The 50,961-nt window shown below is 73.4% G+C and carries 30 protein-coding genes and 1 pseudogene; 13 read left to right on the top strand and 18 right to left on the bottom strand.

All coding sequences use genetic code 11. From position 1 onward, the window contains the following. Positions 1-681 precede the first annotated feature (681 nt). The 3 genes from ACFYYT_RS33795 to ACFYYT_RS33785 form a co-directional block, all read right to left on the bottom strand. The gene (locus ACFYYT_RS33795) at positions 682-879 is read right to left on the bottom strand and encodes a serine protease inhibitor (RefSeq protein WP_351825713.1); all 198 of its coding nucleotides are present in this window, start codon (positions 877-879) and stop codon (positions 682-684) included. A 482-nt stretch (positions 880-1,361) separates the two neighbouring features. Then, on the bottom strand, positions 1,362-1,925 hold the full coding sequence (locus tag ACFYYT_RS33790; RefSeq protein ID WP_351825715.1) for a hypothetical protein: 564 nt from the start codon (positions 1,923-1,925) through the stop codon (positions 1,362-1,364). 131 nt (positions 1,926-2,056) lie between these two features. Beyond that, positions 2,057-3,307 carry a SpoIIE family protein phosphatase gene (locus tag ACFYYT_RS33785; protein ID WP_351825717.1) on the bottom strand — a complete coding sequence of 417 codons (1,251 nt, stop codon included), beginning with the start codon at positions 3,305-3,307 and terminating at the stop codon, positions 2,057-2,059. Positions 3,308-3,915: 608 nt separating this feature from the next. Between ACFYYT_RS33785 and ACFYYT_RS33780 the strand changes: the two genes are divergently transcribed. Continuing rightward, a complete protein-coding gene (locus tag ACFYYT_RS33780) occupies positions 3,916-4,938 on the top strand; it encodes a CorA family divalent cation transporter (RefSeq protein ID WP_351825719.1) in 1,023 nt (340 codons plus the stop codon). Positions 4,939-5,198: 260 nt separating this feature from the next. Continuing rightward, entirely contained in the window at positions 5,199-5,771 is a 573-nt protein-coding gene (locus tag ACFYYT_RS33775) for a potassium channel family protein (protein WP_351825721.1), read from the top strand. A 14-nt stretch (positions 5,772-5,785) separates the two neighbouring features. On the opposite strand, the gene ACFYYT_RS33770 is transcribed toward ACFYYT_RS33775, so the two are convergent. Beyond that, positions 5,786-6,295, bottom strand: coding sequence for an aromatic amino acid lyase (locus ACFYYT_RS33770; protein WP_351825723.1), 510 nt, complete (start codon positions 6,293-6,295; stop codon positions 5,786-5,788). Between the two features lie 596 nt (positions 6,296-6,891). Here ACFYYT_RS33770 and ACFYYT_RS33765 point away from each other — a divergent pair. From ACFYYT_RS33765 to ACFYYT_RS33750, 4 genes are all read left to right on the top strand, one after another. Further along, positions 6,892-7,647 carry a (5-formylfuran-3-yl)methyl phosphate synthase gene (locus tag ACFYYT_RS33765; protein ID WP_351825725.1) on the top strand — a complete coding sequence of 252 codons (756 nt, stop codon included), beginning with the start codon at positions 6,892-6,894 and terminating at the stop codon, positions 7,645-7,647. An 8-nt stretch (positions 7,648-7,655) separates the two neighbouring features. Further along, complete coding sequence (locus tag ACFYYT_RS33760) at positions 7,656-9,059, top strand: aldehyde dehydrogenase family protein (RefSeq protein ID WP_351825727.1); 1,404 nt, start codon at positions 7,656-7,658, stop codon at positions 9,057-9,059. 2 nt (positions 9,060-9,061) lie between these two features. After that, on the top strand, positions 9,062-10,168 hold the full coding sequence (locus ACFYYT_RS33755; protein WP_351825772.1) for an NAD(P)-dependent alcohol dehydrogenase: 1,107 nt from the start codon (positions 9,062-9,064) through the stop codon (positions 10,166-10,168). A gap of 80 nt (positions 10,169-10,248) precedes the next feature. Next, positions 10,249-11,154, top strand: a complete 906-nt coding sequence (locus ACFYYT_RS33750) for a class I SAM-dependent methyltransferase (RefSeq protein ID WP_351825729.1) — start codon at positions 10,249-10,251, stop codon at positions 11,152-11,154. A 29-nt stretch (positions 11,155-11,183) separates the two neighbouring features. Here ACFYYT_RS33750 and ACFYYT_RS33745 read toward each other — a convergent pair whose 3' ends face one another. From ACFYYT_RS33745 to ACFYYT_RS33735, 3 genes are all read right to left on the bottom strand, one after another. Continuing rightward, positions 11,184-11,714, bottom strand: a complete 531-nt coding sequence (locus tag ACFYYT_RS33745) for an EF-hand domain-containing protein (protein WP_351825731.1) — start codon at positions 11,712-11,714, stop codon at positions 11,184-11,186. Positions 11,715-11,949: 235 nt separating this feature from the next. Continuing rightward, positions 11,950-13,047, bottom strand: coding sequence for a serine hydrolase domain-containing protein (locus tag ACFYYT_RS33740; protein ID WP_351825733.1), 1,098 nt, complete (start codon positions 13,045-13,047; stop codon positions 11,950-11,952). A gap of 45 nt (positions 13,048-13,092) precedes the next feature. After that, positions 13,093-13,764 carry a DUF4097 family beta strand repeat-containing protein gene (locus ACFYYT_RS33735; protein WP_351825735.1) on the bottom strand — a complete coding sequence of 224 codons (672 nt, stop codon included), beginning with the start codon at positions 13,762-13,764 and terminating at the stop codon, positions 13,093-13,095. A 444-nt stretch (positions 13,765-14,208) separates the two neighbouring features. On the opposite strand from ACFYYT_RS33735, the gene ACFYYT_RS33730 reads away from it, so the two are divergent. Then, positions 14,209-16,455 (top strand): MMPL family transporter, encoded by a 2,247-nt coding sequence (locus ACFYYT_RS33730; protein ID WP_351825736.1) that lies wholly within the window; start codon positions 14,209-14,211, stop codon positions 16,453-16,455. 44 nt (positions 16,456-16,499) lie between these two features. On the opposite strand, the gene ACFYYT_RS33725 is transcribed toward ACFYYT_RS33730, so the two are convergent. Continuing rightward, positions 16,500-17,234: a helix-turn-helix domain-containing protein gene (locus ACFYYT_RS33725; RefSeq protein ID WP_351825738.1), complete on the bottom strand. Its 735-nt coding sequence runs from the start codon at positions 17,232-17,234 to the stop codon at positions 16,500-16,502. A gap of 165 nt (positions 17,235-17,399) precedes the next feature. On the opposite strand from ACFYYT_RS33725, the gene ACFYYT_RS33720 reads away from it, so the two are divergent. The 5 genes from ACFYYT_RS33720 to ACFYYT_RS33700 all read left to right on the top strand — a co-directional run bounded on the left by ACFYYT_RS33720 (position 17,400) and on the right by ACFYYT_RS33700 (position 22,256). Further along, positions 17,400-18,128 carry a DUF4097 family beta strand repeat-containing protein gene (locus ACFYYT_RS33720; protein ID WP_385314355.1) on the top strand — a complete coding sequence of 243 codons (729 nt, stop codon included), beginning with the start codon at positions 17,400-17,402 and terminating at the stop codon, positions 18,126-18,128. A gap of 20 nt (positions 18,129-18,148) precedes the next feature. Continuing rightward, the gene (locus tag ACFYYT_RS33715) at positions 18,149-19,114 is read left to right on the top strand and encodes an ATP-binding cassette domain-containing protein (protein WP_351825742.1); all 966 of its coding nucleotides are present in this window, start codon (positions 18,149-18,151) and stop codon (positions 19,112-19,114) included. Continuing rightward, the gene (locus ACFYYT_RS33710) at positions 19,111-19,902 is read left to right on the top strand and encodes an ABC transporter permease (protein WP_351825744.1); all 792 of its coding nucleotides are present in this window, start codon (positions 19,111-19,113) and stop codon (positions 19,900-19,902) included. The genes ACFYYT_RS33715 and ACFYYT_RS33710 overlap by 4 nt, the downstream gene beginning before the upstream one ends. Before the next feature lie 169 nt (positions 19,903-20,071). Further along, positions 20,072-21,394 carry a PLP-dependent aminotransferase family protein gene (locus tag ACFYYT_RS33705; RefSeq protein WP_351825746.1) on the top strand — a complete coding sequence of 441 codons (1,323 nt, stop codon included), beginning with the start codon at positions 20,072-20,074 and terminating at the stop codon, positions 21,392-21,394. 100 nt (positions 21,395-21,494) lie between these two features. Next, positions 21,495-22,256 (top strand): alpha/beta fold hydrolase, encoded by a 762-nt coding sequence (locus ACFYYT_RS33700; RefSeq protein WP_351825748.1) that lies wholly within the window; start codon positions 21,495-21,497, stop codon positions 22,254-22,256. A gap of 45 nt (positions 22,257-22,301) precedes the next feature. Here ACFYYT_RS33700 and ACFYYT_RS33695 read toward each other — a convergent pair whose 3' ends face one another. The 10 genes and pseudogenes from ACFYYT_RS33695 to ACFYYT_RS33650 all read right to left on the bottom strand — a co-directional run bounded on the left by ACFYYT_RS33695 (position 22,302) and on the right by ACFYYT_RS33650 (position 48,834). Beyond that, entirely contained in the window at positions 22,302-23,162 is an 861-nt protein-coding gene (locus tag ACFYYT_RS33695; protein ID WP_351825750.1) for a 3-hydroxybutyryl-CoA dehydrogenase, read from the bottom strand. Further along, entirely contained in the window at positions 23,159-24,535 is a 1,377-nt protein-coding gene (gene ccrA / locus ACFYYT_RS33690) for a crotonyl-CoA carboxylase/reductase (protein WP_351825752.1), read from the bottom strand. Before ccrA ends, ACFYYT_RS33695 begins: the two co-directional genes overlap by 4 nt. A 68-nt stretch (positions 24,536-24,603) precedes the next feature. After that, entirely contained in the window at positions 24,604-27,834 is a 3,231-nt protein-coding gene (locus tag ACFYYT_RS33685) for an AMP-binding protein (RefSeq protein ID WP_351825754.1), read from the bottom strand. Between the two features lie 168 nt (positions 27,835-28,002). Beyond that, positions 28,003-31,107 carry an acyltransferase domain-containing protein gene (locus ACFYYT_RS33680; RefSeq protein ID WP_351825756.1) on the bottom strand — a complete coding sequence of 1,035 codons (3,105 nt, stop codon included), beginning with the start codon at positions 31,105-31,107 and terminating at the stop codon, positions 28,003-28,005. A 4-nt stretch (positions 31,108-31,111) separates the two neighbouring features. Then, entirely contained in the window at positions 31,112-37,789 is a 6,678-nt protein-coding gene (locus ACFYYT_RS33675; protein ID WP_351825758.1) for a type I polyketide synthase, read from the bottom strand. A 9-nt stretch (positions 37,790-37,798) separates the two neighbouring features. Continuing rightward, positions 37,799-43,387, bottom strand: a pseudogene (locus ACFYYT_RS33670) (type I polyketide synthase); the annotation flags it as partial. Positions 43,388-43,471: 84 nt separating this feature from the next. After that, positions 43,472-46,561, bottom strand: coding sequence for a type I polyketide synthase (locus ACFYYT_RS33665; RefSeq protein WP_351825762.1), 3,090 nt, complete (start codon positions 46,559-46,561; stop codon positions 43,472-43,474). 52 nt (positions 46,562-46,613) lie between these two features. After that, the gene (locus ACFYYT_RS33660; RefSeq protein WP_351825764.1) at positions 46,614-47,351 is read right to left on the bottom strand and encodes an alpha/beta fold hydrolase; all 738 of its coding nucleotides are present in this window, start codon (positions 47,349-47,351) and stop codon (positions 46,614-46,616) included. Further along, complete coding sequence (locus ACFYYT_RS33655; RefSeq protein ID WP_351825766.1) at positions 47,348-48,601, bottom strand: cytochrome P450; 1,254 nt, start codon at positions 48,599-48,601, stop codon at positions 47,348-47,350. Before ACFYYT_RS33655 ends, ACFYYT_RS33660 begins: the two co-directional genes overlap by 4 nt. Further along, positions 48,598-48,834 carry a phosphopantetheine-binding protein gene (locus ACFYYT_RS33650; RefSeq protein WP_351825768.1) on the bottom strand — a complete coding sequence of 79 codons (237 nt, stop codon included), beginning with the start codon at positions 48,832-48,834 and terminating at the stop codon, positions 48,598-48,600. Before ACFYYT_RS33650 ends, ACFYYT_RS33655 begins: the two co-directional genes overlap by 4 nt. 503 nt (positions 48,835-49,337) lie before the next feature. Here ACFYYT_RS33650 and ACFYYT_RS33645 point away from each other — a divergent pair. Continuing rightward, positions 49,338-50,852, top strand: a complete 1,515-nt coding sequence (locus ACFYYT_RS33645; RefSeq protein ID WP_351825770.1) for an FAD-dependent monooxygenase — start codon at positions 49,338-49,340, stop codon at positions 50,850-50,852. The last annotated feature ends 109 nt before the right edge of the window (positions 50,853-50,961 follow it).

Below are 50,961 nucleotides of genomic sequence, written 5' to 3'. Positions count from 1 at the left end.
GAGCCCACCTCGCTGCGCTCGGTGGCGGTCCGCTTCGCGGACCATAGCCAGCCCTTCGGGCTGGGTGTCCTCCGCTTCGCTGCGGACGGAGCCACCTCGCTGCGGACGGAGCCACCTCGCTGCGCTCGGTGGCGGTCCGCTCCGCGGACCAGAGCCGGGCCTTCGGCCCGGATGTCCTCCGCTTCGCTTCGGATGGTCCTGCGAAGCAGGACCATGGTCGGCCTTCGGCTGAGGACCTCAGGCGCTGCGCGCCTGGGAAGGGAGCCCGCCTCGCTGCGCTCGGCGGCGGTCCGCTCTGCGGACCAGAGCCAGCCCTTCGGGCTGTTGGTCCTCTGCTTCGCTCCGGACAGACCCGCCTCGCTTCGCTCGGCCCTGGTCGGCTTCGCCTTCGGCGGGGGCCCTTCGGGCCCGGCTCTCCGCTTCGCTCCGAGCCATAGCCGGCCTTCGGCCGGGGTCCTTCGCTTCGCTCCGGACTGGTTCTGCTGGAGCGCAGCGGAACCAGAACCGGCTTGCTCTGCAAGCCCCAGACCTCCCGCGCTCCGCGCGGGAGGTGACCCCGTTTCACGGGGTCCAGGCCTACGGCCCGTCGGGCGGGTCCGCTCCGCTCCCCCACCCCAAGGCCCTTACGGCTCCGCCTCCAGGACCCCAGGCCTGCTCCGCAGGCCAAACTGGCAGCAAGGACTACCCTCGTCTGGGTTCCCTGACCACTTTGCCGTCTTGCACGAAGAGCCTCACCCGCTGCTCATTGAAGTCCATCGTCACCATGTTGCCCTCCGGCACCACATGGACCGTGATCTCCGGAAACTCCGCCCCGATCTGCCGGCTGGCCTCCTCCACCGACTTGCCCATCAGCTCCGGCCACTCGCTCTTCGCCTCCATAAGCCCCTCCAAAGGTGATGATCGCTTCGGATCCCGCTCGACGCTACAAGCCACCGCTGCATGGAACTTGGGGCTCCCGCTTCGCACAGAGGTGGCCCCGTTTCACAGGGTCCGGGCCTGGGGCGTGTTGGGCGGGTCCGCTTCGCTCCCCCCGCCCTGAGGCCTTCCTTGGCTCCGTTTCCACAACCAAGCCCACTCCGCGGACCGGCTCCCAGAGATGAAAACATGGTCACGAAGCCCTGAGGAAACCTCGTCGAAGCAGCCTTCCAACAAGAGTGCTTCAATTTTTCTTATAGCTAGACTCTAGAATGATCACCTCGTACCAGATCCACTGACCCGCGACAGCTCTGTCACCAGCCCATGTCGAGCGCGTCGGCGCAGTTGGCGAAGCTCACGTAGGCCGTAGTCCGGTGGCAGCCACCCCTTCTTCCGCCGCACGATGGTCTTCCGCGTGTGCGGAGGTGGGTACGGTCGGCCCTGCATCAGATCGGGTTCATCCCTGGCCCACGCAAGCACGTAATGCGCGGTACACACAGACCAGATGGTCTTCGCAGGCTCCTTCGGAATCGGCGTTGTCCCTCGTCGGCTCCGGGGCGGCTTGGGGCGCCGGTCTTGAGGGCGGCGTCCGCCGCCGTCACCGCGATCTTCGCTGACTTGAAGATCGCGCCCGCGACGAACCAGGAGGCCGCCCAGGCGCAGTCGCCCCATGTGCCGCCTGACAGACCCGGCGTGATCAGCTTGGCGCAGCCGATGAAGTCGCCGAGCAGGATGTCGACCGGATCGATGCCCGAGTTGAACTCAAGCATCGTCAGCGTGACGCTGAGCCTCTTGGTCGTCGCCTCGGACACCTCGGACTTGAGGTAGACCGTCTCAGCGACGGGGCAGTTGCCCGTGGTCGTCGCGTACGTCTCCCACGACACCATGCACATGTACACGTCGACGTGCGACTTGTACGTGATGTCGGCCGTGACCGTGCAGTTTCCGACGTGGTAGATCGGGTTGCAGTTGTTCTTGACGACGTTCTTCGGTTGGCCGATGTACTCCATGTGGTCCGGAACCGCCCACATGTCGGTGATCCCGGTGGTGACGCCCTGCGAGATCTACTTGTCAGCATCCTTCGCCGCCTGCCACCGGCGCCGCCAGTGTGGTGGGAGGCCGGGGGTGCGAGTGGGGCGGGTCAGAGGCGGACGATGATCAGGGCGATGTCGTCCCGGCCTCCGCTTGTGAGGCCGAGGCGCGTGAGGACGGTGTCGGCGACCTGTTCGGTGCCGAGGGGGGCACAGTCGCTGAGCGCGTCGGTCAGGCGGCGCAGGCCGACGTCGATGTCCTCGTCGCGTCGTTCGATCAGTCCGTCGGTGTACAGCACGAGGGTGTCGTCGGGTTTGTAGGGCAGGCTGGCCTGTGGGCGGGGGACGTGCAGGGGGCGGGCGCCGAGCGGCGGGTCGGTGGCCTGATCGAGGAATTCGTAGCTGCCGTCGGGGTGGCAGAGTACGGGTGGCGGGTGGCCGGCGTTGCTGTACGTGATCAGGCGGCTGCGGGTGTCGGCGACCGCTTTGAAGGCGGTGGTGCCCAGGGCGCCGTCCACGGACCTGGCGTACAGGCCGAGGACCTCCAGGGCCTGGGCGGGGCGTTGCACGGCACGGATGGTGGCGGACAGGGCGCTGCGGAGCATGCCCATGACGGCGGCGGCCTGGAGACCGTGGCCGATGACGTCGCCGACGGCGAAGGCGAGCAGGTCGGGCGGGATGTCGACCACGTCGTACCAGTCGCCGCACACGTTGAGGGAGCCGACCGCGGGCAGGTAGCGCACCGCGACATCGCGGTGATGCTCCAGGTCGGGGGCGTAGAGCATGGCTTCCTGCAAGGTGACGGCGACCTCGCGTTCACGGGTGTGGGCCTGGCGCAGTTCCTCGTTGAGGCGTTGCAGCTCCCGGGCCCGGGCGTACAGCTCGGCTTCCAGGCTCTGGGTGTTTTCCAGGCGCTCGCCCGCTCGGATGCTGGTGGGGTGGGCGGCCTGGTGGGCTTTGACGTAGGCGGTGACGTCCTCGACCCGGTGGATGATGTAGGCCACCCGTCCGTCCGGGCCCGGGACGGGGGTGTTCACCGGGGACCACCAGCGTTCCTCGAACACGCCTGGCCGGCCCATGACGGGGATGTCGTACTTCTGCAGAGCCATCGAGTCCGGCTTGCCGCCGGCCAGCACCCGGTTGAGGGAAGCCTCCAGGTTGCGGACCCCGTCCGCGGCCGGGTCGTCGGGGTTGTCGGGGAACGCGGCGAAGACGTGCCGGCCGACCAGGTCGTCACGGGTGCGCCCGGTGGCCACCAGGTACGCCCTGTTCACGTCGACGATCACCAGGTCCGGGCCCAGTACCAGGTAGGGGCTCGGAGTGGCGGCGAACAGCGCCGCGTGATCGACCTCCGATACCACCGGTGACCACTTCCTTCCGCCCCCCGGCGGCTCTACCTTCAGCCTATGGTCCGTCCCCCGGCTGCGCCCGCCAGCACGACAGCACGACAGCAAGGAGTCGCGTGTCACGGTGGCCCTCGTTCGGCCGGCAGGGCGCGCAGCACCTGGCTCGTTGAACCGGGTGTGGAGGGCAAGCGGAGGGGCCGTACCTCCCACCGAGAGTGACTCGGGCGTCGTCCACCAGCCGCAGCAGAGTGCTGCGGCCGACCGGCGCACCGAGGATGCAGGCCAGCCGGGATCCGGCCCGGCCCGCCAGGGCGAGACCGATCGCAGCCAGGGTCGGGCGGAGCCGCTCGGTCCGCCGGCCGTGCCTCCGGGGCAGGCCGGGTATCCGCTCGACGAACGGCGGTAGCCGTTCGTCGGACGTGGTGGCGGATCGGCTGGGGGCGGGGAACCGGGTGACTTCGCCGGTGTGTCCGCGAGCCTGGCGGCCAGGACGGTTGCCTGCCCGGCATCGAGCGGTAGCGTGCCGGTGGGCCGGCAGGGACTGCGTCGTGATCCGGCTGGTGGAGCGATCGGGAGGCCCTGGTGGGCCGTCTCGGGGCAGACTTTCATTTGGGTGAGGGGCGATGATCGTATCGGTGGTGTCGATGCCGGAAGGTGTCGTCGCCCGGGCAGCGTTGTCCGAGGTCAGGGAGCGTCTGGCCGGTCCCGGCTTCGTGATCGTGGACATTGACGCAGGGGAAGACGCCCCGCCGGACGAGCAGCCCCTGGCCGGCTTGCTGGGCCTGGACGACAAGGCGTGGGAGTGGCTCGGCAGACGCAATGAACCCGTACGGGCCGACTACCGCGCGGGAGCGGTCGCAGGTGTCGTGCCGGTGATCGACGGCAGCCGCGTCAAGCACGTCCACGTCTTCGTCAGTGACCGTCATCTCGTCACGATGCACCATGGGCCCGTGGGATTGATCAAGACTTTCATCGCACGGGTACCGGAGGACATGCCCTCCGACGGAGCGACGGCGGCCTTCCTCCTCCTGCACGGTGTACTGCAAGTGTTTCGCAGGGCCGCCGCCCAAACGCTTCTGGAGGTGGCGGAGGTCGAGGAGGCCATGCTTGAGGGAATGGCGCCGCAGGACGCTCACCGGCTGGCCCACCTGCGACGGCGCGCGGCCCAGCTGCACCGTGCGTTTCTTCCTTACGCCGCGATCGCACAGGACTTCCTCGCCCATCGCAGGATGGCGGACCCCGGCCTCTCGGAGGAGCGGCGAGCGCTGAACCGCATGCACGAACGCACCGTCCAGTTGGTGATGATGGAGATCGATGCGCTGCGGGACGAAACCCGGCGAGCCGCCGATGCCTACGCCTCCCTCGTCGCCGACCAGCAGAACCTCGTGATCAACAAACTCGCCATCGCCTCGGTCATCTTCTTGCCGCTGTCCTTCCTGACGGGCTTCTTCGGCATGAACTTCAGCTTCCTCACCAACAATTTGACCAGCGAGAAGACCTTCCTGTGGTTTGGCATCGGCATGCAGGTGTGCGCTCTCCTCGTGGCCATGTACGTCGTGCTGTACCGGACGCACTGGCGCCAGCTCCGCAGCGACCGGCCCCGCGACGCAGCCAGCAGCCACCCGACGGGCCCGTCTCGGCCTTGACCCCCAGGAAGATGCGCCGTCCGGCCAGCGCGTCGTCGCTGAACGGGCGTAGCGGATCGGCATGCTGGCGTCGTGCACGCGGCCCTGCCCGGCAGACGGATCGGCGCCGATCCGTGGGACGGGCCGATGGGGCCGGCCTGCCCCGGGTCTGTTCTTCACCGTGTCCGGAGGGCGGCGACGACCGTGGAAGTCACCAGCATGATGCGACACGACCGCACCATGCCCTCGCCAGATGCCGCCGGCCGTACACGGCGGGCGTCGTGACCGGCGCCGCGGAACCGGCTGCCCCCGACCGGCCTCAGGCCCGGCCCCCGTGGGGCCGGCTGGTCTGGAGCGCGCTGCGTGTGGTCGGCTCGGTCGCCGTACTCCTGACCGTTTACTACATGTGTCCCCTGGACCATTCCTCGATGGGCGCCGCCGTCGCGATGCTCCTCGGTGGTCTGGTGGTGTTCGCCGTCCTGGTAGCCGTTCAGGCCGGCTTGATCCTGCGCTCCCGGTATCCGGAGCTGCGGGCCGTCGAAGCGCTGGCCGTGAGCATCCCGTTCTTCCTGCTGCTGTTCGCGGCCGCCTACCTCGCCCTGTCAGCGCAGTCTCCCGGCAGCTTTGACAGGCACCTCTCCCACACCAGCGGGCTCTACTTCACCGTCACCGTGTTCTCCAGCGTCGGGTTCGGCGACATCACGGCTACGTCCGAGCCAGCCCAGCTCGCGGTCACCGCGCAGATGCTCGCCGACCTGGTCGTCTTCGGCCTGGGCATCAAAGTCATCGTGGACGCCGCCCGCCGCGGCCGTCGGCGCCAGACCACCGAGAAGGCCGCCCCGCCCGGGGGGTAGCACGCCGGCGACGGTCAGTATCCGCCTGGCCGTAGTTCGCCGCGGCTGGCCATGGCCTCGGTCCGTAACCTCGACGACAACCTGGACCGCGCCGAAACCGTCCTGGCCGTCCAGTTCCTCCTTGCCGCCTGCACCATTGCCGAGTTCAGACCGATCCGCGCGCCGTCCCGACGTCGACGCGTTCGCTTCACGGCCGATGATCGTCTCGGCTTCGGCGAGGGTCTGCCGGGCGGTGGCCACGATGTGCGGCGCCGCGCGCACCGAGAGGCGTCCTGGACCCGGGGCGGCTTCTCCCCGAACTTCTCGCGTCCCTTGTCGGTCATCCACGCGCTGCCCGCGGTCAGGGCCCGCAGCCCTTCCGCTTCCTCTTCCTCGGCCGGGAAACGGCGCGCGGCGTGGGTGCGCCCGTCCAGCGAACTCGCCTCGGCGCGCGTCGCTTCCAGGAGCAGGCCGAACGCGCCGTCGAACTCGTCCAAGAGCATTTCGGCGCGGCTGGCGGAGGCGGTGTGGCGGGCGGTCAGCACCCCGCTTGTCCCCGGGCCATCGCGTTCGCCCGGGGCACCAAGGCCAGCCGGGCCACCACGCCTTCAGCGCGCCCGACCGGACATCACGCATCCGCTCGGCGGCATCCGGATCCAGGCGCACCGGACCGCTCACCCCCCGCAGCACCGCCCGCATCTGAGCGACGCTCAGGTGATCGCCGTCGAGAACGACCGCCGCAAAGGAGCACGACCGTGGCGGCCGTGGCGACGGCCACGCGCGTCCTACGTGCCATGCGGTGACGGCGGTGGCTGCCCGGTCCGCCCCATGCGGATGGTTTCCTTAGCTCTCCTACGTGTCGAAGGTCGCTCCGCGCGCCTTCGGCCCCTGGCCGCCGAGGGGGCACCGGGAGGTGGAGCGGCGGGGTCACGGGCGTCGGCTCTGCGCGACCATGGTGCCGGCGTGATCGGTTGATCCCGGTATGCACGGCGCACCGCAGTGAGGGGGAGCACCCCGGACAACCCTGTGCGCCCTACCGGTGTCCACGGGTGCCGGAAATGATGAGCGCACCGCACATGAACCAGGCGATCCGCACCCCTGTGCCCCGGCCAGGTGGACATGTGGCAGAAGGAGCTCAGTGGTGTTGCTTCTCATCTCCCCGGACAGCGTCGAGGAAGCCCGCGATTGTGCGAAGGCGGCGGAGCACCTCGACATCGTCGACGTGAAGAAGCCGGACGAGGGCTCGCTCGGTGCCAACTTCCCGTGGGTCATCAGGGAGATCCGTGACGTGGTACCGGCGGACAAGCCGGTGTCCGCCACCGTGGGTGACGTCCCGTACAAGCCCGGCACGGTGGCGCAGGCCGCGCTCGGTGCGGTCGTCTCCGGCGCCACGTACATCAAGGTCGGCCTCTACGGGTGCACGACGCCCGATCAGGGTATCGAGGTCATGCGCGCGGTGGTCCGGGCGGTGAAGGACCACCGCCCCGACGCGCTCGTCGTCGCCTCCGGCTACGCCGACGCCCACCGCATCGGCTGCGTCAACCCGCTCGCCGTGCCCGACATCGCCGCCCGCTCGGGTGCCGACGCGGCCATGCTCGACACCGCCATCAAGGACGGGACCCGGCTGTTCGACCACGTTCCCGCGGAGGTCTGTGCCGAGTTCGTCCGGCGGGCCCACGCCCGCGGTGTGCTCGCGGCCCTCGCGGGCAGTGTCACGCAGGCCGACCTGGGTCCGCTGACCCGCATGGGCACGGACATCGTGGGCGTGCGGGGAGCGGTCTGCGAGGGCGGTGACCGCAACGCCGGACGGATCCAGCCGCATCTGGTGGCCGCCTTCCGGGCGGAGATGGACCGGCGGGCCCGGGAGCACGTCGTCAGCGTCCCCGCCGTGAACTGACCGCGGGCATGGCGACGCCTGAGGCCGGCAGCCTCCCCGGGGGCCGGGCCGTACGTTTCCCCGTCGTCGACCCGGCCACCGGGGAGACCTTCGACGAGGCCCCCGACCAGCAGCCGGGCGAGCTGGACGGGGTGGTCGCCCGCGCCGAGCAAGCCTGGTACGGCTGGCGCGCCGACCCCGCAGCCCGCACCGTGGCGTTGCGCGGCGCGGCCGGCGCCGTGGAGACGGCCGGCGACGAGCTCGCCCGGTTGCTCACCCGGGAGCAGGGCAAGCCCCTGGCCGAGTCGTACGCGGAGGTGGCCCGTACCGCGGCCCGCCTGCGCTATTTCGCCGACCTGGCCCCCCGGAACCGCAGGATCGACGACGGCCGGCCCGTGCGCAGCGAGATCAGCTGGCGCTCGCTCGGGCCCGTCGCCGCGATCGTGCCGTGGAACTTTCCCCTCCAGCTCGCGGCGGCGAAGTTCGCACCCGCGCTCGCGGCAGGCAACAGCGTGGTCCTCAAGCCGTCGCCGCTCACGCCGCTCGCCACCCGGCTGCTCGGCTCCGTCCTCGCCACCGCCCTGCCCGAGGACGTGCTGACCGTCGTCACCGGCCGCGAACCCCTCGGTGCCCGCCTCGCGTCGCACCCGGGCATCCGCCACGTCACCTTCACCGGTTCGGTGCCCACCGGGCGGGCCGTGACCGCGGCGGCGGCGGCCTCGCTCGCCCGGGTCACCCTGGAGCTGGGCGGCAACGACGCCGCCGTCCTGCTGGACGACGTCGACGTGGACCGGATCGCGGACCGGCTGTTCTGGGCGGCGTTTCGCAACTGCGGGCAGGTCTGCATGGCGGTCAAGCGCGTCTACGTCCCCGCCCGGCTCCACGCCGAGGTCGTCGAAGCTCTCGCCCAGTGCGCGAAGAGCGTCGCCGTCGGGCCCGGCCTCGACCCCGGAACCCGGCTGGGGCCGGTCAACAACGCCCCGCAGCTGGCCCGTGTCGAACAGCTCACACAGGGGGCCCTGGCGGACGGCGCCCGGGCGGCGTCCGGCGGCCACCGGCTGAACGGACCGGGATACTTCTTCGCCCCCACCATCCTCACCGACGTCCCGCCCTGTAGTGCGGTGGTGACCGAGGAACAGTTCGGACCGGTGCTGCCGGTGCTGCCCTACCGGAGCCTCGACGAAGCCGTGGACGCGGCCAACGGCACCGGCTTCGGACTGGGAGGCTCCGTGTGGGGCACCGATCTCGACCGGGCCGAGGCGGTGGCCGACCGGCTCGAATGCGGCACGGCCTGGATCAACCACCATGCCGAACTGTCCCTCGCCCAGCCCTTCGCAGGCGTCAAGGACAGCGGCGTCGGCGTCGCGGGCGGACCGTGGGGGCTCTACGGCAACCTCCGGCCGTTCGTCGTCCACCGTCCGCGGGAGGCGTGACGATGAGGTTCCGGGCGGCCGTCCTGCGTTCGTACGAGGACCCGTTCACGGTCGAGGAGGTGACCCTGCGGACGGAACCCGCCGTCGGCGAGATCCTGGTCGAGATCGCGGGCGCGGGGATGTGCCGGACGGATCTCGCGGTCCGGCGGTCCGGCGGCCGCAGCCCGCTGCCGGCCGTCCTCGGCCACGAGGGCGCCGGGGTCGTGGTCCGGACGGGCGGCGGCCCCGACACCACGCTCGACGTGGGTGATCACGTCGTGTTGAGCTTCGACTCCTGCGGACACTGCCGGAACTGCCTCGGCGCGGCCCCCGCCTACTGCGACTCCTTCGCCTCCCTCAACCTCTTCGCAGGACGCGCGGAGGAACCGCCGCGCCTCACCGATTCGACCGGCAAGGCGCTGGCTCCCCGTTGGTTCGGCCAGTCCTCGTTCGCCGAGTACGCGCTCGTCCCGGCCCGCAACGCCGTCCGGGTCGACCCCGCACTGCCGCTCGAACTGCTCGGGCCCCTCGGCTGCGGCTTCCTCACCGGCGCCGGAGCCGTACTGAACACCTTCGGCGCGGGTCCCGGCGACACCCTGACGGTCCTCGGCGCCGGAGCCGTGGGCCTGGCCGCGGTGATGGCGGCCACCGCCACCGGCGTACTGACCGTGGCCGTCGACCGGCATCCCGGGCGGCTGGCCCTGGCCGAACGCTTCGGTGCGATCCCCCTGCCCGCCGCAACGGCCGAACTGCCCGAACGGATCCGGCGGCTGACCGACGGCGGCGCGCAGTACGCGCTGGACACCACGGCCTCGGCCCCGCTCATCAACCACGCCCTCCAGGCACTGCGCCCCACTGGGAGCCTGGGCCTGGTGGCACGCCTCCACACCGCGCTGTCGCTCGAACCGGGCACGCTCGACCGAGGCCGCAGCATCCGCCACATCTGCGAGGGGGACGCTGTCCCCGGGCTGCTGATACCCCGGCTGACCGGGCTGTGGCAGGCCGGCCGCTTCCCCTTCGACCAACTGATCCGCACTTACCCGCTGGCCGACGTCAACGAGGCCGAACGCGACTGCGACGCGGGCCGCGTGGTCAAACCCGTCCTGCTCCCCGAGCGGACGAGCCGATGAGCACGGCATCGCACGCCGCGGACCCACCCCGTCCGACGAGCGGACACCCCGCACTCCCCACTCCCGCCCACGGAGGACACATGACCGGCCCGGCGCCGCAGCAGACAGACCCGGACGGCGTGGACGGAGGTGTGGGCCTGACCGCCCTCCTGGTCGCCGCGGCACGGGCGATCGAGACCCACCGCCACGACAGCCTGGCCCAGGACGCCTACGCGGAACACTTCGTGCGCGCCGCCCCGGCATGCAACCGCTGGCCGGTACGCATCGAGCAGGTCCCGGACGGGGACGACAACCCGCTGTGGGGGCGGTTCGCCCGCTACTTCGGCCTGCGGACCAGGGTTCTCGACGACTTCCTCCTCCGGTCGGCTTCGGCGAACGTCCGCCAGGCAGTCCTGCTGGGAGCGGGTCTGGACACGCGTGCCTTCCGGCTGGACTGGCCGTCCGACCTGGTGGTCTTCGAGATCGACCGGGCGGGCGTGCTGGCCTTCAAGCAGCAGGTGCTCACCGGCCTGTCGGCCGCCCCGAAGGTGAAGCGCGTCCCCGTACCGGTCGACCTGCGCGAGGACTGGGTGACAGCGCTGACCACCGCCGGCTTCGACCCGGCCGTGCCGAGCGTCTGGCTGGCCGAGGGACTCCTCTTCTACCTGCCGGGCCCCGCCGAGACGTACCTCATCGACACGGTGGACAGGCTGACCACCGCGGGCAGCGCTCTGGCCTTCGAAGCCAAGCTGGAGGCGGACCTGCTGGCGTACCGCGACAGCCCGATCTACACGGCGACGCGAGAACAGATCGGCATCGACCTGCTCCGCCTCTTCGAGACGGGACCACGACCCGACTCCGCGGGCGACCTGACGGCCAAGGGCTGGTCCACCTCGATGCACACGCCCTTCGACTTCACCCACCGGCACGGACGAGGCCCCGTCCCCGAGGCGAACGACGCGCTCGAGGGAAACCGGTGGGTGTTCGCGCACAAGCCCCGGCCATGACGCCCGCAGCGCTCACGTCGCGGGCGGTCTCAGGCCCGGGCGGCCACCAGCTCGTCGCCGGGGATCCCGGCCATGTCCGGAGCGTAGTAGTCCTCGATGCCGGCGGCCCACGTGGCCACGGTGATGCGGTCCTCGGCGTCCGGGCCGAAGGCGTCGAAGAGGGCGTGGATGTTCGCCTTCCCGAAGCCGATCGCCGTCATCAGCGATTCGAAGAGCGGGCGCTCGATCAGGCCGTCCTTGTCGGGGTCACCGAGTGCGGCGAGCGCCTCGGCGAACTCGGCGATCGTGGGACCGAAGCGCTCGGGATCCAGCACGAACGGACGGAACTCCTCGACGGTGATCACGCCGTCGCCGTTGGCGTCCAGTTCCGTGGCCAGCACCGTCCAGTAGCGGCGGAACGCGGCCCTGATGGCGGCCTTGGCGCCGTCGTCCGACGCGGCCGCCGCCTCCAGAACACGGCCCGTCATGAGGTCGAAGTCGTTGGAGTCGATGACTCCGTTGCCATTGGCGTCGAAGAGGGAGAAGACCAGTTCGACTCGCTTGGCGGCCTCGGTTCGCATGTGTGTCACCTGTCTTCTGCGGCCCGGCGATCCGGGCCTGTCTCAAGGAGTGCTCCCACGTAACCGTGCCGCGGGACAGGCGTGACGGTGAGACGGTCTCCGTTACCGGAAGGAGTGAGTCCGTCGTTGATCAGTTCGGGCGGTCGGGCAGGACACGTGCCGTCCGGGCGGGGCCGGACCGGAGCCTGGCCGCCGCGACGACGGGGAGTTCTGGCCGCGTTGCGGGCGGGGCGCGTCAGGGGGTCGGGGCGGTGGCGAAGACCGTGGTGAGGAGGGATTGGGTGGCCTGCTGGAAGGCGGCGGCCAGGGACATCGTCGCGTCGTCCACGTAGGTCAGCGAGGCGGTCAGCGTCTTGCTGCCGTCGGGGGTGCTGTACATGAGGGCGGCGTTGCCCGCGATGCCGCCGTTGTGGGTGATGACGGTGGCACCGTCCGGGCCGACGGGCTGTACGAACACCCCGAGCCCGTATCCGGCCTTGGGGTGCGGGGTGCACATCTCGGCGAGCAGCGGGGCGGGCAGCAGTTGCCCGCTCAGCAGGGTGGAGATGAACGTGTGGAGGTCCTGGGTGGTGGAGATCATGTCGCCGCCGCTGGAGATCCAGGAGGGGTTCTGGAGGGTGACGTCGACGGTCTTCTGACGGCCCGCCTCCTCGTAGCGGTAGTAGGTGTGGGCGTGCGGTTCGGCGATCTCCGTCTCGGTGGTCGGCACCACGGTGTCCGCCAGTCCGAGCGGGTCCAGGACGAGCCGGCGCATCTCCTCGGCGAGCGGGCGGCCGGTGACCTCCTCGACCAGCAGCCTGGCGAGGACGTAGTTGGTGTTGGAGTAGCTCCAGTCCGTCCCCGGCTCGAACCGCGCCGGCTTGGACAGGGCCAGCCGGACCAGGTCCTGCGGCCGGTAGGTCTTGAAGCGGTTGTCCACCCATTCCTGGCCGGCCCAGACGACCCCGGGCACGAACGTGCCGTCCGGGTAGTACTCGCCGGTGAAGTTGAAGACGCCGCTGGTGTGCTGGAGCAGCATGCGCACCGTGATCCTCGGGTCCAGCTCGAAGCCGGGCAGGTAGCCGGTCACGGGATGGTCCAGGGCTAAGGTCCCCTCGGCCACCAGGCGCAGGACGAGGGCGGCGACGAAGGTCTTGGTGTTGCTGCCGATCCGGAACCGGCCGTCCGTCGGCGGCTTCTCGTCCTCGCCCAGCCGGCACGCCCCGGCGTTGCCGACCCATACCTCCCCCCGGTCGTGGACGCGCAGCTGCGCTCCGATGAATCCGGAATCGACGATCCGCTGGATGGCTTCCTGGAGTTCGGGGCGGTCCTGGGCGGTGGGGGTGACGGACATGGTGGTGTGCTCCTTCGTGTCGGGCGGGAGGGGGAGGGGTGGATCTCAGATGCTGCGGGCGGTGATGTCGCCGTAGGAGGTGGTCGCGCGGATGGTCAGGCCGGCGGCGGCGCCGTCGGTGTTGAGGAGGGCGTTGTGGATGCGGCCGTAGGAGGTGCCGGCGTCCAGCGAGGCGGAGACGCCGCGGGCGGCGCCGATGGTGAGGTCGCCGGCCTGGGTGGTGAGGACGACCTTGCCGCGGCGGGCCTCGGCGACGCTGATGTCGCCCTTCTGGGTGCTGATCTCGGCGGAGCCGCCGAGGCGGCCGACCGACACGTCGCCGGCCTGGAGGGTGAGGCGGGCGTCGGCGGTCTCGTCGAGCTTGACGGAGCCCTGCGCGCCCTCGAAGGCGACGTCACCGAGGCGTCCCACGCCGCGCAGTTCGGCGGCGGCCGTCTTCGCCTCGATGCGGGAGCCGGCGGGCAGCTGGACGGTGACCTCGATGGATCCGGTGAGGCCGAGGAACTGGTTCTTGGGCTCCGGGACGCGGATCCGCAGGACTCCGTCGCCGTAGGTGACCTCGGTCTGCTTCGCGGCCTTCACGTCGCGGCTCTTGGAGGCGTTCGCGGGGAGGACCTCGACCGCGGTGTCCGGGCGGTCGGCGGCGATGAAGCGGATGCGGCCGGCGGGGACGTCCAGGACGACGGAGACGGGGGCGGGGGTGTCGAACTTCTGCATCGTGCTCTCCTGTGGCTCGTGGGGCGGCCCGCTGGGACGACCTCTAGTTTCCGATGAGAGAAACGCTACGTTGCGTTCTCGGTTTCCACAATGAACTCATTGCTTGGATCGCTTTACCGTGCAGGTCAGCGGTGGGAAATCGTTGCGACGGGCTCGTGGCGAATGCAACGATCATGCCGTCGACTGTTGCAATCGCATGAGCGTGAACGCTATGGCGGCGATCGATCGGGAATCGACGGGCGCTCAAGCGGGCCGCGTCACGCTGTTCGGCGTGCCGGTTCCCCGGTCGGGTCGGGCGCGCGCCGCGCGTTCGGCGCTCCGGGCCGGGGGTCCGCATGCGGCCCGGTTGAGTGGTGCCTGGTTCGTGCCCAGCAAACCGTACGTGCGGTTTGTTACTCTCCCCGGGTCTCGGTGGCATTTGAACCTGACGGGAGTCCCCCCACCATGGCAACGTTCCTCCACAAACTGGGCCGCTTAGCGTTCCGACGGCGTGGCACGACAGCACTGCTGTGGCTGCTGGTCCTCGTGGGGGCCGTGGTGGCCGCCTCCTCGGCCCCCGCGCCTCCGGCCGACACCTTCTCGATGCCGGGTACCGAATCGCAGAAGGCCTTCGACCTGCTGAAGGACAAGTTCCCGGCCGCGAGCGCCGACGGAGCCAGTGCCAGGGTGGTCATCCGGGTGCCCCGCGGTCAGGACATCGCCGGTCCCGAGCGCAAGCCCGCGGTCTCCGGGCTGGTCGCCGAGCTGGCGAAGGCGCCGGGGGTGGTCGCGGTCAGCGATCCGTACCTGCCCGGGGCCGTCAGCAAGGACGCCACCACCGCGTACGCCGTCGTCACGTACAAGGCCGCCGCCACCCAGCTGACGGACGCGGAACACGACGCGCTGACGGGGGCGTTCGACAAGGCCCGCGCGACGGGCCTGACCGTCGAGGCCGGCGGTGACGCCATCAAGATCGACGTGTCGGTGGGCGGCGCCGAGGGGATCGGCGTCCTCGTCTCCGCGGTGGTCCTGCTGCTCACCTTCGGCTCTATGATCGCCGCCGGCATGCCCCTGCTCACCGCCCTCATCGGGGTCGGCATCGGCATCAGCGGCATCACCGCGCTCGGCAGCACCCTCGGGCTGTCCTCGAACACCTCCACCCTGGCCATGATGATCGGCCTCGCGGTGGGCATCGACTACGCCCTGTTCATCATCTCCCGCTACCGCTCCGAGATCGCCGAGGGCCACGAGCGGCGGGAGGCCGCCGGGCGCGCCGTCGGCACCGCCGGGTCGGCGGTCGTCTTCGCGGGGCTCACCGTCATCATCGCGCTCTCCGGACTCGCCGTGGCGAACATCCCGATGCTCACCAAGATGGGCATGACCGCCGCGGGCACCGTCGCCGTGGCCGTCCTGATCGCGATCACCCTCGTGCCCGCCCTGCTCGGCTTCGCCCCCGTCAAGGTGCTGCGCCGCCTCGACCGCAAGGCCGTCACGGGCAAGCCGCTCTCCGCGCGCCAGCAGCGCAAGGCCGCCAGGGAGGCGGCCCGGACCAAGCCCAACCTGGGCACGCGCTGGGCCGGTTACGTCCTGCGCCACCCGGTGGCCGTGCTGCTCGTCGGCGTGCTCGGGCTGGGCGCGATCGCCCTGCCGGCCGCCAGCCTGGAGCTGGGTCTGCCCGGTGAGGGCACCATGGCCACCGACACCACGCAGCGCAAGGCGTACGACATGCTGTCGGAGTCCTTCGGCCCCGGCTTCAACGGGCCGCTGATGATCACCGTCAGCGCCAAGGACGCCGCGGCCGCCGCCGCCGGTGTCGGCAAGGCGCTGGCCGGCATGGACGGGGTCGCCTCCGTCTCGCCGGCCGCGCCCAACGCCGCGAACGACACCGCGATCCTGAACCTGGTGCCGAGCACCGGGCCCACCGAGCACGCCACCGAGGAACTGGTCCGTGCCATCCGCGACGGCGTGCCCGCCGTCGCGGCCGGGGCGGGTGCGGACGAGATCCTGGTGACCGGTCAGACCGCGATGTTCATCGACTTCTCCAAGACCCTCGACGACGCCCTGGTGCCGTACCTGGCGCTGGTGGTGGGCCTGGCGTTCCTGCTGCTGGTCCTCGTCTTCCGGTCGGTGCTGGTCCCGCTCAAGGCGGCGCTCGGCTTCCTGCTGTCGGTCAGCGCGTCCCTGGGGGCCGTGGTCGCCGTCTTCCAGTGGGGCTGGCTCGCCGACGTGTTCGGCGTCAAGGAGGCCGGGCCCGTCATGAGCACGATGCCGATCTTCATGATCGGTGTGGTGTTCGGCCTGGCGATGGACTACGAGGTGTTCCTGGTCAGCCGGATGCGCGAGGCCTACGTGCACGGGGCGCGGCCGCAGGAGGCCGTCGTCACCGGCTTCCGTCACGGCGGGCGCGTGGTCAGCGCGGCCGCGATCATCATGATCAGCGTCTTCTCCGGTTTCATCACCGAGCAGAACGACCTGATCAAGATGATCGGTTTCGCCCTCGCGAGCGCCGTGCTCTTCGACGCCTTCGTCGTCCGCATGGCTCTCGTCCCGGCCCTGTTCGCCCTGTTGGGCCGCTCGGCCTGGTGGCTGCCGCGGTGGCTCGACCGGCTGCTGCCGAACCTGGACGTCGAGGGCGAGAAGCTGAACCGCGCCCCGGCCTCCGCGCACGGCGCGGCCCCGTACCCGGAGCGCGAGCACGAACTGATCCGCTGAGCCGGGAGCGGTGCGCCCCGGGACCGGGTTCCCGGGGCGCGCCCTCAGCCGGTGGGGTCCTCGGCCGGCGCCGGGGGCTTCGCGTAGAGGATGTCGCGGGCCTGTTCCGCGGCGCGGGCGATGGCTTCGCTGACGAAGTCGAGGAAGCGGGCGATGTTCTCCAGGCGGACGGCGGCCGGGGTGTCGGGACCGAGGACGGAGACGCCTTGACGCGTGGTCTCGACGAGCTGGGCGGTGGAGCGGGCGCTGGCCATCATCGACCGGTACCAGATGTCGTCGTCGACGGCGTAGCGCTCGCGGCGGCGTTCGTCGCGTTCCCGGCGGATGAGGCCCTGCTCGTCCAGGAAGGCGACGGCCTTGGAGATCGAGGCCGGGCTGACCTGGAGGCGCTGGACGAGTTCGGCCGCGGTGAGGCTGCCGCTGTCGGTGATGGTCAGACAGGCGAGCACCCGGGACATCATCTTGGGCATGCCCGAGGCCATGAGGACGGTGGTGAACGTCTCCTCGTACTCGCGCACGGCCTCGGCGTCGCGTCCGTGGGGCTGTTCGGGGGCCACCGGACCCGGCGGCGCCGTCTTGCGCCGGTGGGTGCGGCGTTCGGTGGCGCGGTGGGCGAGGTCGGCGCGGTAGCCGGCGGGGCCGCCGTTGCGCATCACCTCGCGCGTGATCGTCGAGGTCGGGCGGTCCAGGCGCCGGGCGACCTCGGCGTAGGCCAGGCCGTCGGCCAGTCCCAGCGCGATCTGCTGACGTTCCTGCTGGGTGAGTCTGCCTCCCGGCATCGCGGTCTCCTTCGTGGTCCGTGGTGGCACGACTATAGCGTTCACTTCCAATCTATTGCAACGAACAGGGTGTGGGTTGTTGCGTTAGACGCGAAACCATTGCAATGAAATTCTCGCTTTCACCTGCGAGAACGGTGATTTGACGCAACGAACTCATTGCGGAGACTGCGAACGCAACGTAGCGTTTCACTCATCGGAAACAGCGAGTCACAGGAGAGCACGATGCAGAAGTTCGACAGCCCCGCCCCCGTCTCCCTCGTCCTGGACGTCCCCGCCGGGCGCGTCCACCTGATCGCCGCGGACCGCGCCGACACCGAGGTCCGGGTCCTGCCCGCGGACGCCTCGAAGAGCCGCGACGTCAAGGCCGCGGAGCAGACCTCGGTCGAGTACGGCGACGGCGTCCTGCGGATCAACGCGGCCCCGCCGAAGAACCAGTTGCTCGGCGCTTCCGGCGCCGTCGACGTCACGGTCCTGCTGCCCGCCGGTTCCCGCGTCGAGGCCAGGACGGCCGCCGCCGAGTTCCGCGGCGAGGGACGCCTCGGCGAGGTGGCCTTCGAGGGGGCGCAGGGTTCGGTCCGGCTGGAGGAGACCGCCGGCGGCCGCCTGACACTGCTCGCCGGTGACATCGCCGTCGGCCGCCTGGGCGGCTCCGCCGAGATCAGCACCCAGAAGGGCGACATCAGCGTCGCCGAGGCCCTGGGCGGCAAGGTCCTGCTCACCACCCAGGCCGGAAACCTCACCATCGCCGCCGCCCCCGGCGTCTCCGCCTCGCTGGACGCCGGCACCACCGCCGGGCGCATCCACAACAGCCTCACCAACGACGCCGGCGCCGGCGCCGCCCTCACCGTCCACGCCACCACCGCCTACGGCGACATCACCGCCCGCAGCCTCTAAGCAAGAAGGAGCTCCCCCTCATGACCGACCTGGCCATCGCGGCGACCGGGCTGCGCAAGTCCTACGGCGACAAAACCATCCTCGACGGCGTCGACCTGGCGGTTCCCACGGGCACCGTGTTCGCGCTGCTCGGTCCCAACGGCGCGGGCAAGACCACCGCGGTCAAGATCCTCTCCACCCTCATCGGCGCCGACGCGGGCGAGATCCGCATCGGCGGCCACGACCTCGCCGCCGACCCGCAGGCCGTCCGCGCCGCGATCGGCGTCACCGGGCAGTTCTCCGCCGTCGACGGCCTGATCACCGGCGAGGAGAACATGCTCCTCATGGCCGACCTGCACCACCTCACCAAGGCCGAGGGCCGGCGGGTCACCGCCGAACTCCTGGAGCGCTTCGACCTGGTGGAGGCGGCCAAGAAGCCCGCCTCCACCTACTCCGGCGGCATGAAGCGCCGCCTCGACATCGCGATGACCCTGGTCGGCAACCCGCGGATCATCTTCCTCGACGAGCCGACGACCGGCCTGGACCCCCGCTCCCGGCACAACATGTGGCAGATCATCCGCCAGTTGGTCACCGGCGGCGTCACCGTCTTCCTCACCACCCAGTACCTGGAGGAGGCCGATGAACTCGCCGACCGCATCGCCGTACTGAACGACGGCAAGATCGCCGCCGAGGGCACCGCCGACGAACTCAAGCGCCTGGTCCCCGGCGGCCACGTCCGCCTGCGCTTCACCGACCCGGTCGCCCACCGGTCCGCCGCCCTCGCCCTGGGCGAGGTGACCCGGGACGACGAGGCGCTGGCGATTCAGATCCCCAGCGACGGCAGCCAGCGCGACCTGCGCTCCATCCTGGAGCGGCTCGACTCCGCCGGCATCGAGGCCGACGAGCTCACCGTGCACACCCCCGACCTCGACGACGTCTTCTTCGCCCTCACCGGCGACACCCACGTGCCCAGCCAGACCTCCCAGTCCAAGGAGACCGTCCGATGAGCTCCCTCTCCCTCGCCGTGCGCGACTCGTCCACGATGCTGCGGCGCAACCTCCTGCACGCCCGGCGCTACCCCTCCCTCACCCTGAACCTGCTGCTCACCCCGATCATGCTGCTCCTGCTCTTCGTGTACATCTTCGGAGACACCATGAGCGCGGGCATCACGGGCGGCGCCCCCGACCGCTCCGCGTACATCGCCTACCTCGTCCCGGGTCTGCTGCTGATGACCATCGGCAGCACCACGATCGGCACGGCGGTCTCGGTCTCGAACGACATGAGCGAAGGCATCATCGCCCGCTTCCGCACGATGGCCATCCACCGGCCGTCGGTGCTCGTCGGGCACGTCGTCGGCAGCGTCCTGCAGTCGGTGATCAGCGTGGTCCTGGTCGGCGTCGTCGCCGTGGCCATCGGCTTCCGCTCCACGGACGCCACCGCCCTGGAGTGGCTGGCGGCCCTCGGCCTGCTCGTCCTGTTCTCCCTGGCGCTCACCTGGATCGCCGTGGGCATGGGCCTGGTCAGCCCGACCGCCGAGGCGGCCAGCAACAACGCCATGCCGCTCATCCTGCTGCCGCTCCTGTCCAGCGCCTTCACGCCGACCGAGTCCATGCCCGGCTGGTTCCAGCCGATCGCCGAGTACCAGCCCTTCACTCCGGCGATCGAGACCCTGCGCGGCCTGCTCCTGGGCAGCGAGATCGGCAACAACGGCTGGCTCGCCATCGCCTGGTGCGTGGGTCTGGCGGTGCTCGGCTACTTCTGGTCGGCCTCCAAGTTCAACGGCGACCCGCGGTGAGCGAGGGCCCCGCGTTCCTTCCCAGGCCGATCACGAGGCGGCCTTGAGCGGTCCACCAGCGGGGGAGCCCATGCTCCCCAGCAAGGACCGAACGATGTTCGAGCAGGCGCCGCACGGACGGTCCCCCCACGTCAGTGATCCTGCCCACCGAGCCCCGGGTGTCGCCTTCATGATCGAGAACATCCCCACCACGCCGCGGCGAGGCCACCACATCCTCGACCCGCACCTCGACCGGTACGCCGCCCGCACGGCCGGCATGACGGCCTCGGAGATCCGCGCCCTGTTCTCCGTCGCCAGCCGGCCGGAGGTCGTCTCGCTGGCCGGCGGCATGCCGAACCTGGCGGCCCTGCCGCTGGAGACCCTCGCGGAGCAGGTCGCGCGGATCATCTCCGAGGACGGTCTGACGGCCCTGCAGTACGCGTCGGCGCACGGTCTGCCGCTGCTGCGGGAGCAGATCTGCGAGGTGATGGCGCTGGAGGGCATCACGGCCCGCGCGGACGACGTCGTGGTGACGGTCGGCTCGCAGATGGGACTCGACCTGGTGGCGCGGCTGTTCTGCGACCCGGGTGACGTGGTGGTGGCCGAGGGCCCGTCGTACGTCGGCGCGCTGGGCTCCTTCGCCGCGTACCAGGCGCAGGTCGTGCACGTGGCGATGGACGAGCACGGTCTGGTGCCCGAGGGGCTGCGGGCGGCGCTGCAACGGGCCCGGGAGGCCGGGCAGCGGGTGAAGCTGCTGTACACGATCCCGAACTTCCACAACCCGGCCGGCGTGACGCTGGCGGTGGAGCGGCGGGCGCAGATCCTGGAGATCTGCCGCACCTACGACGTGCTGGTGGTCGAGGACAATCCGTACGGTCTGCTCGGGTTCGACGGGCAGATCCGTCCGGCGCTGCACTCGCTGGACCCGGACAACGTGGTGTACCTGGGCTCGTTCTCGAAGACGTTCGCCTCCGGGCTGCGGGTCGGCTGGGTGCTGGCCCCGCAGGGGGTGCGGGAGAAGCTGGTGCTGGCCACGGAGTCGGCGACGCTGTGCCCGCCCACGCTGAACCAGATGATCGTGTCGCGCTACCTGGCCACCCAGGACTGGCAGGGCCAGATCGAGACCTTCCGCGACATCTACCGCGAGCGCCGCGACGCGATGCTGTCCGCGCTGGAGGAGTACCTGCCGCCGGGCTGTACCTGGACGAAGCCGGACGGCGGTTTCTACGTGTGGGTGACGGTGCCGGAGGGCGTGGACACGAAGGCGATGCTGCCGCGCGCGGTGGACGCGAGGGTCGCGTACGCGTCGGGCACCGGCTTCCACACCGACGGGCTCGGCCGCCGCCAGATGCGGCTGTCCTACTGCTACCCGACGCCGGAGCGGATCCGTGAGGGCGTGCGCCGGCTGGCGGGGGTGCTGGAGGCCGAACTGGAGCTCGCGCGGGTCTTCGAGAGCGGGGGCCCGGTGCTCATACCGGGGCCGCAGCCGCTCGTCGCGGCGCAGCGGGTGTGATCCGGCTCCGGCCGGGGCGCAGGGCGCGATCCGCGGGGTTTCGAGGGCCGGGCGCACCGCCCGGCCGCCACCGCTCGACGGACGAAGGGACACACCACCAGTGAACAGCACATGGTTCCGGCGCTTCACCACGGTCGCGGGGAACGGGCCGCGGCTCGTGTGCTTCCCGCACGCGGGGGGCTCCGCGACGGCGTACACCCAGCTGGCGCGCGCGCTGCCCGCGGACTTCGACGTGCTGGCGGTGCAGTACCCGGGGCGTCAGGACCGGTACCTGGAGGAGCCGTTCACGGCCCTGGAGGCGCTGGTCGGGGCGGTGGCCGGGGAGCTGGCCGGTGAACTGGCCGCGGATCCGGGGCGGCCGTACGCGCTGTTCGGTCACAGCATGGGGGCGCTGGTGGCGTTCGAGACGGCCCGGCTGCTGGCCGGGCGCGGACTGCCCGCCCCCCAGCGGCTGTTCCTCTCCGGCCGGGACGCGCCGGGCGCCCGGTCCGGCGCCCACTACCGGGACTACGACGACGACGCGGTGCTGGCCGAGGTGCGCGGGCTGGGCGGCACCGACCGGGCGACGCTGGAGAACCCCGAGATCCTGGAGATGGTGCTGCCGGCGCTGCGGGCGGACTACCGGGCGCTGGGCGGCTACGAGTGGCGGCCCGGCGAGCCGCTCGCCACGCCGGTGACCGTGCTGGTCGGGGACGGCGACCCGGTGGTGACGGTCGAGGAGGCGGGCCGGTGGCGGGAGCACACCAGCGGCGCGTTCGACCTGCGGGTCTTCTCCGGCGGGCACTTCTACCTGAACGACCACCTGGACGCGGTGGCCGCGGCCGTGACCGGGGGGCTGCTCGCGGGCACCGGCGTGTCCTGAGCCCCCCGGGGTGCTGCCCGGGAGCCGTGTGCGGCTCCCGGGCGTTCACGCGTACGGGTAGAAGCCGCGGCCGGACTTCTTGCCGAGCAGGCCGCCCTCGACCATGCGCAGCAGCAGCGGCGGGGGCGCGTACAGCGGCTCCTTGAACTCCTCGTACAGGGCGCGGGCGATGGACACGGTGGTGTCCAGGCCGATCAGGTCGGCGAGGCGCAGCGGTCCCATGGGGTGCGCGCAGCCCTGCGCCATGGCCTGGTCGACGGCTTCGGCGGTGGCCAGGCCGGATTCGACCATGCGCACGGCGGACAGCAGGTAGGGGAAGAGCAGGGCGTTGACGATGAAGCCGGCCCGGTCGGGGGCGGCCACGGGGTTCTTGCCGAGGACGTCGCGGACGAAGGCCAGGGCGCGCTCGGTCACCGCCCCGTCCGTCAGGACCGAGGGGACGAGTTCGACGAGGGGCAGGGCGGGCACCGGGTTGAAGAAGTGGATGCCGAGCACCCGGTGGGGGTGTGCGGTCGCGGCGGCGAGCCGGACGACGGGGAGGGAGGAGGTGTTGGTCGCGAGGATCGCCTCCGGGTCCTCGACGATCTTGTCGAGGGTGGCGAAGAGGTCCACCTTGACCCGCTCGTCCTCCGTGACGGCCTCGATGACCAGCCGGCGGTCCGCCAGGTCGCCGAGGTCGCGGGTGAACGCGACCCGGGCCAGCGCCGCGTCGCGCTCGGGCCCGGTCAGTCTGCCCTTGGTCACGCCCCGGTCGAGGGAGGCGGCCAGCCGCCTCGGGGCCGTCGTCAGCGAGGACTCGGAGTGCACCGCGACCCGTACGTCCAGGCCGGCCTTCGCGCACAGTTCGGCGATGCCGGTGCCCATGATGCCGCTGCCGACGACACCCACCCGGTCGATGGTGTTCACGCGTGGACTCCCCCGGTCGCGAGCGGTGCTCCGGCCGGCGCCGCGCCGGCGCGCAGCGGGTTGAGCCGGGCGGCCCCGATCTTCTCCCGCAGGGCGGGATCGGTGACGCCGAGCCCTTCCCCGGGGGCGAGGCACAGGACGCCGACCTTTCCGGTGTGCCGGTTGCGCTGGACCAGCCGGGCGGCCTCGCCGACCTCCTTCAGCGGGAACACCTCGGAGAGGATCGGGGAGAGCTGTCCCAGCCGGAAGAGCCGGTTGCACTCGGCCTGTTCCTGGAGGTTGGCCGCGTGGCTGCCGATGACCCGCTTGAGGTTCATCCAGAGGTAGCGGTTGTCGAAGTGGTGGTCGTAGCCGGTGCTCGACCCGCAGGTGACGACCACGCCGCCCTTGCGCACGACGAACACGGAGATCCCGAACGTCGCCCGTCCCACGTAGTCGAACACGACGTGCGGGTCCTCGCCGACCAGGCGGCGGATCTCCCGGCCGAGGCGCTTGCCGAGTTCGATCGTCCGCTCCGGGGTGAGCGCGTCGTCGCCGCCCATGCCGATCTCGTTGCGGTCGATCACCACGTCGCAGCCGAGCCGGCGCAGCGCCTCGGCCTTGCGCGCGGAGCTGACCACGCCGACGGGGATGCCGCCCGCGTTCTTGACCATCTGCACCGCGAACGCGCCCAGTCCGCCGGTCGCGCCCCAGACGAGCACGATGTCGCCCTGTTTGATGCGCGCGCCGTTGTCGCCGACGAGCATCCGGTACGAGGTGGCCGCGGTCAGCAGGACGCCCGCCGCCTCCTCCCAGGTCAGGTGGGGCGGTTTGGGCAGCAGCTGGCTGGCGCGCACGACACTGTAGTGGGCGAGGCCGCCGAAGTTGGTCTCGTAGCCCCAGATGCGCTGGCCCGCTCCGAGCATGGCGTCGGCGTGGGTCGCCGGTTCCTGTTCGTCGACCTGGACGCAGCTGGCGACGACGTGGTCGCCCGCCTTCCAGTGCCGCACCCCGGCGCCGACGCGCACGACGACGCCGGCCGCGTCGGAGCCGACCACCTGGTACGGCAGGTCGTGCCGGGCGGCGTGGGCTCCCTCGCGTGCGTAGCGCTTGAGGAAGGCGAAGGTGGGCACCGGCTCGAAGGTCGCCGACCAGACGGTGTTGTAGTTGATGGAACTCGCCATGACGGCGACGACCACCTCGTCCGGGGCGATCTCGGGCATCGGGACGGGCCCGACGTGCAGGGACTTGCGGACGTCCTTGTCCGCCACGCCGTCGAACATGCCGACGTCGCGGGCCAGGAGGTGCGCCGCCTCGTAGTGGGAGGGCAGCGGCTGTCTTTCGATCTCGTCGCGGGAGGCCCCGCCCAGCAGGGCCTCGGTCATCGCGTCCATGGGTGACTCATTCCTTCGCAGGGGTCTTCGCAGGAGCCGGATTCCGCGGTCGGGGGACCGGGCGTCGCTCAGATGACCGCGCCGTCCTTGGTCCTGCGGCGCAGGCTCGGCCTGCTGGACTGGGCGAGGTCCTTCCACATGTCGGAGAGGCCGATGACGGTGCGGGCGGCGAACAGTTTGCGGATCGACACCTCCTGCTTCAGCTCGGTCCGGATCAGGCCGACCAGCCGGATGGCGCGCAGCGAGTTGCCGCCGAGGTCGAAGAAGTCCTCGTCGATGCCGACCCGGTCCAGCTCCAGCACGTCGGCGAACAGGCCGGTCAGGATCCGCTCGGTGTCGTTGCGGGGGGCCCGGTGCGTGCCGTCGTCGAAGGCGGGCTCCGGCAGCGCCGTGCGGTCCACCCGGCCGTTGGCCGTGACGGGCAGGCTCTCCAGCACGGTGAACACCGACGGCACCAGGGACTCGGGCAGCCAGCCCGCGGCGAAGCGGCGCAGTTCGTCGGCCGGGACGCTGCGGCCGGGCACGGGCACCACGTAGGCGACCAGGCGCTGCTGTCCGGAGCCGTCCTTGCGGACGGCGACGACGGACCGGGCGAGGCCGGTGTGCTCGCTGAGCATCTCCTCGACCTCGGCCAGCTCGACGCGCACGCCGCGCACCTCGGCCCGGGAGTCGTGGCGGCCCACGTGGACGAGCCGGCCGTCGCCGCCCCAGCGCACGCGGTCACCGGTGCGGTACATGCGCGCGCCGGCCGGACCGAAGGGGCAGGGTACGAAGCGTGCGGCGGTCGGCGCGGGGCGGCCGGCGTAGCCGCGTACCAGGGCGGGGCCGGCCACGTACAGTTCGCCGGTCACGCCGGCGGGGACCGGGGCCAGGCCGGGGCCCAGGACGTAGAGGGCGGTGCCGTCCAGGGGGTGGCCGAGGGTGCCCGCGTGGTGGACGGGTTCTCCGGCGGGCAGGCGGTGGCAGGCGGCGAAGACGGTCGATTCGGGCAGGCCGTGGCCGTGGACGACGGTCACGTCGGGGCAGGCCTCGCGGACGCGCCGCAGTGCGGTGGCGGGCACCCGGTCGCCGCCGGTCCACACCTCGCGCAGTCCGGCGAGGCGTTCGGGGCGGTCGGCGGCGATCTCCGCGAACCGGCCGGCGGGCAGCCACAGGGTGGAGATGCCGTGCGCCGCGCCCAGCCCGGCCAGCGCGTCGGCGTCCAGGTCCCCGGCGGGGGCCACGACGATCCGGCCGCCGTTGAGCAGGGGCGCCCAGACTTCGACGGCGAGCGCGTCCGAGGTGTGCGGCGCGTGCCACAGCACGGTGGCGTCGCCGGCGTCCTTCCACTGGCGGTCCGTGACGAACCGCGTCAGGTTGCGGTGGGTCACGGCGAGCGCGGCGTCCGCGTCGCCCGGGCCGGTTCCGTACAGCACGGCCAGCAGGCCGTCCGGGTGCGCGGGGGGCGGGGTCTGGCGCGGGCCGCCTTCGGGGGTGGCGGTGGTGGTGTCGTCGAGGACGATCACATGGAGGTCCGGGTCACCGGAGAGGGTCGCGGCCGTCGCGGCGTCGGTGAGCAGGGTGCGGGCCGGGGAGGCGGCGAGGAGCGCCTCGATCCGCCCGGCGGGCAGGGCCGGGTCGACCGGGAGGTAGGCTCCGCCGGTCTTCACGACGCCCAGCAGGGCGATGACCAGGTCCGCCGAGCGGGGCAGCGCGACCGCGACGACCGTTTCGGGGCCGGCGCCGTGCCCGCGCAGGAGGCGGGCCAGGCGGTGGGAGCGCTCGTCGAGGACCCGGTAGGAGACGGCCGAGTCGCCGTGGACCACGGCGACGTCGTCGGGGGTGCGCGCCACCTGGCGGGCGAACAGGTCCGTGACCGTCGCGGGTTCCTGCGCCTGCTGCTGTGCGTGCGGCTCCGGGGCGGCGGGGGCGGGCAGGACGCGGGCGCGTTCGCCGCCGCCGAGCACGTCGAGCGCGCCGACCGGCCGCTCGCCGCCCGCGACCACGGCGCGCAGGTGGGCGATGAGCTCCTCGCCGATGAAGCGGAGCTCGGCGCGGTGGTACAGGTTCGCGGGGGCGTCGAGCCGGATGTAGAGGTCGCTGCCGGGGCTGCCGTCGGTGTAGACGCCGATGGAGAGTTCCTCGAAGGTGCCGGTCGTCGCGCCGGAGTAGCGTGCCGGGCTGTCGCCGAAGTGGAGCTGCTCGGCGAACTCGACGACGTTGATGACGGTGCCGAAGCTGCCGCGGCCGCTCAGGGCGGTGCCGCTCGCGCGCTGGATGTCCGAGTAGTGGCAGGCGGCGTGGCCGAGGATCTCGTACGTCTCGTCGACGATCGCGTCGGCGACCTCGGGGAAGGTCGCGCCGAGCGGTACGGCCACCTTGACGGGCACCACGTTCACGGCCAGGCCGGGGGTCCTGCTGGCCACGCCGACGCGGTTGCTGACGGCCAGGGAGAGGAGGAACTCCGGACGGTCGCAGCGGTGCCGGAAGTAGACGGCGGCGGCGGCGGTCAGCAGCTGCGACATCCACAGGCCCATGGAGGTCGCGGCCTGCGTCCACGCGTCGGCCTCGGCGCGCGGGACGGTCAGGGTCCGGCTGACCATGCCGATGGTCTCGGCCACCGCGGACCAGCGGTCGGCGCCGCTCAGCGGCTCGGCAAGGGCGGCGCGCTGGGCGTCGGACAGGGCGACGCGCGGCACCTGGGCGGGCGCCGGGGCGTCCTTGAGGTAGTCGCGCCAGAACTCCGTGTCCTCGGTGAACTTCTCGGAGGCGAGGTAGTCCACCGCTTCGGCCGCGAACGAGGCGAGGTCCCAGGGGTGCTCCAGCGGCGCGACCGGCTCGCCCCGGACGAGCGCCGTGTAGACCTCGGCGAGCCGTCGCGACAGCAGGCCGCCGGCGCCGAACCCGTCCGAAATGAGGTGGTGGTAGGCGATCACCAGGAGGGAACGGTCGGGTCCGAGCCGGACGACGCCGAGCCGGAACAGCAGGTCCCGTGCCAGGTCGAACGGCCGGCGCACCATCTCGGCGAGGGCGTCGCGGGCTGCCTGCTCGGGGTCGTCCGCACCGCTGAGGTCGAGGAGGAACGGCCGCCAGTCGCCCAGTTCCCGGGGGACCAGGCGCAGTGCGTCGCCGTCGCCGACGAAGTTGACGCGCAGCACCTCCGCCTCGTCCATGACGTGCAGGAACGCGGCCTCCATGACCGACGCGTCCAGGTCACCGGCCACGTCCCACATGGTCAGCGCGTGGTTCGGCGTGTCGGAAGCCATCTCCTGCGCCCGCCACATTCCCTTGTGCGCAGACGACGCGCCGAACGAAGGCATACGGATCAACCTCTCAGCAAGCGGGACCGGATCGGAGCAGTTCGCAGATCGCCCCCCACCTTCGGGGAAGCGACGGGGCCGTTCAATGCACCTGGGTGCCCGGCGGGACGGGCCGCCGCCGCTCTTGCGGTGTCCCGCCGGCGGGACACCGTTCCGCGCCCGCCGCCCCTAGGCCATCGAGGACACGATGTGTCCGGCGATGCGGCGCGGCGAGGGGTGCTTGAGGACCACGTTCGCCCGCAGGGTGAGGCCGGTCGAGGCGGTCAGGCGCTTGCTCAGTTCGGCCGACAGCAGCGAGTCGAAGCCCAGTTCCCGGAATTCCTGGTCGGGGTGGATCGACGCGGCGGAGGGGCGTCCGAGCACGACGGCTACCCGTTCCAGGACGTGGTCGAGGACGAGGGCGTCCGCTTCGTCGCCGGGCAGGGCGGCGAGCCGGTCCGACAGCGGCAGGAGGCGGTCCTCGGCCTCGGGGGGCTCGGTCGGGGTGACCTCCGCCGCCGCCTCCGTCCGCGCGGCGGACAGCCAGTACCGCCGGCGCTGGAACGCGTACGTCGGCAGATCAACCCGGCGGCGCGTCCCGATCAGGGCGTCCCAGTCGACGGAGCCGCCCCGGACGTGGAGCTGGGCCAGTGAGGCGACCACGTCCGCCACCTCGTCGCGCTCGCGCCGGGTGGACGACAGGACCAGCGCGTCGGGCAGGTCCTCGACCGTCTCCTGGACCGGCACGGTCAGGACGGGGTGCGGGCTCATCTCGACGAACACCCGGAACCCGTCCTGCGCCAGGCGCCGGACGGACGTCTCGAAGCGGACCTGCTCGCGCAGGTTGTCGTACCAGTAGTCGCCGTCGAGCCGGGCCGTGTCGATGACCTCGCCGTACAGCGTCGAGTAGAAGGGCAGCGCCGACGTCCGCGGGCTCACGTCGGGCAGCGCGCCGAGGACCTGGTCGCGGACCCGCGTCACGTGGTGCGAGTGGGAGGCGTAGTCGACCGAGATCCGCCGGGCCTGGGCGCCGTCGGCCCGCATCTTCGCGACGAACTCGTCGAGGGCGTCCGGCTCGCCGGACACCACCACCGAGCGGGGTCCGTTGACGACGGCGATGCTCACGCGGCCGCCCCACGGGGCCAGGCCGCGTTCCACGGCCTCCGCGGACTCGGCGACCGAGGCCATCCCGCCGTGCCCGATCAGGTCCACCAGGGCCTTGCTGCGCAGTGCGACGACCTTGGTGGCGTCCCGCAGCGACAGGGCGCCGCACACGTGGGCGGCGGCGATCTCGCCCTGGCTGTGTCCCACCACGGCGGCCGGCTCCACGCCCCAGGAGCGCCACAGGGCGGCCATGGACACCATCACGGAGAACAGCGCGGGCTGGACGACGTCCACCCGGTCCAGGCCGGCGGCGCCCGGCGCGCCGCGCACCACGTCGAGGAGCGACCAGTCGACCCATTCGTCCAGGGCGGCCGCGCACGCGTCCATGCTCCGGGCGAAGACGGGGAAGGTGTCGTACAGCTGCCGCCCCATGCCGGCCCACTGGGAGCCCTGTCCGGGGAAGACGAAGGCGACGCCGCCGCGGGCGGCCGCGGCGCCGCGCACCACCGCGGGGGATTCGGCCCCGCCGGCCAGCGCCGCGAGGGCGCCGAGCAGTTCTTCGCGACCGCGTCCCAGCACCACCGCGCGGTGCTCGAACCGCGAGCGGTCCGACACCAGCGAGGCGGCGATGGCGGGGAGGTCCGCGCCGGGGTCGGCGGCGACGAAGGCGCGCAGCCGGGCCGCCTGCTGTTCGACGGCGGCCGCGCTCTTGGCGGACAGCACCCACGGCACCAGGGCGTCGGCGCCGCCCGGGGCGGGGGCCTCCCCGGGCGCCCGCTCCGGGGCCGGGGCCTCTTCCAGGATGACGTGGGCGTTGGTGCCGCTGACGCCGAACGAGGAGACCGCGGCCCGGCGCGGACCGTCCGCCCGGGGCCACTCGCGGCCCCGCGCGAGCAGTTCGACGCCGCCGCGGGACCAGTCCACATGGCGTGAGGGCGCGTCCACGTGCAGGGTCTTGGGCAGGTATCCGTGGCGCATGGCCAGCACGGCCTTGATGACCCCGCCGACGCCGGCGGCGGCCTGGGCGTGGCCCATGTTCGACTTGAGGGAGCCCAGCCACAGCGGCCTGCCCTCGGGCCGGTCCTTGCCGTAGGTGGCGAGCAGGGCGTCGGCTTCGATGGGGTCCCCGAGGGTGGTTCCGGTGCCGTGGGCCTCCAGGAGGTCCACGTCGCGGGCCGCGACGCCGGCGTTGGCCAGGGCCCGCCGGATCACCTCTTCCTGGGCGCGGCCGTTGGGGGCGGTCAGGCCGTTGCTGGCGCCGTCCTGGTTGACGGCGGAGCCGCGGACGACGGCGAGTACGGGGTGGCCGTTGCGGCGGGCGTCGGAGAGCCGCTCCAGCAGCAGTACGCCCACCCCCTCGGCCCAGCCGGTGCCGTCGGCCGCGTCCGCGAAGGCCTTGCAGCGGCCGTCGGCGGACAGGGCGCCCTGCCGGGCGAACTCGACGAAGGCGGCGGGCGTCGACATGACGAGGGCGCCGCCCGCCAGGGCGAGGGAGCACTCCCCCGCGCGCAGCGACTGCACGGCCAGGTGCAGGGCGACCAGCGACGAGGAGCAGGCGGTGTCGAGGGACACCGCCGGGCCGGTCAGCCCGAGCTCGTAGGAGACCCGGCCGGAGGCGACGCTGAGCGAGCTGCCGTAGAGCAGGTAGCCCTCCAGTTCGCTCTGCCGCGCCTCCAGGAACCGCCATCCGTACTCGGTCGAGCTGACTCCGGAGAAGACGCCGACGTCGCTGCCGCGTACGTCGGCGGGGACGATGCCGGCCCGTTCGAAGGCCTCCCAGGACGTCTCCAGCAGCAGGCGCTGCTGCGGGTCGGTGGCCAGTGCCTCGCGCGGGCTGATGCCGAAGAAGTCCGCGTCGAAGCCGGCCGGGTCGCCGAGGAAGCCGCCGTGGCGCACGTACGCCGTACCGACGGTGTCGGGGTCGGGGTCGTACACGTCCCGCCAGCCGCGGTCGGTGGGGAACTCGCCCACCACGTCGCGGCCTTCGCGGATCACCTCCCACAGTTCCTCGGGCGAGTTCGCGCCTCCCGGGTAGCGGCAGGCCATGGCCACGACGGCGATGGGCTCGCCGCGGCCGGCCTTCAGGGCCTCGTTCTCCTGGCGCAGGCGGTCGCGTTCCTCCAGCAGTGTGCGCAGGGCCCGCTGGACCCGGTCCGCGCCCTCCGCCGTCTGATCCGGGGAGTTGGTCATGTCACTACCTCTTCTCATCCAGAGCCAGGTCGAGCAGCGCGTCCAGGTCCATGGCCGACAGTCCGTCCGCGGCGGGGTCCGCCGGGGCGGTGTCCGTCCCGGTGTCCTCGGTCCCGGCGGTCCCGTCGGTGCCGGCGGTCCCGGCGGTCCCGGCGCAGGCCAGGATCAGTTCGAGGACGCCCGCGCCGCGCAGGGCTTCGATCGGGACGGTGCGCAGCAGCTCGCGGATCCGGGCGTCCTCCCGGGCGTCCGGGTCCGGGGCGGGGCGCAGCAGGCCGAGCAGGTGCCGGCCCAGTTCGCGCGGGGTGGGGTAGCTGAAGACGAGGGTGGAGGCCAGGCGCAGTCCGGTGGAGGCGGCCAGCCGGTTGCAGAGTTCGACGGCGGTCAGCGAGTCGAAGCCGAGCTGGGTGAACGGCTGGTCGGCGTCGACGGCCGCGCCGGACGGGTGGCCCAGTACGACGGCGGCCTGGTCGCGGACCCAGTCCAGGACGGCGGCCTCGGCCTCGTCCTCGGCCAGGGCGGGGAGCCTGGTGGCCAGGTCGGGCGAGCCGGCGCCCTCGGCGGGGCCCGGCCGGGCGCGCCGGGGGCGGCCGGTGGCGGCGAGGCCGCGCAGCAGGGGCGGCAGTTCACCGGCGTCCCGGTGGCGCAGCGCGGCGAGGTCGATCCGGGCCGGGATGAGGACCGGCTCGCCGTAGGTGTGCGCCGCGTCGAAGAGGGCGAGCGCCTCGGCCGTGGGCATCGCGTCGATGCCCATCCGGCGCAGCCGGGCGAGGTCGGCCCGCTCCAGGTCGCCGGTCATGCCGCTGCTCTGCTCCCACCAGCCCCAGCACAGCGAGGTGCCGGGCAGGCCGGCTGCCGTGCGGCGGGCGGCCAGACCGTCCAGGAAGCCGTTGGCGGCGGCGTAGTTGGCCTGTCCGGCGGTGCCGAGGGTGCCGGCGAGGGCGGAGAACTGGATGAACGCCGACAGGTGGTGCCCGCGGGTCAGCTCGTGCAGGTTGAGCGCTCCGCCGGCCTTGGCGCGCAGGACGCGGTCGACGCTTTCGGCGGTGAGCGATTCGACGGTGCCGTCGGCCAGCACGCCCGCCGCGTGCACGACCGCCGTCAGCGGGTAGCGGCCGGGCAGGTCCGCGAGTACGCCGGCCAGTGCGGCCCGGTCGGCGACGTCGCAGGCCGCGACGCGTACGGTGGCGCCCGCGCCCTCCAGCTCCGCGACCAGTGCGGGCACCCCCTCGGCGGCCGCTCCGCGCCTGCTCGCCAGCAGCAGGCTGCGTACGCCGTGTTCGGTGACGAGGTGGCGGGCGATGAGGGAGCCCACTCCCCCGGTGCCGCCGGTGACCAGTACGGTGCCGCCGCCGAAGCCGCCGCCCAGGTCGAAGACCAGCTTGCCGGTGTGGCGGCCCTGGCCCATCTCGCGGAAGGTCCGGCGGGCGTCGCGGATGTCGCGGACCGAGAGCGGGCCCGGCCGCAGCGCTCCGTCGGCGAACAGGGCCATGACGTCCCGGAACATCTCCCGGATCCGCTCCGTGCCCGCCGATCCGTACAGGTCGAAGGCCTCGTAGGTGACGCCGGGGTGGTCGGCGGCGACCTGCCGGGGCTCGCGGATGTCCGTCTTGCCCATCTCGATGAAGTTCCCGCCCCGGGGCAGCAGTTTCAGCGAGGCGTCGACGAAGGTGTGCGCGAGGGAGTTGAGGACGACGTCCATGCCGCGGCCGCCGGTGGCGCCCAGGAACCTGTCCACGAATTCCAGGTCGCGCGAGGACGCCAGGTGCGCGTCGTCCAGGCCCATGGCGCGCAGGGCGGGCCACTTGGCCGGGCTCGCGGTCGCGTAGACCTCGGCGCCCACGTGCCGGGCGAGCTGGACGGCGGCGGTGCCGACGCCGCCCGCTGCGGCGTGGATGAGGATGCGCTGTCCCTTCGCGAGCCGCATCACGTGGAAGAGCGCGTAGTAGGCGGTGAGGAAGGTGCTCGGGACGGACGCCGCCTCGGCGAAGCTCCAGCCGTCGGGGACGGGGGTCAGCAGGCGGTGGTCCGCCACGGCGACGGGGGCGAAGGCGCCGTTGAAGATGCCGGTGACGCGGTCGCCCGGGGACAGGCCGGTGACGTCGTCCGCCGTCTCCAGGACCACGCCGGCGCCCTCGCTGCCGAGCCCGGCGTCGAAGGCCGTGCGGTCGATGAGGCCGAGGGCGATCGTGACGTCGCGGAAGTTGAGGCCCGCGGCCTGGACGGCGATGCGGACCTGGCCGGCGGCCAGCGGCGCCTCCACCTCGGGGCAGGGCACCCAGGTCAGGTTCTCCAGCGTGCCCTTCGTCGGGATGCCCAGCCGGTGGGCGCCCCGCGCCGGGGGTTCGAGCCGGTGGCCGGCGGGCGCGGCCGGCGCCATGCGCGGCATGAGGAGGGCGCCGGCGCGCAGCGCGAGCTGCTCCTCGTCGAGGGCGAGAGCGGCGGGGACGGCCGCCCAGGAGGCGTCCTCGTCGTCGATGTCGATCAGGCGGAACCGGCCCGGGTGCTCCGTCTGCGCGGACCGGACCAGGCCCCATACGGAGGCGCCGGGCAGGCTTTCGACGCCCTCGCCCGCGCCGGTGGTCTGCGCCCGGCGGGTGAGGACGACGAGGGTGGATCCGGCGAGGCGTTCCTCGGCGAGGAACCGCTGGATCCGCTCCAGTACGCCCTTGGCGGCGTCGGCGGCCGCGGTGAGCGGATCGGCGCCGGCGCCGGTGCTGAGGAGGTCGTCCGGGCACAGCAGGAGGTGGCGGGGCGCCTGCGCGCGCAGGACCGCGTCCAGGGACGGGTGGAAGGCGGGGCCGGGTGCGCCCGCCCCGGCGAGCCGGGAGGCCGGGCCGTCGGGCGCGCCGAGCACGGCCCAGGGCCGCGGGCCGGATTCCGGCGCGTTCCCGGGGACCGGCAGCCAGTGCAGTGCGTAGAGCGGCGGTTCGCCGTCGCCGCGCGCCGCTCGCAGCTGTGCGGCCGTGGCCGGGCGGAACGTCAGCGCGTCCACGCGGGCGCGCTCGTGGCCGTGCCCGTCGGCGATGGCCAGGGAGACGACGCCGTCGCCGCGGGGGGTGAGGCGGACCCGCACGGTGGGCCCGCACGCGCCGGTGGGGTGGACGCCGGACCAGGAGAAGGGCATCCAGCCCTGCTCCCGCGTCACGGTCAGGGCGCCGCCGGCCACGACCGCGTGGAGCGCCGTGTCGAGCAGCGCCGGGTGCAGGACGAATCCGGCCCCGGCGGGGTCCTCGGCCGCTTCGGGCAGGGTGGCGAGGGCGAAGAGGTCCTCGCCACGCCGCCAGACCTCGCGCAGTCCGCGGAAGGCCGGGCCGTAGTCGAAGCCCCGGTCCGCGAGGGAGTCGTAGAGGCCGTCGAAGCCGATGCGCTCGGCCCCGGGGGGCGGCCAGGCGGCGAGGGCGCGGGCGTCGTGGACGTCGGCGCCGGGGACGTCGGCGCCGGGGCCGGTGTCCGGGCCGGGGCCGGCGCCGGTCCGGGGGGTGTCCGGGGCCAGGGCGCCCATCGCGTGGCGGGTCCAGCCGCCCGGCTCGGCGCCGTCCTCGGCGGGGCGCGCGTACACGTCGAGGGAGCGGCGTCCCGTTTCGTCCGGGGCGCCGCCGACGATCCGTACCCGTACGTCGCCCGAGTCGGGCAGGACCAGCGGGACTTCCAGGGAGAGTTCCTCGACGGCGGCGCACCCGAGGTGGGCGCCCACCGACAGCGCCAGGTCCAGGTAGGCCGTCGCCGGGACGACGGCCGAGTCGAACACGGCGTGGTCGGCGAGCCAGGGGTGGGTCCGCAGGGACCACCGGTCGGTGAAGACCACCTCGTCGGTGCCGGGGTGCTCCACGACGGCGCCCAGCAGCGGGTGCTCCGGGGCCGACAGGCCGGCGGAGGCGACGTCCGCGGACTCCGGCCCGCTCAGGAAGTCCATCCAGTACCGCCGGTGCTGGAAGGCGTACGTGGGGAGGTCGACCCGTTCGCGCGGGCCGAACAGGGCGTCCCAGTCCACGGAGCCGCCGCGCACGTGCAGTTCGGCCAGGGCGGCGGTGAGGGCCTCGGCCGGTCCGCGGCCGCGCCGCGAGGCCGAGACGACGAGCGCGTCGTCCACGCCCGCCTCGGCGAAGGCGTCCTTGACCAGGCCCGCGAGCGTCGAGCCGGGTCCGACCTCGACGAAGACGCCCGCTCCGGCCGCGCGGGCGCGCTCCACCGCCTCGTGGAAGCGGACGGGTGCGCGGACGTGCTCCACCCAGTGGCCGGGGGAGGTCAGTTCGCCGGGCGTGGCCTCGCGGCCCAGCAGCGTGGAGATGACGGGCACGGACAGCCCACCCGCCGGGGGGAGCGGCGGGAGCGACTGCGCGAAGTCCTCCAGGACGGGGTCCATGAGCGGGGAGTGGAAGGCGTGGTCGACGGGGAGCAGCTTCGCCGAGCGGCCGTCGGCGACGAGCCGGTCCCGCAGGTCGTGGACCTCCTCGCGCAGGCCCGAGACCACCACCGATCCGGGGCCGTTGACGGCGGCGATGCCGACCCGGGGGTAGCCGCCGAGCAGCGCGGCGACCTCCTCCTGGGAGGCCCGTACGGCCAGCATGGCGCCGGGCTCGGTGACGGTCTGCATGACCCTGCCGCGGGCGGCCACGATGCGGACCGCGGTGTCCAGGTCCAGGGCTCCGCAGACGTGGGCGGCGGCGATCTCGCCGACCGAGTGGCCGATCAGGTGGGTGGGCCGGGGGAGGTGGCGCTCCAGCAGCCGGTACAGGGCGATCTGGAGGGCGAACAGCGCGGGCTGCATGACGTCGGTGCGCTCGTGTCCCCCGGGCTCGTCGGCGAGGAGCAGGGGCCGCAGGGCGAAGGGGAGGTGGGCGTCGAAGCGGGCGCAGACGTCGTCGAGGGTGCGGGCGAAGAGCGGGTGGGTCTCGTACAGCTCGCGTGCGACGCCGGTCCACCGGGAGCCCTGGCCGGGGAACATGAACACGGTGCCGCCGTACGCGCCGGTGACGCCGCGCACCACGGCCGGGGATCCGGAGCCGTCGGCGAGCGCGCTGAGGGCGCCGAGCAGTTCGTCCCGGGTGTGCCCGAGCGCCACCGCGCGGTGCTCCAACTGGGCCCGGGCTGACACCAGCGAGGCGCCGACGGCGGCGGGGTCCGCGTCCGGAGCGGCGGCGAGGAACGCGTGCAGTCGGGCCGCCTGCGCCCGCAGGGCCGGCTCGGACCGGGCGGACAGCGCCCACGGCACGGGGCCGGCGACTGCCTCGGCGGGTACGCGGCCGGGGGCGTCGGGGGCGTCGCCGGCGGCGGGCGCCGGCTCGTCCTCGGGCGCCTCTTCGAGGATGAGGTGCGCATTGGTGCCGCTGGCGCCGAAGCTGGAGACGCCGGCCCGCCGGGGGCGGCCCGGGGTGCCGGGCCACGCGCGGGCCTCGGTGAGCAGTTCGACCGCGCCGGCCGTCCAGTCCACGTGGGTGGTGGGGCGGTCCACGTGCAGGGTCTTGGGCAGGACGCCGTGCCGCATCGCCATGATCATCTTGATGATGCCGCCGACGCCGCCGGCCGCCTGCGTGTGGCCGATGTTCGACTTGAGGGAGCCCAGCCACAGGGGGCCGGCCGGGTCCCGGTCCTGCCCGTAGGTGGCCAGCAGGGCCTGGGCCTCGATGGGGTCGCCGAGCGTGGTGCCGGTCCCGTGCGCCTCCACCACGTCGACGTCGGCCGGCTGGACGCGGGCGTTGGCCAGCGCCGCGCGGATCACCCGCTGCTGGGCCGGTCCGCTGGGCGCGGTCAGGCCGTTGGAGGCGCCGTCCTGGTTGATCGCGGAGCCGCGGATCACCGCCCAGATCCGGCGCCCGTTGCGCCGGGCGTCGGAGAGCCGCTCCAGGACGAGCATGCCGACGCCCTCGGAGAAGCCGGTGCCGTCCGCCGCGTCGGCGAACGCCTTGCACCGGCCGTCCGCCGCCAGGCCGCGCTGGCGCGCGAACTCCCGGAACACCTGCGGCATCGCCATGACGGTGACGCCGCCGGCCAGGGCCAGGCCGCACTCGTCCTGGCGCAGCGACTGCACCGCCTGGTGCACGGTCACCAGCGACGAGGAGCAGGCGGTGTCGACGGACACCGCCGGGCCCTCCAGGCCCAGCGCGTACGAGACGCGCCCGGAGGCCACGCTGAGCAGCGAGCCGGTCTGCGCGTAGCCGGAGATGGCCTCGGGGGTGCGGTAGTGGTTGCCGTACCCGAAGTACGCGATCCCCGCGAACACACCGGTCCGGCTGCCGCGCAGGCTGTGCGGGTCGATGCCGGCCCGCTCCAGGGACTCCCACGAGGTCTCCAGGAGCAGGCGGTGCTGCGGGTCGGCGGCGAGCGCCTCGCGCGGGTTGATCTCGAAGAACTCGGCGTCGAAGTCGCCCGCGCCGGACAGGAACCCGCCGGAGCGCGTGTAGCAGGTACCGGGCCGGTCCGGATCCGGGTCGTAGAGGCCCTCCAGGTCCCAGTTGCGGTCCTCGGGGAAGTCCGAGACGACGTCGGCGCCCGTGCGGACGAGGTCCCACAGCGCCTCCGGGGAGGTGGCCCCGCCCGGGAAGCGGCAGGCGACGCCCACCACCGCGATGGGCTCGGCGGCGGCCTCCGTCAGCTCCTTCAGCCGCTTGCGCGTCTCCAGCAGCTCGATCGACGTCCGCTTGAGGTACTCAAGAACATCGGCGTTGTTGTCGTTGGTCATCGCTCTCCCCTAGCCGAGCTCTCTGTCCAGTAGCGCGAGAAGGTCTCCCGCCGAGGCCGAACTGATCTGGTCGGCGAGGGCCGCCGGTGCGCCCGCGCCCGGTCCCGCGCCCGCGCCCGGTCCCGATCCCGCGCCGGCGCCGGCGCCGGCGCCGGCCAGCGAACGGACCCGGCCCTGAAGGTCGCCGAGCAGCGTGGAGAGGGTGGTCCGTTCCTCCTGCGCGAGCCGCAGGAAGGCCTCCTCCAGCCGGGCGCCCAGTCCTTCGATCTCCCGGGCCAGGTGGCCGGCCGGGGACTGCGGGGACTCGGGGGCGGGGGCGGGGGCGAGGCCCTCGTACAGGAAGCGGGCGAGGGCGCTCGGGTTGGGGTGGTCGTAGACGAGCGTGGCGGGCAGCTTCAGGCCGGTCACCGCGGCCAGCCTGTTGCGCACCTCCAGCGCCGTGAGCGAGTCGATCCCCAGCTTCTTGAACGTCGTGGCGGGACCGATCCGCCTGCTGTCCGGGTGGCCCAGGACGAGCGCGGTCTGGGTCCGCACGGCGTCGAGCAGCGCCGCCTGCGCCTCGGCGGGTGCCAGCGTGCCCAGCCGCCGCGCGAGGCCGCCGCCGGCCGGCTCCCCCGGCGCCGGGGCGCCGGATCCGGCGGAACCGGCGGGCGCGGCGGCCCCTGCGGTCCCCGAGGTCAGTGCGCGCAGGAGCGGTGAGGCGGCGCCCGGCGCGGTGGGGTCCAGCCGGGCGGGCACCAGGACCGGCGCGTCCAGCGAGAGGGCCAGGTCGAAGAGGTCGAGCCCCTCCCGCGAGGCGAGCGGCAGCACGCCCTGCCGTTGCAGGCGTGCGACGTCGGCGTCGCCGATCCCGGCGACCATCTCGCTGCGTTCGGCCCAAAAACCCCAGCACAGCGAGGTGGCCGGCAGTCCCGAGGCCCGGCGGGCCTCGGCCAGGCCGTTGAGGAAGCCGTTGGCCGCCGCGTAGTTGGCCTGTCCCGCCGTCCCGAGCACGCTCGCGATCGAGGAGAACAGCACGAACGCGGACAGGTCCAGGTGCCGGGTGAGCTCGTGCAGGTGCCAGGCGCCGTGCACCTTCGGCGCGAGGACCGGGTGCAGCCGGTCCTCGGTGAGCGTCTCGACGATCCCGTCGGCGAGCACGCCCGCGCAGTGGACCACCGCGCTCAGCGGGTGCTCGGACGGCGCCGCGGCGATGAGCGCGGCGACGGACTCGCGGCTGGTGACGTCGCAGGCCACGATCTCGACCCGGGCTCCCGCCGCGGTCAGCTCCTCCCGCAGCCGCGCCGCCTCCGGGGCCGCCGGACCCCGCCTGCTGCCCAGCAGCAGGCCGCGTACGCCGTGCCGCTTCACGAGGTGGCGGGCCAGCATCGCGCCCAGGCCGCTGGTGCCGCCCGTGATCAGCACCGTCCCGGACCCGAGGGCCGGAAGGCCGGGCCCCGGGGCCGGGGCCGGATCGGCGCGGACCAGCTCGGGGGTGCTGACCTCGCCGGCCCGGATCTTCAGCTGGGCTTCGCCGGTGGCGGCCGCCGCCGGGAGGCGGGCCCACGAGGCGGCCTGCCCGTCGGTGTCCACGAGCGTGAACCGGCCGGGGTTCTCGGTCTGCGCGGTGCGCAGGAACCCCCAGACGGCGGCGGCCGCGGGGTCGGGGTGGACGACCCGGTCGTCGGTGAACGCGTCCCGCGTCACGACGACCAGGCGGGAGCCGGCGTACCGGTCGTCGGCGAGCCAGTCCCGCGCCCAGCGCAGCACCCGGTGCAGGCCCTCCTCGACGGCGGCGGGCGTGTCGGCGCCGTCCGCTCCGGGCCGGCCGGCGGCGACGATGACGAGGGGGGGTACCGGGCCGTCGGCGGCGGCGAGTTCGCCGAGTCCCGCGAAGACTTCCGCTCCCCCTGCCAGGGCGGCGGGGAGCGTGCCGGGGGTCCCCAGCACCGCGTACCGGGCCGGGGCGGGGGCCTCGGGGACGGCGAGGGGGGTCCAGTCCACCCGGTGGAGCGCGTCGCGCCGGTCGAAGCCCAGCGCGGTCAGCTCCTGGACGTCCGCGGGCCGCAGGCCCAGCTCGGCGACGCCGCCGACGGGGGCGCCGGTGTGGTCGGCGAGGGTCAGCGACAGGGCGTTGTCGCCCGCCGGTGCCAGCCGCACGCGCAGCGCGGCCGGTCCGGCGCGGTCCACGCGCAGGCCCGTGCAGCGGTACGGGAGCCAGCCCCCGGGGCCGGAGCCGTCGACGAAGCGCCCGAGGCCGACGGGGAGCAGCGCGGCGTGGAGCAGCGCCGGGTGGATGCGGTACCGGCCGCCCGCGCCGTCGGCGTCGGGCAGTTCCACCTCCGCGAAGAGGGCGTCGTCGCGGCGCCAGACCCTGCGCAGGCCGCGCAGGAGGGGGCCGTGGCCGAAGCCGAGGGCGGCCAGCCGGGCGTACTCCTCCTCGAAGGGCACCTCGGCCGCGCCCGCCGGGGGCCAGTCGGTGAGGCTGGTGAGGCCTTCCCCGGCGGGGGCCGCGGTGCCGGAGCCGGCGACGCCGACGGCGTGGCGGGTCCAGGCCAAGGCGCCCTCGCCCCGGGAGTGGACGGTGATGGTGTTCTCGCCGTCGACGCGGACGCGGATCTCGCGCTCGGCCGTCCGCGCCAGCACCAGCGGTGCCTCCAGGGTGAGTTCCCCGACGACCGCGTGGCCGGCCTTGTCCGCCGCCCAGGCCGCCAGTTCCAGCAGGACGGCGGCCGGGACCAGGGCGGCGCCGTGGACCACGTGCCCGGCGAGCCACGGCCGGCTCCGCGGGGACAGGCGGCCGCTGCCGACCACGCCGCCGCTCTTCCCGTCGCCGGGCAGTTCGGTCACGGCGTCGAGCAGCGGGTGGTCCGAGGTGCTCGCGGCGGCGCCCTCGCGGGGGGTGTCCAGCCAGTAGCGCCGGCGCTGGAAGGCGTACGTGGGCAGTTCGGCCCAGGGGCCGGTGTCGTCGGCGAGGGCCGCCCCCCAGTTCACCTCGGCGCCCGCGACGAAGGCCTGGGCGGCGGACCGGTGGAAGCGGGCGAGGCCGCCCTCGCCCCGGCGCAGGGTGCCCACGACGGTGGTCTCGGCGTCCGCGCCGTCCAGGGTCTGTTCCACCGCGGTCGTCAGGCCCGGGTGGGGGGAGGCCTCGACGAAGCAGCGGAAGCCCTGGGCGGCCAGCGCCCGGGTCGCCTCCTCGAAGCGGACGGGCCGGCGCAGGTTGGTGTACCAGTACGCGCCGTCCATCGTGGTGGTGTCCAGCCAGTCGGCCGTCACGGTCGAGAAGAACGGCACCTCGGCCGGGCGCGGCCGCAGGCCGGTCAGCAGGCGGCCCAGTTCCTCGCGGACCGGCTCCACGTGGGCGCAGTGCGAGGCGTAGTCGACGGGGACGCGGCGCACCCGTACCTCTTCGGCCTCCAGGGCGGCGAGGAGCGCGTCCAGTTCGGCGACGTCGCCCGACACCACGACGGAGGAGGGGCCGTTGACCACGGCGACCGACAGTCCGTCCGTCAGCCGGGCGCGCATCTCCCGCTCCGGCAGGGCGACCGAGGCCATGGCGCCCTGTCCCGACAGGGCCAGGATGGCCTTCGCGCGCAGCGCGACGACCTTCGCGGCGTCCTCGATGCTCAGGGCGCCCGCGACGCACGCGGCGGCGATCTCGCCCTGCGAGTGGCCCACCACGGCCGCGGGCAGCACCCCGTGGGAGCGCCACACCTCGGCCAGCGAGACCATCACGGCCCACAGCACGGGCTGGACGACGTCCACCCGCTCCAGGGCGTCGGCGTCCCCCAGCACCTCGTACAGGGACCAGTCGACGTACGGGGACAGCGCGTCGGCGCACTCGGCCATCCGGCGGGCGAACACCGGTGAGGCCGCCCACAGTTCGCGGCCCATCCCGGTCCACTGCGAGCCCTGGCCGGGGAAGACGAACACCGTCTTGCCGACGGGCTTCGCGGTGCCGGTGACCACGCCGGGGGCGCTCGCGTCACCGGTGGCGGCGTCGGTCAGGGCGGCGAGGAGTTCGTCCCGGCCGCCGCCGATGACCACCTGGCGGTGCTCGAACAGCGAGCGCGTCGTCACCAGCGCGCGGGCCACGCCGTCGGCCGGCAGGTCCGGGTCGGCGGCGACGGCGTCGCGCAGGCGCCGGGCCTGTTCGCGCAGGGCCTCGGGCGAGCGGGCGGAGAGCACCCACGGCGCGGCGGCGGGGGGCTGCGCCGTCTCGGCGGCCCCGGGGGCCTCTGCCGTATCAGGGGCGCCGGGGGCCTGCGGCGTCTCGGGGGCCTGTTCGAGGATCAGGTGCGCGTTGGTGCCGCTGATCCCGAAGGCGGAGACGCCGGCCCGCCGGGGGCGGCCGGGCGCCGTGGTCCATTCCCGGGCCTCGGTGAGCAGCTCCACGGACCCGGTGGACCAGTCCACGTGCGTCGTGGGGCGGTCCACGTGCAGGGTCCTGGGCAGGATCCCGTGCCGCATCGCCATGATCATCTTGATGGTGGCGCCGACTCCGGCGGCCGCCTGCGTGTGGCCGATGTTCGACTTGAGCGAGCCCAGCCAGAGCGGGCCGGCCGCCTCCCGGTCCTGCCCGTAGGTGGCCAGCAGCGCCTCGGCCTCCATGGGGTCGCCGAGCCGGGTGCCGGTGCCGTGCGCCTCCACCGCGTCCACGTCGGCCGTGCCGAGGCCGGCATCGGCCAGGGCGGCCCTGATGACCCGGCGCTGGGCCAGTTCGTTCGGTGCGGTCAGGCCGTTGGAGGCGCCGTCCTGGTTGGTGGCCGTACCGCGGATGACCGCCCAGATCCGGCGTCCGTTGCGGAGGGCGTCGGAGAGCCGTTCCAGGACAAGCACCCCCGCGCCCTCGGAGAAGCCCGTGCCGTCCGCCGTGTCCGAGAACGCCTTGCACCGTGCGTCGTCCGACAGGCCCCGCTGCCGGGCGAGCTCGACGAGCAGGCCCGGGGTGGGCATGGCCGAGACGCCGCCGGCCAGCGCCAGGGTGCACTCCCCGGAGCGCAGGGAGCGCACGGCCTGGTGGACGGCGACGAGCGAGGAGGAGCAGGCGGTGTCGGTGGACACGGCCGGGCCCTCCAGCCCGAGGACGTACGCCACCCGGCCCGAGGCCACGCTGGCGTTCGACCCGGTGAGCGCGAAGCCCTCCACCTCGGCGGCGGCCCCGCCGCCCATCCGCGGGCCGTAGTCGACGGCGTAGATCCCGGTGAACACGCCGGTCGGCGAACCGCGCAGCGCGGCCGGGTCGATGCCCGCCCGTTCCAGCGCCTCCCAGGACGTCTCCAGCATCAGCCGCTGCTGCGGGTCCATGGCGAGGGCCTCGCGCGGGCTGATGCCGAAGAACGGCGCGTCGAACTCCGCGAGGTCGGGCAGGAACCCGCCCGAGCGGGTGTACGTCGTGCCGGGCGTCCCGGCGTCCGGCGCGTACAGCGCCTCCAGGTCCCAGCCCCGGTCGCGCGGGAAGTCGCCGATGGCGTCCACGCCACCGGACACGACGTCCCACAGCCCTTCGGGGGACGTGACCCCACCCGGGAAACGGCACCCCGCACCCACGACCGCGATCGGCTCGCGGGCTGACTCCTCCAGCTCGCGCACGCGCTCGCGCAGCTCTTGCGCGTCGCCGACGGCGCGTCGCAAGTAGGACCGGAGCTTGTCGACTTCCTCCACCGGGACCTCCCCCTACGGATACTCGGAAAACGGGCGCGGTTATACGTATCCGCGGTCGATCAACGCGTACAGATCGTCATCACTGGTGCTTTCCGGGACCGCCTCCGCCTCCGCCTTCACCTCCACCTCCGCCCTCACCGGCGGCGCGGCCTCGGGCTCCCGCGGTTCCAGGAGGGAGAAGAGGTGGCGGGCGAGGTCCCGCGCGGTGGGGTAGGTGAAGGCGACGGTCGCCGGGAGCCGTACGCCGGCCGCCGCGGCGAGCCGGTTGCGCAGCCCCACCGCCAGCGAGGAGTCGAAGCCCAGGTACTTGAAGGTGTCCGCCGGCCTCGCCTCCAGGGCGGCGCCCGTCACCTGCGTGCCCTTCGCGCGCAGCAGCGCGGCCGTCTCGGCGCACACGAGGGCGAGGACCGCCTCCTGCGAGCCCAGGTCCGCCTCGGCGGGCCCGCCCGGCGCGGGGCCGTCGTCGGGGGCCGTCAGCCAGTACCGCTGCCGCTGGAACGGGTAGGTCGGCAGGGCGATCCGGCGCGGCCGGTCCGCGGCGAGGGCCGCCTCCCAGTCCACCGGCAGACCGCGTACGTACAGTTCGGCGAGCGACGCCAGGACCCGGCCGGTGCCCCCGTCGTGCTTGGAGAGGGTGCCGACGACCGCCGGGGCGGCGGCCAGGGCGTCGGCGGTCTCCTCGACCGCCACCAGCAGCACCGGGTGCGGGCTGATCTCGATGACCGTGCCGTGTCCGTCCTCGATGACGCGCCGCATGGCGGCTTCGAAGCGGACCGTCCGGCGCAGGTTGCGGAACCAGTAGGACGCGTCCATCTCCTCGGGGCCGATCAGGTCGCCGGTCACCGTCGAGTAGAGCGCCACCGTCGAGGGCCGGGGGGTGATCTCGCCCAGCCCGTCCGTCATCGGCCCTTCGAACCGGTCCAGCAGCGGCGAGTGCCCGGGGACGGTCGACTTGATGAGCCGCGCCCGGACGCCCCGGGAGGCGCAGGACGCGACCAGTTCCTCGACGGCGGCGCCCTCGCCCGAGACGGTGGTCGAGTTCGGTCCGTTGACGGCGGCGATCCCGATCCGCTCGCCCCACGGGCCCAGCAGTTCCCGGACCCGGGCCTCGGGCAGCAGGATCCCGGCCATGGCGCCCTGTCCGGCGACCGTGGCGAGCAGCCGGGAGCGCAGGGCCACGATCCGGGCCGCGTCGGACAGGCCGAGGACGCCCGCGGTGTGGGCGGCGGCGATCTCGCCCTGGGAGTGGCCGATCACCGCGTCGGGGGTGACGCCGAGCGAACGCCACACCCGGGCGAGGGAGACCAGCATCGCGAACAGCGCCGGCTGGACGACGTCGATGCGCTCCAGCGGGGCGGCCGCCCCGGCGCCGGTCACCACGTCCACCAGCGACCAGTCCACCCACGGGGCCAGGGCCTCGGCGCAGTCGTCGATCCCGCGCCGGAAGACCTCCGACTCGGCGTACAGCCGCCGGCCCATGCCGGTCCACTGCGAGCCCTGGCCGGGGAAGACGAAGACGACCGGGGCCGCCGGGCCGGTGGTGACCCCGCGGACCGCGTGCGGCGCGTCGCCGCCCGCCGCCAGCAGGTCGAGGCCGGCCAGCGCTTCCCGGCGGCCGGCGCCGAGGACGACCGCCCGGTGCCCGAACCGCGACCGCGTCGCCAGCAGGGAGTGGGCGACGTCGGCCGGCGCGAGCGAGGCGTCCGCGGCCACGAGGTCCCGCAGCCGGGCGGCCTGCTCCCGCAGGGCCGGCTCCGAGCGGGCCGACAGCACCCACGGCAGGACGCGGGCATCGCCGGCGGGGCTCGCCTCCGCCGGCCCGGGGCGGGGCTCCTCGGGCCGTACGGGGGCCTGTTCGAGGATCACGTGGGCGTTGGTGCCGCCCATGCCGAACGCCGACACGCCCGCGCGGCGCGGCCGCCGCGGGGTGCCGGGCCAGGGCCGCGCCGTGCGCGGGACGTCGAAGTCCCGGTGGAAGTCGGGGATGTGGGGGTTGGGGGCGCGGAAGTTCAGGCTCGGCACCAGCAGGCCGCGGTCCACGCAGAGGGCCGCCTTGACGAGGCCGACCATGCCGGCGGCCGGCTCCAGGTGGCCGACGTTGGTCTTGGCCGAGCCGACCACCAGGGGGCGGTCGCGTCCGGTCGCCCGGAACACCTCGCGCAGGCCGGCGATCTCGGCGGGGTCGCCCATGCGGGTGCCGGTGCCGTGGGCCTCGACGTAGTCGACGCTGTCGAAGGGGACGTCCGCCCGCTCCAGGGCGGCCAGGACGGCGGCCGCCTGCCCCTCGGGGCTGGGGTCGGGCATCCGGGTGGAGGCGCCGCCGCTGCCGACGCCCCAGCCGCGCACCACCGCGTACACGTGGTCGCCGTCGGCCTCGGCGAGGTCGAGCCGCTTCAGGACGACGAACGCCCCGCCCTCGCCCCGGGCGAAGCCGCCGGCCCGCTCGTCGAAGGTGAAGCAGCGGCCGTCGGGCGAGAGGGCGCCCAGGTTCGCCAGGGCGAGTCCGGCCTCCGGGTCGGTGATCAGGTGCACGCCGCCCGCGATGGCCGCGTCGACGGCGCCGGCGCGTATCCGTTCGCAGGCCAGCGCCAGGGAGACGAGCGAGGAGGACTGTCCGGAGTCCGCGCAGAAGCTCATGCCGCGGACGTCGAACAGGCTGGAGATGCGGTTGGCGATCAGCGCGCCGCTCGATCCGAGCGCGGCGTAGTGGTCGTCGCGGTCGCTGCCGGCGCGCTTGCGCAGCAGGTCGTAGCCGGAGGGCGCGGTGGCGACCACCACGTCGATCTCGCGGCCCGCGAGCGTGCCCGCGGACAGCCGGGCGTCCTCGACGGCCTCCCAGGCGAGCTCCAGCCCCAGCCGCTGCACGGGGTCCATGGCGGCGGCCTCGGCCGCGCCCGTGCCGAAGAACTCCGCGTCGAACCCGTCGATGGAGTCGAAGTACGAGCCCCTCTTCAGGGTGGCCCCGTCCGGATGGGACGCGTACGTCGAATCGGGCGCCCGGTGGTCGGGGAACTGTCCCACGGTCGACTCGCCGTCGGCCAGCAGGCGCCAGAACCCCTCCAGGCTGTCCACTCCGGGAAAGCGGCACGACATGCCGATGACGGCGATGTCGGCGGCTGCGCCACTCATACGAATTCCTTCCGGTTCCCTGGCGATGCGGCTCGTGCGGGCGGTACGGGTCTCAGCGGTGGCGGGTCAGCAGCTCCAGCAGCTCGTCCGGCGCGTCCATGAAGTCGTAGTGGCCGCCGTCGACCACCCGGAACTCGACCGAGTCCGCGTAGCGGCGCCAGCCCCGGAGCTCGTCGAGGCTCACGTCGGGGTCGTCGCGCCAGTGCACGACGGTGACGGGGCAGTCCACCGCGGCCGGTTCGCCGCGGCGGTAGGCCGCGGCGGCGGCGTGGTCGTCCAGCAGGACGGACATGCCCATGTCGATCATGTCGGGGCGCGGCTCGATCCCGCGGCCGCGCAGGAACGACCGCAGCTCTTCGCGCAGTTCGGGCTCGGTCATGGTGAGCATCCGGTCGCGCGAGGCGTCGTGCGGGGCCGGCTGGCCCGAGACGAAGAGGCGCTCGGGGGTGGGCAGGCCGAGGGCGGCGAGGCGCAGCACGGCCTCGTACGCCGGCAGCGCGCCCGCGCAGTGGCCGAAGAGGGCGAAGGGCCGGTCCAGCAGGGGTTCCAGCGCTTCGACGAGGCCCTCGGCGAGGTTCTCGTAGGTGCCGTAGTGCGGGTGGCCCAGGCGGTTCTCGCGGCCGGGGAACTGCACCGGGCAGACCTCGGCGTCGCCGATGGCGGCCGGCCAGGCGCTGAAGGCCGAGGCTCCGGATCCGGAGAAGGGAAGGCAGAAGAGCCGGGCCGGGTGGCCGTCGGACCGGGGCCGGACGAACCAGGGCGAGGGGGCGGTGGTGGAGCCGGTGGTCATGGCGTCCGTCGTTTCTGGCCGACGATGGGGAGGTGGGTCATTCCGGCGATGAAGTACGACCGCAGGTGCTGCGGTTCGCCGGCGAGTTCGAGGGACTCGAACCGCAGCAGCAGTTCCTCGAAGAAGACGCGCAGCGTCATCCGGGCCAGCGGCGCCCCGATGCAGAAGTGCGCCCCGAACCCGAAGGCGGCCTGGCGCTTGGCCCCGGCCCGGGTGATGTCGAAGGTGTGCGGGTCGGGGAAGAGGGTCTCGTCCCGGTTGGCCGAGCCGATCCACGCGACGACCGCGCCGCCGGCCGGGATCGTGCCGCCGGCGATCTCGACGTCGTCCACCGCGTACCGCATGAAGTTGCAGGCGGCCGAGGTCCAGCGCAGCCCTTCCTCGACCAGGTTCGGGACGAGCGAGAGGTCGGCCGCCGCCTTGGCGTACTGGGCGGGGTGCTCGATGAGCGCCTGGACGGTGCCCGAGACGGTGTGCGGCGTGGTCACGTTGGCGCCCAGCAGGATGCTGTAGCCGTCGAGGGCGATCTCCTCGTCGTCCAGCGGCGCGCCCGTGGGACGCAGGACGCCCATGAGGTGGTGGAGCAGGCTGTCACCCTCCTCGCCGGCCGTCCGCCGCGTCCGGACCCAGTCCTTGACGTAGGAGACGAGCTCGTGGTGGGCGATGGCCAGGGTCGCGGCCTCGCTGCCGAGCCGGAAGTGCGGGTCCGAGGGGGCCGTCACCATCGCGGTCAGCCGCACGAGTTCCTCCCAGTCCTTCTCCGGGATGCCCAGCAGCGGTCCCGTGACCATGGCCGGCAGGAGCAGGGCCTGCTCGGCGAGGTCGAAGACCGCGCCGTCGAGCGCCGGTTCGAGGAAGCGGGCGACGGTCCGGCGGATCGACTCCTCCCAGGAGGCGACCGCCCGCGCGGTGAGCTTGGAGCCGAGCGGGCGGCGGACCTCGGTGTGCCGGGGCGGGTCGGTGGAGGTCATCAGCACGCCGGCCGCGACGTCGTCCGTGCCGAGGTGGGTGGGGACCGTACCGCGCTCCGAGGTGAACTCGCGGTGGTCGGCGAGCACCCGGCGGACGTCCTCGTAGCGGGTGACGGACCAGAACTCGCGGCCGTCCGGCAGGACCTGGTGGTGCAGGGGCGCCTCGGCGCGCATCAGGTCCCAGACCGGATGCGGATCGCCCGAGGAGTAGAGGTCGAGGTCGAACAGGTCGACGCCGTCGAGGTCGACGGCGCGCCCGGGGCCGGGCGTCAGTCTCACGCCGCGGCCCTCCCCGCTTCGATCAGCGCGGCGACGCGGGCGGGGGTCTGCGCCAGGTAGAAGTCGCGGACGGACAGCTGGACGCCGTACTCCTGCGCCACCTGCTCGATGATCTTGATGCCGATCAGCGAGTTCCCGCCGCGCGTGAAGAAGTCGTCGTCCACGCCGATCCCGCCGGAGCCGAGGTGGCGCTCCCACAGCTGTGCGATCTGCCGGGCGAGCGACGGCTGCATGTCCGTGGGAGTCGTGGGGGTCGTGGGGGGCGTGGGCGTCGTGGGGGTCGTGGGCTTCGTGGGCGCCTGCTGCCCCCGGGCCGTCGTCTCGTCCTGTCCACCTCGCGGGTGGAGCGCCTGCGGCGACGATTCCATTTCCAGTCTTCCCTTCCTCCGCCGACCGGGAAATGCCCGCTCGCGTCCATTTCGGCCCGTGGGGCCCTTTCGCGCCGTCCCGCCGGCGAGACGCATTTCCTCGAAGAGCCGAATGGAGGGTCGCGTGAATTCACGTCCGCGCACACCGTGCCGGCGGCGGCCGGTCCGCGCCGGCCGGTGGGGTTGAGCGCGGGCCGGCGGGCTGCCTGCGGCGGACGGGGCGTGCGCCTGTCCCGCCGGCGGGACAGCAAGTTCGGCCGCGCTTCGGCCCGCCGCGGCCCGGCGTTCCTTGACCGGCTGATCCGCGTTCAGTGAACGTGGGGGTGATTCAACGACGTTAGAGGCTCAGTGGAGTGAGGGGGAACGACGTGGGACACACCGGTGTGGATGCGGACGTGGTGATCGCGGGGGCCGGGCCGACCGGCCTGATGCTCGCCTGCGAGCTGCGGCTGGCGGGCGTCGAGGTGGTGGTCGTCGAGCGGCTCGCGGAGCCCACGGGCGAGTCGCGGGCCGGCGGAATGCATTCGCGCACCCTGGAGGTGCTGGACCAGCGCGGAATCCTGGAGCGTTTCCTGGAGGCCGGCGAACTCCAGCCGGTGGGGCATTTCTCGGGCCTTTATCTGGAATTCGACGAGTCCGAGTCGAGGCACCCCTATCCGCTGATGATCCTGCAGTCCACGATCGAGCGGCTGCTGGAGGAGCGGGCCGCCGAGCTCGGCGTGCGGGTGCGCAGGTCCGCCGAGGTGTGCGGGATCGACCAGGACGAGACCGGCGTCAGCGTCGGGCTGAACACCGGGCGGCCGGGAGCCGAAACGCTGCGCGCCCGCTACCTCGTGGGCTGCGACGGCGGCCGCAGCGCGGTGCGCAAGCTCGCGGGCATCGACTTCCCCGGCACCCCGGCGACGATGACCGCGCTGATCGGCGACGTCGAGCTGCCCGAGCTGACCGAGGACTACGTGTGGGTGCGGCGCTGCGCGGGCGGTGACTTCTCGGCGATCGCCTTCGAGCCGGGCTGGTTCCGGGTGATCACCTCCGAGTACGACCGGGTGGTGGACCGCGACGAGCCGACCACCTTCGAGCAACTGCGGGAATCGCTGGTCCGGCTGGCGGGCACCGACTACGGCATGCACAGCCCGCGCTGGGTGTCCCGGTTCAACGACGCCGCCCGGCAGGCCGCCCGGTACCGGCAGGGCCGGGTGCTGCTGGCGGGCGACGCGGCGCACATCCACTTCCCGGCCGGCGGGCAGGGTCTGAACATGGGGGTGCAGGACGCCTTCAACCTCGGCTGGAAGCTCGCCTCGGTGGTGCGCGGCCGGGCGCCGGAGAGCCTGCTCGACAGCTACCACGCCGAGCGCCACCCCGTGGGGGCGCGCGTGCTGCACAACACCCGGGCGCAGTCGGCGCTGGCCCGCCCCGGCCCGCAGGCCGACGCGCTGCGCGAGGTGTTCGGCTCGCTCATGGTCTTCGACGAGGTCAACGCCCATCTGCGCGGCATGCTGACCGCACTGGACATCCGCTATCCGGTCGACGGCGACCACCGGCTGGCGGGCCGCCGGGTCCCCGACGCGGACCTCAAGACGCCCGGCGGGGACACCCGCGTCCACGAGCTGCTGCACGCCGGCCGTGCCGTCCTGCTGGACCTGGGGGGCGGCGGCGCCGGGGTGGCGGACGCCGTCCGGGGCTGGGCCGACCGCGTCGACCTCGTCGGGGCGCGCAGCGAGGACGACTTCTGGCCGGTCCCGGCCGTCGGCGAGGTGCCCGCCCCGGCCGCGCTGCTGATCCGCCCCGACGGCCACGTGGCCTGGGCGGCCGACGGCCCCGGTGACCTCTCCGGGCTGCGCGCCGCCCTCACCACCTGGTGCGGTCCGGCCCTGCGGGACTGAGGCCCGGCCCCCGTACGGGGACGGGGGGCGGCCCCCCCGGGGGGGGGGGGGGGGCCCCCCCCCCCCCCCGGCCCGGGGGGGGGGCGGGGGGGGGGGCGCCGCGGGGGGC

The sequence above is a fragment of the Streptomyces sp. NPDC002032 genome (assembly GCF_042890765.1).
Lineage (GTDB): Bacteria > Actinomycetota > Actinomycetes > Streptomycetales > Streptomycetaceae > Streptomyces.
This window is presented reverse-complemented; position numbering and strand designations above follow the sequence as displayed.

Coding starts and splice junctions, on each gene's coding strand:
- ACFYYT_RS33795 (WP_351825713.1), bottom strand. CDS start 879: ATGGAGGCGAAGAGCGAGTGGCCGGAGCTGATGGGCAAGTCGGTGGAG.
- ACFYYT_RS33790 (WP_351825715.1), bottom strand. CDS start 1,925: ATGGAGTACATCGGCCAACCGAAGAACGTCGTCAAGAACAACTGCAAC.
- ACFYYT_RS33780 (WP_351825719.1), top strand. CDS start 3,916: ATGATCGTATCGGTGGTGTCGATGCCGGAAGGTGTCGTCGCCCGGGCA.
- ACFYYT_RS33760 (WP_351825727.1), top strand. CDS start 7,656: ATGGCGACGCCTGAGGCCGGCAGCCTCCCCGGGGGCCGGGCCGTACGT.
- ACFYYT_RS33755 (WP_351825772.1), top strand. CDS start 9,062: ATGAGGTTCCGGGCGGCCGTCCTGCGTTCGTACGAGGACCCGTTCACG.
- ACFYYT_RS33750 (WP_351825729.1), top strand. CDS start 10,249: ATGACCGGCCCGGCGCCGCAGCAGACAGACCCGGACGGCGTGGACGGA.
- ACFYYT_RS33745 (WP_351825731.1), bottom strand. CDS start 11,714: ATGCGAACCGAGGCCGCCAAGCGAGTCGAACTGGTCTTCTCCCTCTTC.
- ACFYYT_RS33740 (WP_351825733.1), bottom strand. CDS start 13,047: ATGTCCGTCACCCCCACCGCCCAGGACCGCCCCGAACTCCAGGAAGCC.
- ACFYYT_RS33735 (WP_351825735.1), bottom strand. CDS start 13,764: ATGCAGAAGTTCGACACCCCCGCCCCCGTCTCCGTCGTCCTGGACGTC.
- ACFYYT_RS33730 (WP_351825736.1), top strand. CDS start 14,209: ATGGCAACGTTCCTCCACAAACTGGGCCGCTTAGCGTTCCGACGGCGT.
- ACFYYT_RS33725 (WP_351825738.1), bottom strand. CDS start 17,234: ATGCCGGGAGGCAGACTCACCCAGCAGGAACGTCAGCAGATCGCGCTG.
- ACFYYT_RS33715 (WP_351825742.1), top strand. CDS start 18,149: ATGACCGACCTGGCCATCGCGGCGACCGGGCTGCGCAAGTCCTACGGC.
- ACFYYT_RS33710 (WP_351825744.1), top strand. CDS start 19,111: ATGAGCTCCCTCTCCCTCGCCGTGCGCGACTCGTCCACGATGCTGCGG.
- ACFYYT_RS33705 (WP_351825746.1), top strand. CDS start 20,072: ATGATCGAGAACATCCCCACCACGCCGCGGCGAGGCCACCACATCCTC.
- ccrA (WP_351825752.1), bottom strand. CDS start 24,535: ATGGACGCGATGACCGAGGCCCTGCTGGGCGGGGCCTCCCGCGACGAG.
- ACFYYT_RS33685 (WP_351825754.1), bottom strand. CDS start 27,834: ATGCCTTCGTTCGGCGCGTCGTCTGCGCACAAGGGAATGTGGCGGGCG.
- ACFYYT_RS33680 (WP_351825756.1), bottom strand. CDS start 31,107: ATGACCAACTCCCCGGATCAGACGGCGGAGGGCGCGGACCGGGTCCAG.
- ACFYYT_RS33675 (WP_351825758.1), bottom strand. CDS start 37,789: ATGACCAACGACAACAACGCCGATGTTCTTGAGTACCTCAAGCGGACG.
- ACFYYT_RS33665 (WP_351825762.1), bottom strand. CDS start 46,561: ATGAGTGGCGCAGCCGCCGACATCGCCGTCATCGGCATGTCGTGCCGC.
- ACFYYT_RS33660 (WP_351825764.1), bottom strand. CDS start 47,351: ATGACCACCGGCTCCACCACCGCCCCCTCGCCCTGGTTCGTCCGGCCC.
- ACFYYT_RS33650 (WP_351825768.1), bottom strand. CDS start 48,834: ATGCAGCCGTCGCTCGCCCGGCAGATCGCACAGCTGTGGGAGCGCCAC.